Origin of the sequence: Siphonobacter sp. SORGH_AS_0500, assembly GCF_002838835.1 — a bacterium.
GTDB lineage: Bacteria > Bacteroidota > Bacteroidia > Cytophagales > Spirosomataceae > Siphonobacter.
This window is the reverse complement of record NZ_NHPP01000007.1, coordinates 115,343-169,928: the sequence shown is the minus strand read 5'-3', so window position 1 is coordinate 169,928 and position 54,586 is coordinate 115,343. Positions and strand designations below refer to the sequence as shown.

The window sequence follows — 54,586 nt, the reverse complement described above, 5'->3', positions numbered from 1 at the left end:
GGGAAATGACTGAGCATTTCTTCCCGTGAATAAGCAGAGCTATATTCCGCTTTTTGTCCGGTAACTTTAGTAAAGGTTTCCACTAGTTCCTCTGGGGAAATTAGATCGCCGATGACGGGTAAGGACTTACCAGAATATTGATCAGGATTGGAAAACATTTCCAAAACAGCAGGTCCGGTTGCCGTAAGCGGATCAACAAACGGGGCACGGAAATCTTTGGGCAAATAAATCGGAAATACAAGCGTATCACCTGTTAACCGGGGCGTATAAAACTCGATCAGGTTGGTGAAAAAGAAAGCCATATAGATGAATGAACTGGTTAAGGGCAGGGTTCGGATATAGGCTTCTACTCGGGCTTTGTCTGTAAAATGGGGAGCGAACAGTTTTCCACCGGATCTTTCATCGACGTTTTCCAGGCTGCTGAAAACAATATGCTGTACCCCTGCTTCAACGGCGGCATCGGCCAGCTGTTTGCCCAACTCAAATTCGTGCGTCGCTGGCGGGACGATGTTTGGAGTCATCAGGAAAACGCCAGCAGAGCCTCTGAATGCCTGCACAAACTTGTCCTGATAGCCGAGGTCGAGGGGCAAACTGATGAGTTCAACGCCCTTTTCTGCCAATTTGAGTGCCTCCGGCGAATGAATACGGCGGGTAATGCCGCGTACACGGTACCGCCCGCTTTCCAGCAACGCGTGTGCAGCACTCTGTCCCTGTTTTCCCAAAACCCCAACGACCGTAATGAGCGGCTTGTCATGTGGTTCCTCCAAGCCTGTTTCCTTTACGTTTAACCCCATTGTTTTAGCATCCATTTGAACTATAATTAGTATAGTTGCAAAACTATTTTGAGCACCCTACTTTTACAATATCTATCGAAATGGATAGGTGCAAAAAAGGATACGTAATGAAAACAGAATGTATTGGTGATTATGTGAAACTGAACGAGAAAACCTATCCCTGTACGGTTAGTCTCACGATGGATTTGGTGGGGGGAAAATGGAAAGCAGTTATCCTATACCATTTGCGGAACGAACCCAAACGATATAGTGAACTTCGTAAGGAAATGCCCTCTGTTACCGAAATGACCCTAAGTTTACAGTTAAAACAACTCGAGAAAGACGGATTACTATCCAGGCAAGTCTATGGCCAAAAACCACCGGTCAAGGTTGTCTATAGCCTGACTGATTTCGGGAAATCGTTTACTCCCGTTCTGGAAGCCATTACGGAATGGGGCAATAAGGTGGTCAGCGAAAAAGGCGAGTTTTTGAGCAAGTAATTTAAGACGAAGTACGAAGCCTGCTCAGGGTTTCCCTCGAAACCCCGAGGTAAGAAGCGATATACGATTTGGGAACCCGCTGGAAAAGTGAGGGGTAACTTTTGAGCATCTGCTCATACCGTTCCCTGGCAGAGCTGGTGAGCAGCGACAAAATCCGGCGTTGTAAGGCTACGTATCCGGCATTGGATTTCCGGCGGAAGAAATGTTCCATTTGATGCAGTTCCGCACAGATTTTATCCCGGTTGTGGAGGGAAAGGCACAGGACTTCCACATTTTCGATGCAATCAATAGTCAGCGTGGCGGTCGCTTCGTTAAAATAGGCCTGATAATCCGTAATCCACCAGTCTTCCCAGGCAAATTGCATGATGTGTTCTTTTCCATCATCAGGGTTGACGAAATACGCTTTCAAAAGGCCGGAAACCACGAAATAATCATTGACCACGTCATCCCCTTCCTGCACCAGAAATTGATGTTTTTTGAGCTTTTTTGTTTGAAAATGCGATAATACATAGCCAAACTCTTTATCGCTGATGGGAGTAATCGCTTCGATGTGCCGGCGTAAAATGTGGCTCACTGTAAATGATGGATTGAGGATTTAAATTGCAAAATTTACCAATTCAAATGTATCGACTTACTATTTAATCACCACATTTAATTCATTACTTAGTTTATCTTTAATATTCTTCTAAAACCTTAATAAAATACGCTCCAGTCTGTAGAAAATTATAATTTAGAATATATTGGAGAATTGCAATAAGCTGGTAGTCAGGCCAACTTTGTAGCGACCAAGCAACAAACGTATGACTTCTCAGTGGCAAGCACTTACCGACTACTAGTGGGCTGCAATTTCGGCTTATTGCAATTTCCCAACATACTCTTAACTTTTCTGACGAAAGTCATCTGAATAAATTTTTCAAAAAATATAAAAAATATCAGCCTGACTCAGTACAGGAAAAACAGTCTGTTTGGTTAATTTAAGACGACAGCGAAACAGACAATGAATAATTCAGAAACATCAGTAATTAAGAATGTGAAAATTATAAACTATAAAGTGACCAAGATGTTATAATTTTGGTGAATAAATAATTTATATCAAAAGACAAAACAAAGAAAATGATTTCCTATCGACAATCAGACGACAATGACTTTGAATTGACATTTAGAATTAAAACAAATTCTACGAGACAACTTGTGGAGAAAATTTGGGGGTGGGACAATACTGTACAGCTTGAGTTTCATAAAAGACAATTTGACCCTAATAAAATTAAAATAATAATTAACGAAAATCACGAGGTTGGTTACATTTCAACTTTGGTTAACGATTATAGTATATTTATTGAAAGTATTCTCATCGAAACATCTTTTCAAGGTAAAAAAATTGGAACTAAAGTTCTTCTCGATGTTATTAAAAATGCAATAGAACAGAAAAAAAATATTGAACTACAGGTTTTTAAAATTAATGATAGAGCTAAAAAACTCTACGAAAGCTTAAACTTTCAAACCGTTGGACAGACGGAATTGCATTATAAGATGAGATATGAAGTAAAAGCCGAGTTTAGAGATACCAATATTTTAATTTAGCACTTCAGCCCAGCTTTTACCAAAGCAGTTTTTCCGTTTGAAATAGTCCCGAGAGTGCGGTTTTCTTTCCTAACCTCACTCGTGGCCTAAATAATCTTTTGTTGTTCTAACCGTAGCGTAGAAATAATTCAATCCTGCTAAAAATGCGGTCTGAACATCTTTCGCTTTTACAGGTATTTCATTCACTTCAAGATCTTTTGTTGCACAGGCATCTGCAATAACCTCAATGGTATAACCTAGATCTTTTGCAGCCCTTACGGTGGCATCCACGCACATATGGGTCATCATCCCCGCTATGACCAAATGATTAATATCGTTCTCTTTCAAATACACCAACAATTCTGTTTCCCGAAAACTATTTGGATAATGCTTGATGATTACTTTTTCGTTTTCAAGGGGCTTTACATGTTCGTGCATTTCTGCTCCGAATGTGTCAGGGAGAAAAAAGGTGGAGCCTGCTCTTGTTGATACATGCTGAATATGTACGACAAGATCATTTTTCTTTCTAAAGCTGGTCAGGATTTCCCTGGCCCGAAGGCTTGCTTCTTCGCTTCCGACAAGCTCATTAGCTCCGTTGGGGAAATAATCGTTCTGAATATCAATTAAAATTAAAGCTGTTTTCATGGGCTTGTTCTATACGTTTGTATGAAAGGTTATAAGTAATGTGAGCTAAACTGTTAATTCATTCCTATTACCATTGTACCATTCATATTTATCGGTAATGTTTACCGATAAGGACAAAGATAAAAAATAGATTTCTACCTCTGAATCTAAATTCTACCAAAATATCGAACAAAACACATTCGGACTACTCTTTTAGAACCGCGATTTTTTCGGAAAATTGAACGATATTTTTGAGTTAACAATTTGGGATGGATGTAGACTTATCGATACGCGACGCCCTTCGCTATAGGCTTAAACCTGAAAATATAAAACGGTACTTTTGCCAAATTTTTACCTTTATTGAAAATCGCTCCCAAATGAACCTGTGCCGCCGAAACGTACATATAACCATCTGCCGTATTATAGCTTATGCCGTCTGGCCAAAGTAATTTTTCATCAGTCAGGATTGGGTGTATGCTTTTGTCTCTGGCCAGAATAACCGCTACGCTATTGGTTTCCATGGCTGTTACATATAAATTTCCTGCCTCATCAATGCTTAAGCCTCCATTATTGGGTTTCGCTGAATAGATTTCTATTTTTTGATCTAATTCTTTTTCAGGTAGGCTTTCGTTCAATAAATTGGCCATTCTTACACGATATAGCTTACTGCCATTCAATGGGGCATAATACAGCCATTCAAAATTTTTATCCACGGTAATACCGTCACAACCTACTAAAATATTTTTACCGTTTATTTCCAAAGGTTTTCCTTTGATTACTGTGGGTTTATGTTCGGGTAAAGTAGTCCTTGTCCCTTCCAATAACCTTCTGGTTTTACCGGTTTTCATATCCACCACAATCAACGCTGCGGTGCTGCCGTTGCCGCCATTTCCAATGCCTTCGTCCGCAATCACAAAAACATGGTGTCTGGTATCCACCACCAGATCATTGGGTTGAGAAGTCGGAACAACCGACGTTTCGGGCAGGTAATAAATTCGCTCCAATTGATCAGTAATGGTATTCCAGCCCACAATTTTTGGCGTGATAGCGTTTCTATGCCCCATGTCCAACATCCAGACTATACCGTTTTCATCGTTACGAATGCCTAAAACACTGCTCAGGAAATGGTCGTCTGTCTGTCTGGGCGTGTTCCATTTTTCATTTGGAAACGGAGTGGTTGTCTTACTTTTAGCATCATATCGCACTACTCTGAAAGCAGGATTGAAAAAGGGATGGTGGCTATATACCAAATCGCCCGCATAAGTGAAAGCAATGTTTCCTACAGATTGATCAACCGTGGTAAAGACCTCATAATTGACCGTTTGCGAAGAAGCATCTGCCCCTATCAGCACGCTAAGAGCTAACACATACTTCTTCACGTTTTTAAATAGATTGAATGATCTGGTCTAAAGGCAAACGCGATTTCGGATTCAGCGATGGCTGGTTGCTGTCTTCGGGATTCCTGTAACCCACAGCAACGGCAAACAACGTTTTGTAACCGTTCAGTTGAAGTATCCTGTCGTATTCTTCATTTTGAATCCCCTCCATGGGGGTGCTGTCGATTTCCATACTGGCACAGGCCGACAGGAAAAAGCCGAGTGAAAGATAGACCTGATGCTGTAGCCAGGATCTAATTTCCGTTTCGGGTAATGGTTTCAGGAAATTGTTGTAGTAATTGACCGAACCTACCGGCAAATTTTCATTAATCTGCTGCTCAAATTTTTCGACATCATCGATTGCGGTAAATACGACCAGATGGCTTGCATCCTTAATTCGTTGGGCGTTCCAGTACGAAGCATCAGCCAGTTCATTTTTTGTTTTTTCGTCTTCGATAAAAAAGACTTTCCACGGTTGACTATTAATGGATGACGGGCTTAACCGTAAAATTTCTTTTAACTGCTGCACATTACTGTCCGAAATTTTCTGGTTCGGATCATAATTTTTGGTGGTGTACCTGGTTTTGGCAAGGTCTGAAAAATGCATTGTTTTCGATTTTTGATTTAACTATACTTTTTATAGTTGCAAAACTAAGTATAGTGTCATACCTTCGCAATAATGGTCAAAAACGATAGTAACTGATGTATTGTATAGACGATAAGGAATTCCCCTGCACTACCAGCCTGACAATGAAATACATAGGCGGCAAATGGAAAGCAGTAATTCTGATTCACTTAATCGAAAAAAAACGATATAGTGAGCTAAGAAAAGCATGTAAGGTGATTACAGAGCGGACCTTAAGCCTACAACTCAAAGAAATGGAAGAAGACGGTTTGGTTAAACGGACGGTCCATACCGGCAAACCGCCCTTGAAGGTAGAATATGAACTGACCGATTTCGGCAAAACGCTTATCCCCTTACTCGAAGCCGTGGCACGCTGGGGCAGGGAAACCGCCGAGAGAAACAAGCGGATAAAGGTTGTGGAATAAACCGCTGATCCGGTAACAAACACCTTGGAGCTGTTCGAAAACGATTGGTTACGATCCTCATTTCACTCTGGCTTTCAGCCTGCTGAGCGTTTCCTGCGAAATATTGAGGTAAGAGGCTACTAGTTTATTGGAAAGACGTCTGACGATGACTGGATTCTCGGCCAGTAACAGCCGATACTTTTCGGCGGCATCCTGAATCAGAAAAGACATCAGCCGTTTGGTGTTGTTCACATACGCCTTCTCCAGATAGTAGCGATAAAATTTCTCCCACTGCGGAATTGTATCCAGTAATTGATGGAAATCTGTATGGCTAATGTAAAGCAGTTCCGTGGGTTCAACCGCCTGTATGAATTCTTCGGAAGGTTCGCTGGTAATAAAACTGACCAGAGCCGTGGCAAATTGGTTCTCGAAAGCAAAATAGCGGGTGGCTTCCTGTCCTTTTTCGTCGATGAAGCACACGCGTAAACAACCTTTGCCAACGAAGTAGGTCCGCTGGCTGGTTTATCCGTGGGTTACCACGAGTTCGTTTTTGGTTAGGGTCAGGGGCTTGAAATACGAGAGAATCGTCCTTAGTTCCTCTTCATTGACCTTGATCTGACTGGTAATGTACTGACTTAGTTGTTCGTGCATTCACTCCGTGTTACTTAAGTTACCATTTGTTCGTTACTTTTTCCGCGAGTTTACGGGCGTTAGGAATAATCAGGAAGGCAGCTCCATACGCCACGGGGAGCATGACACTCCAAGCCTTTAGAAACTTCATGCCCCAATCGGGACCAAAGCCATAGTTACGCATCAGGCCGACAAACGCCATGATCAGCGTCATCGGGATCACCACAAACAGGGTGTTGATGTACTTGAAATAATTCTTCATGGGACCAACGTTTTCGATAATTGACCCTGCAAAAGTGCCGAAGTCCGCCCGCGGAAACCTTGATGTAGATCAAAAAAGAAACAGACTGTAACGTTTCTTCTAATTACGCTAGATTGAAGCCGACAGACATCATTTGCCCGCTAGCTGTGGGGAATCAAAAAAGGGAATCGGTGCATCCTACCCAGATTCCTAAACCCGTACTACCTACCGAAAACAGTCGGCATGATGGGTAATCGTTCGCGGTGAGCTTGCTAACGCAATCGCTTTGTACTTGCTTTTGAAATTAGCATTGAAATTGTTGAGATAAAGGACATACCTCTATTCATGACTTCCCAGTATTATTTTTTAATTTTTTACGATAGGGAAGTATTCAGCAAATTGGATTGAAACCGGCCCGGCCCGCATGGGCCAAGCCTTTTCCTTCTTCGTCAGTTCAAAGAAATGAGTGATTATGCCCCCATCGGTTTGTATGCTCAGGGAAGGTTACCTTCAGTATCCGAGTCGTAACTGTATAGACCGTTTTGCTTCAACGTCGTATTACTGACAGGCATCGTAAATTTTGCCGTCGTACTTGTACGTAATGGCGTAGGCGGAACCCGCCGTCTGGGGCATATCTTATATATATTTTCGCCCTTATGAAAACTGCCCACTCCCCGCAGCCAACAGTGCAATCCGCTCATCATCCTCCACAGAAGCACCCGCAACGCCCAACGCTCCGATAACCTTACCGTCTTTTAGCAGCGTTACACCGCCACCGAAACTGATCATTCCGCCATTGGTATTTTCGATGCTGTAAATGGGCTGTCCCGGCTGTGCGATTTTGCCAAACTCATGGGAATTGAAACCGAAGAGTGCTGCCGTTCTCGCTTTCTTGATAGACACTTCAACCGGGCCTGTTACCGAATGATCCATTTTCTTGAGAGCGATCAGTACTCCGTCTTTGTTCACCACGGAAGCGACGATGGCAAAATCACCCTTTAAAGCCTCTCCAATCGCTCTGTCTATCAGCATGTTCGCCGTTTCTAGACTGATATTGCTGGTCTGAAATGTTGTCATTGTAGGATGTTTTTAAAGTTAGATAATGCTAGTTACGATACCACCCTCTACCCGAAGATTGCTTCCGTTGATGGCCCCGCTGTTTTCATCCGCCAGAAAGACTGCGGCATTCCCAATTTCTTCGGGGCGTATCAGCCTGCCGATAATGGAAGTGGGTCGGCTTGCCATAAATTTTCTTTCTGCCTCTTTTAAATCGGGGCTGTAACGTTCGGTAATGAATTTTTCGGTTCCGGTGGTCAGCGTAGGGCCGGGAAGAATGCAGTTGACGGTGACTTCCGTATTTTTGGTCAGCTCTGCCAGGTTACGGGAAAGGCTGAGCAGCATGGTCTTTGCCACGCAGTAATGGATTTTCTCGCTGTCGGGATTGATCGCAGACTCGGATGAAATAAAGATGAGCCTGCCTTTTTTCTTGTCCAGCATCTTCCGGAAATAGACTTGGGAAAGCTGCATGCCGATCATAAAATTGAGGTCTATCATCTTTTGCCAATGGACTTCCTGCAAGTCAAAGAAATCTATGTTTTCGTAATAACCCACGTTATTGACCAATACGTCCGTTTCGGGAACCTGTGTATACAGGTATTCCTTACCTTCCGGGGTTGATAAATCGGTGGCGACCGTTTGGATGCCCAATGCCGGATTTAAGGCGATAAATTCGGCTTGGGTCTGCTGCAACTGTTCATTATTACGGTCTACGATAACCAGCTCGTACTCTTTCTGAGCAAATACAGCGGCAATTCCTTTGCCTATACCTCCAGCTGCTCCCGTGACAATCACTTTTCTTTTCATTTTCCATCTTTTTAGGGAGCAAATCTGTATTAATTTTGAACTAATTGAGAGACAATCGATATAAAATCTCTATTTATTCACCAATATTGAATAATTATGATTCAATCGGTAAAAAGAACATTTGAGATATTGAATTATATCGCTGCCAACGGTAATCTGGTAAGACTGAACGATATAGCGGAAGCTGTCGGCTTACAAAATACGACCGTACACAATTTCCTGAATACCCTGAAAGAACTGGGTTATGTGGAGCAGGACGAACGTTCGCCCCGGTATCGGATTACGCCCAAAATCAGCGAACTGTACCTTCCCGATAAATCGCTGTACCAGATCAAAAGGGAGCTGAAACCGCTTATCGAAAAATTAAGTGCAGATACGGATGAAACCGCCTATTTAGCGGTTCAGTTGGGAAGCCATTTCCGGTATGAATACAAATGTGAACCCAACAAATCTGTACGCATCTCTCTGGAATTGGGCAGGGAATTTGAAATGAAGCACACCGCCATCGGTAAGGTATTTATGGCGTATTCGCCACATCTTTCCAGGGTTTTCCTGGAAGAGATGTACGATGGAAATATGGCGGCTTTCCAGGAGGAGCTGATGGGTATCAGAAAAAATGGCTATGCCCTCGATTTTGAAGAATACGAGAAAGAGTTAAACTGCGTGGCTATGCCTTATCTGTGTAAAGGACGTATTCTGGCTGTGATAGGCGTGGCAGGCCCAACATACCGGTTCCATCAGGAAGAAATGATAAAGACCTGCGAGCGAATTAAAATACTCCTGGGATAACTTTGGCCTTTCTGCCTTACTGTATATGGTAAAGATTTACACCCGCTCTCGCAATGCTTCATACTTTTGCTCTTTGGCAATGGTGATGATGAGCCGGCCATTTTTGCAGGCAATGTCCACCATATAGCCTATTTGAAAGCTGCTATCCTGTAGCCATTTGCCACTCAGCCGCAATACTGAAATAATGTTGCCATATTGCTATGGACTCTGCTGAACGCTTTATAAAATACCGGCCTGTGCGTGATGAGTTTAGTAATCTGGGGACTTGCGGTTTGCACAGTTTATTTTTTTGTTGATACAAAGCAACAGCGACCATGCTTTGCAACCTACACACCGGTCGTGTATTTTACCAAAAGCCTGTGTAAATTACCACAGATTTCGCCCGGTACATGTGCCACAAGTTAATTACGTTTACTCTATAAATAATCTATCAGAACACCTCATCACGGATGAAACGTAAGACGCATGTGTGACGTAATGGGCATAAAGCAAGATGTTCTGGCACACGATCTGGGCACGAGCCAGCAATACGGATTGCTGCTGGCGAAGGAGATCCTGGCAGATACGCTGATCTGGTCTACCAGCGTGATACTCGGTATGCTGGAAGGAATGATAAAGAATAGGCCGGATGAGGGGTTAGTGAATTTTTTTAGACACGTTTGAGAACTAAACTGTGAATGCACCAATCATAATTGCACATTCAGTCCGCTCGATAAGTTGATGGAAACCATTGAAGAGAATAAGAAGCTTTATGAACGGTTGTTGGCTGCTGGGCAGGAGAAGGTGGAGCTATTGATAATAGTTGGTGGAGAGAAAGTAATATAACAAGAGCTACACAACTCACAATTGAAAATGAATGAATGATAAAAAACTTTATATAATTGCAGGTTGCAATGGGGCAGGAAAGACGACTGCTTCATTTACGATTTTACCTGAAATTTTAGACTGTAAAGAATTTGTCAATGCCGATGAGATTGCAAAAGGCCTGTCTCCATTTCAACCGGAAAAGGTTTCGTTTGAAGCCGGGCGAATAATGTTGAACAGGATAAATGAGCTATTATCTGAAGGCGAAAGCTTTGCGTTTGAAACAACATTATCAACCAGGAGTTATAAAAGCAAAATTGTGGAGGCAAAAGAAAATGGTTATCGTGTAACCCTGTTGTTCTTTTGGCTTCAAAATATTGAATTGGCTAAGGAGCGTGTAAAAATAAGAGTGTCTGAAGGTGGACATAATATTGACCCTGAAGTAATCGAAAGAAGATACATAAAAGGCATTAAGAACTTGTTTGACCTTTATCTCCCAATTGTTGACGGGGCTTTGATTTTTGACAATTCAGAGGGCAGACACGATCTTTTAGCCGATATGACAATTGATGGTCTACTCAACATTGTGAACCAAGATAAATTCACCATTTTAAAGAATTATTATGACAACAATTGAAATACAGCTTGAAGAAAAAAATAAAATTCTCAAAGGGCTTGAAAAGGCATACGAAAAACTGATTGAATTTAAAAAGCAAAAGAATACGGAGCTTGTAATATTGCAAGGCAATAAAATTGTAAAGATCAAGCCTCAATAAATACATTCAATTTTCATTTATTCGAAGTGTTCCGTAGCACACTTCGAACTTTTGATAGAACATTGTTTGCAACGGTATTCTGGAAATCACAAGTAAAAGAAACAGTACTTATGACTTTTTATTTTTTTGCAAGTAAGTGCCCTTAGGTCAGACGTTGAACAACCTAGTAATTTCGGTCTTTCTACCTTGCTATCTTACTGTATATGGTTAAAGATTTGAATCGAACAAACTACCAAAGAACCAATTTTTCCTTTCAAATCATTCAATAAAGACAATCCTTTTTTAGCTAAACCATTGGTAAAGAATAAAATTTTTACGCAATAAAAACTTTATTCTTTAAAAAGTCTATAATCTCCTGCTGGGCAACTTTAGCTGCTTTTTCTACGGACGTTTGTAGTAAAAAGGCATGGCGTGTGTTGGGGTAAAAGGAGTAGGTTACAGCAACCGATGCCGTCAGCATCTTTTCGAATAACTGTCTTCCGTCATCACGCAAGGGATCTTCATCAGAAGCGATAATTAAGGTCGGGGGATAATGCTCAAAATTATTTTTCAGAACAGACGCAAAACGGTTTTCGCCAGTATCAGCGTCTCCAAGATATCTGTCCCAGAGCCATTTCATCAGGTCTTTTGTGAGCCCATAGCCATCAGCAAATTGCTGATAAGATGACGTTTCAAAATCATAGTTCAAGGGCGGATAGGCAACCGCTATGCCTTTCAGCATCCTGTTGTTTTCTTTTGCTTTTTGAGCTAATGCCAAAGCAAGATTCCCACCGGAACTATCCCCGCAAACCGCAATATTTTGAGCATCGGCATTAATGGCTTTGGCGTTATCCAATATCCATTGAAAAGCAGTGAAAGCATCATCCACCGCAGCCGGGAATACATGCTCCGGTGCAAGACGATAATCTACGGCAATGACCATAAAACTACCATCCGAAGCCAAACGCCTACAAACATCATCATGCGTATCTAAATCTCCTCGTAACCAACCTCCACCATGCAAAAAAATAAGTACCGGTAGTGCATATACGGCTTCGTTATTTCTGTAAATCCTGACTTGCAACGTTTCATCAATAGACTGATTGACAACAAGGTTTATCGGAACTTGTTCTTTTGTTGCCCATTGACGGGCTGCATCCACCAATGCCTTCCGGGATTCTGTTACGTTCAACTTTTCCATAATTTAGTTGTCTGTGGTACCATTTTGTGCAAATTTGCTCACGAGGTACGTAAAAAGTCATCACACACTTTTTTGTGCTATACTTACTTTTAGGGAAGCGTTGAAAAGTTATTGATATGCCAGAGTTCAAGCACGACGGAAAACTGTATTACAACCCCATAGAGTTTGCATTGTCTCATATAGGCGGGACGTGGAAAATGCCTATTCTGTGGCGTTTGAGAACCAAGACGATGCGTTATGGTGAACTAAAGAAAGACATTCCGCATATCACCCACAAGATGCTGTCCACCCAACTAAAAGATTTAGAAGCCCATGGATTAATCCGGCGGGAAGTATATGCGGAAGTGCCTCCGAAAGTGGAATATAGCATTACCGAAAAGGGAAAAGAAGCCCTTCCCGTAGTAGAAACACTTATCGACTATGGTAAAAAACTGATGGCCGCATACGAGATTGAATATCCTTAGAAGATGCGAAGGATTGACTCACTAGAACCCCAAAGCCATCATTGCTGATCTTTTCGGGTATCGGCCGTGTTGACCTGTCAGGAAAGTCCGCCATCGCAGGGCAAAATTTTCCCGGTCATATAGTCGTTCTGGGCGAGAAAAAGAATAGCGTGGGCAATATCTTCCGGTCTTCCAATTCTGCCGACTGCAATTTGTGAGGCATAGCCTTCAAAAGCCTGTTGCTTACTATCTGCTGGCATAAAATCCCACCAGGGCGTGTCCACTACTCCGGGCGAAACGGCATTGATGCGGACAGGTGCAATTTCTTTGGCAATAATGGGCACCATCATTTCCAACGCCCCATTTACCGAACCAATTCCTGACGTACCGGGAAACTTTGCAGTAGCGGTAATAGCGGTAACCAGTGTAATGCTTCCTGCCGGATTCATAAACGGAATGGCTGATTTCAAGGTGTTGAGATGCGGCCAGTATTTTTCTTCAAAACCTTTCCGTAAATCGTCCAGCGAAAGTTCCGTAAAGTTTCCCAAGCCTTTGTTGCTGCCTAAAGAGATAACCAAATGGTCGATATTTCCCAGGGATTGAAAAAATGCCTGCAATGCTTCGGGGTTAGTGCTGTCCACCTCGGCAGTTTGTAATCCTTTTGCGGATGCGGATCTCCGTTTCTCTGCATCTCTTCCCGTTACCGTAACGCTTGCACCTTTGTTCAGAAACAACAACGCAGTGGATAATCCAATACCGGACGTACCTCCGGCAATAACGATTTTTTTGTGCTCTAAAGTCATCATTTTTGCTTTTAAAAGTTGGAACAAAATTGCTACCCCAACCATGCAAAAACATTGACCTGATACGGCCTTTTATATACTCAATTATTCATTTTCCGGAACGTGAGCGGTGTTTCTCCTGTATAGCTTTTAAAGAAACGGTTGAACGAGGCCGGTTCTGAAAAATCAAGTTTATAGGCAATCTCCGCCACGGAATGATCGGTGTACCGTAACAGTGATTTCGCTTCCTGCAAAAGCATTTCCCTGATGGCCTCGGAAGCGGTATGGCCGGAATGTTCCTTTACGGTTTTATTGAGATGATTGGCACTTACACCCAACATTTCCGCATAATCCGACACTTGTCTTTTGGTTAAATAGTGTATGGCTACCAATTTTCTGAAACGGCTGGCCAACCGGTAACTTTCCGGTTTATCTTCACTTTCATCACCAATAGTTTGCTTTTCATAGCTTCTTTTTGCCTCTAAAAGCAAGAGATACAGATACATTCGGATGGCCTTTTCCCGACCTGTTTTCGTACTTTGCAGTTCGGCATTCATTTTCATCAACAGCTCAACCATTCCCTCCAGCTCATCGGCTGAAACCTGAAAAACAGGTGTTCCCGAAAGATTGTAGAACGGAAATTCATCTGTTATTTTTATGGATGGAATCAGATCGTTCAGAAAATCAGCATTGAATAGGATATAGTAACCGAACGTATCGGCAGAAAAATTGCTTTTCGAAAAAATCTGGTTAGGAAATGTGAACGCCAGCGTCCGGGCCTTGTTAGGAAAACGGTCCAACCCAATTTGCATGTCCAATGAGCCTTGCACGGTAATACTCACCCTGTAAAAATCAGATTTTAAAGGACCGATAGAACGGATCAGACCTTCGCTGGAATAGATTTCAAAGCCCTCAATCGTTTTAGCTTTTTCGATATGATTGTACCCGAAGGAGGCTAGTCCATCATCTTGCCGATGAACGGATTTAAACTTTTTCAGGTCGTATTTTGGAATATCTGTAACCACTTTTTTCATCACAGACAACTATCAAATTTTCCAGTCCTTAAAATCACTGCTAATTTTTTCTTTAAACTCATTCATAATCAGACTAAGGCAGACGTTCTTCGGATTATAAAAAATGAACTGGAACGCTTCAAGAATAACCCTGATTTACAGTAGTTCAATAAGCAAGAACAGTTTAGGTATTACCTTGGTTTGTTCATCAATTTTCTGTGCTTCCCTCCCCAATCACTCAATTGTGACCAAATAGGCACTAACTCTTTAGCAATACTTGTTAGTTCATAATCTACTCTGGGAGGCACTTCCGCATGTACGGTACGCTTGACCAAACCTTCCTTTTCAAGCTCTCTCAACTGTAGCGTAAGCATTCGTTCTGTAATCCCGTTAATTCTGTCCCGGAGCTCACTGAAACGCAATTTCCCATTTTCAAGCTTGCAAAGAATCAGCAATTTCCATCGCCCGCCAATCATACAAACGGCATAGGTCAAATCACAGCTTTCAACGATGTAGTTTTCGTTCAACAAATTGGTTGACGTTTCTTTTCGCTTACTCATTACTTACAAATTTGTCTGTACCATACAAATAGCTGTATACTATGCAAAAATAGTGGTTGCTCGATAGGTTTGTGGGGTCAATTCAAATAAGTTAATGATGCACAAACAGGTTCTTACTTTCATCGCCAGTCTAGTAATCCTAAGCAGTTCGGCTCAAACGACTTTGTTAGAAAAGAAACTAGACGACTTATCCAATCGACTTATAGCAAACAAAGAAGTCGTGGGAATGAATGTGTTGCTGATGAAGGACGGCAACGTTTTATACAATAAAGCCTTTGGTTATGCCAATGTATCAACCAAACAGCCCTTACAGACCGACCATATTTTCCGCATTGCATCGCAAACCAAAGCCATCACCAGCCTTGCCGCACTGATGCTTTGGGAAGAGGGAAAATTCCTGTTGGACGACCCCTTATCCAAATACATCCCGGCGTTCAAAAATCCCAAAGTACTGGACCAATTCAATCCCGCCGACAGTAGTTACACGACCGTTCCGGCACAAAGGGAAATCACCATTCGGGATTTGTTCCGCCACACTTCAGGTATAGCCTACCCTGTATTTTCGGGCAATCGCATCATCAATGCCGTGTATGCCAAAGCAGGCATTGGAACTGGCATCGGCAGCAAGGGTATTTTAAAAGATCAAATGTTATTGCTCGCTAAACAACCCCTATTTCATCAACCGGGCGTATCATTTACCTACGGTTTGAATGATGATGTGCTGGGTTACCTGATAGAGATCTGGAGCGGTATGTCACTGGATACATTTCTTCAATCACGAATTTTTGAGCCGCTGGGAATGAGGGACACGTATTTCCACCTCCCCCAATCAAAAGCCAAGCGATTGGTTGGACTGTCGGTAAAAGATAAAGATGGAAAATTCAGCGAGGTAAGTGCCCCCATCTATGAGGGCAATGATCCGGGTTATCCATTAGCTGACGGTATTTACCGCTCTGGGGGAGCTGGCTTGGTTTCTACCACGGCTGATTATGCCAAATTTTTGAGCCTCTTCCTCAACAAAGGATACGTAGGCAACAAGCGAGTGATTGGTTCAAAAACGTTAGCACTTCTATTGACCAACCAACTCCCGGATGAGATCAAAAGACCTTCCGGGCTACAGTTCGGCCTTGGGGTTGCCCTGGTTACCGACCACAATAAGTACCTGCAATCGCCTTCTACGGGGTCATTCTATTGGGGTGGTATTTTCAATACCCATTATTGGGTTGATCAGCAGCAGCACCTGATCGGCTTGGTCTATACCCAGCAGTACGATGCCTATTCTGAAGACATAGGCCACTTGTTCAAGAATGTCATCTATGCTTCACTAGACAACTGATGCAACATCAATTAGTATACATGCAGCTCAACGTATTGAACTTGAGCCCGTACTTAATAAGCAATGAAAAAATACGCATACATAGGAGCATTGGGGTTTTTAGCGGTTATTACTACCGAATTTGGCATCATCGGTATCTTGCCGCAAGTGGCAGCACATTACCAGATCAGCATTGATACAGCAGGGTATTTATTGGGTGCTTTTGCACTGGTCATCGCCCTTACGGGACCTTTTATGACCTTGCTGGCCTCAGGCTTTGATCGCAGGAAAGTGATGCTGACTGCTATTTTAATTTTTCTCGTTACGGGCGTTGTATCTTCTTTTTCACCGCCCTTTTGGTTGTTGATGTTCGTCAGGATACTGCCAGCCTTTTTACAGCCGGTTTATATCGCAACGGCTTTATCCGTAGCGGTTTCGCAAGGCAATAAACAGAACGAGAACGAACTGATGAGTATCGTATTCAGTGGCGTCGCCATTGCCATGGTAACCACCGTTCCATTCGCTACGTATATAGCTAGCCGTTTTTCCTGGGAATATTCGTTTATGGTGCAGGCCATGATCAGCGTGGTGGCTTTGCTGGCTATCTATTTCGTACTGCCACCTATGCCCGTAAACCAAAAAGAGTCCTACGGAAGCCAGTTGCAAATACTGACCAAACCAACGTTCATGGTCAGCACTGCGATGAATTTCTTTATGATTTCGGCGTGGTTTTCCACCTATAGTTACTTTGCCGATTACCTGAATAAAGCCAAAGGTATGGACAGCACCATGGTTAGTTATATGTTGTTTGTATTTGGCATTATCGGTGTACTTGCCAACTGGGCGGCCGGTAAAATGCTGAATAAGAACATCCCCTATACCGTCGCCTTTTTTCTTTCAGGGACCATCATCGTGCCTATACTGTTGCACGTTTCGGGAGGCAACACGATGGCTACCATCCTGGTAATCGCCTTGTGGGGGTTTCTGTATTCGCCCAGTTTTCTGAATGCGTCTACCTACATGATTTCTTCCGCACCGGAAGCCATGGCATTTGCCAACAGCCTGGCTACGTCATTTGGCAACTTGGGTGTAACCGTGGGAACGACCGTGGGAGGTTGGATCATTGTTTCTAAAGGGGTGCAGTTCACGCCTTGGATCACCGTTGTATTTGGTATGCTTGCTTTTACAATGATCGTTTTACGCCAATACCTGGAAAGAAGGGAATTGCTTCAACCTGACAAAGTTTCGCCATAAGGCACGGTTTACCGAGATTATACAGAGAAAGCCTACATAGTATTTTTAGGCTTTTCATGAGTGAGCAACGATTATGAATTTTATAATTGAATATTTCCAAACCAATAATCATCTATAGCTGTCCAGAGTCGACGTCTTATTGGGGCCGTGCCATTCTATCCCTGCATTTCTTTTCGTATTTCCCTCATCCCTTTGCCAAAGTGGTTTTTCATCATTCTGTTGAGATGGCTGCTGTCCGTAAATCCTAAGTCAAGAGCGATTTCCTGTATGGGTGTATCGGTAAATTTTGCTCTTGATTGGGCAATCCGAAGTTTGGACTTTAATACATAATCCTGAAATCGCTCCGAGGCATTGCGTTTAAAGTATTCGCTAAAGTACGTTTCCGCGATGTGAAATTTTTGAGACAAGTACTTGACAGCTAATTTTTCAGGGTCAAGAATATTAAAGCTGATGAAGTTGAGTAAATCAGTAAACTTTTGGTCATTGAACGTTCGTCCATCCCAGGCTCGCTGCTGGATATTCCTGCAAATGACCGCCAGCACAGCAACTAACGTATTCTGGATTACGAATGCGGAGCAGGTTTCTTGCTTATCATACTCATAGCGTATCACCTCTAGAAGCCTTTTCAATTGTGCTTTCTCTTCAGGATGGTCAATTAGCTCACCGGCAAGATGGGTGTGATTGCCTATAATGAAATTCAAACGGCTAAACCAATGGCTATAATCTACCGTTTTTTTGAGGTCGGCTAAGAAATAATTTCCCGTAAAACGTACAAACAGAAAGCGGGTCTTTTCTTCGATCACGTACGTATGGCACTTCGCAGCAGGTAAAAGAAATATACCGTTTTTCTGATAGGGATATTTGATATAGTTAACACTATGAAGGCCCTTACCCTCCAGGATGTACGCCAGTTCAAAAAAGTTGTTTTTCCTGTTTCTCTCTTTCCATTCGCTGTATTCGGCAATCTCGATAGCAAACGTATCACTGAGCTGTTTCATAGTATAAAGGTACGCATTTGAACAGCTTTCCTGCCCATATCCCATTAGGATACTGTTTTTCCCCATTTCTTTACGGCTCCGCGAAGGGGGTCTGTTCTAACTTTGTTTCTTACAAAAACAACGCAATGAACTATCAAGAAATAGCCAGGGAAACCATCGGCTACCTCTATCAATCTCACGCGAGCATACGCCGGTCGGGATTAGACAACACGCTAATCGCTCTGGCAGAATTGAGAACCTCACAGCTAAACGGATGCTCGTATTGCTGTAGCTTCCACGCCAATGAGCTTCGCGAAATGGGTGTTTCCCAAAATCTCATCGACAAAATTCCCGGCTACCAGCACTCCGTATCGTTTGACGAAAAGCAGCAGCTTGTACTCCAGTGGACAGATGCGGTCTGTTCCCTTTCTCCTAATCTGGAGAAAATCAAAAACGACCTCGGAAAACTGTTTTCAGAAAAGGAAATTGTGGAGCTGACGGCCAGCATAGCCCTTATGAATGCACTCAACAGGCTTCGTATTACACTGGGAGAAAAATTTTAAACGATTGACAGATGAAAGCCGTACAATTACATCAGTTCGGGATAAAAAACTTACAAGTAATAGAAATCCCGAAACCAAGTCCCAAGCGTGGTGAAGTTTTGGTAAGGATAAAAGCCGTATCGCTCAATTACCTGGACGTATTATTGACAAGCGGCAATTTTTATAAAGACCTCCCCCCACTGCCCTATACGCCGGCATCCGACGGAGCGGGCACGATCGAGGCCCTAGGCGAAGACGTAAGTACATGGAAAGTAGGTGACCGGGTAGCCGTCCAATACGTGCAGAACTGGGTGAAAGGAGATTTTCAAAAAGAATACCACACCAGGGTAGCCTGGCAAACACAAGGCGTTTTGGCCGAATACGTTTGTCTGCCCGAATATGGCATTGTGAAGGCACCCGACAACTTAAGTTTTGAAGAAGTTTCTACATTGCCCATTGCAGCCGTAACGGCCTGGCACGCCCTCATCAATCAGGCCCACCTCCAACCCGGGCAAACCGTACTTACTCAAGGTACGGGGGGCGTTTCTATTTTTGCGTTGCAACTGGCCAAGGCAGCCGGAGCCAAAGTAATCGCTACCACCAGCACCCGGGAAAAAGAACGGAAATTGTTGGAACTGGGAGCAGATGCCGTCATCAATTATACTGCACACCCCGAATGGCACCAGGAAGTCCTGCGGCTTAACAACGGCGAGGGTGTAGAGGTTACCCTGGATATTGCAGGGACAAAAACCATAGAACAGTCGTTACTATCACTCAAAGAAAACGGCTTTCTAGCAACTGCCGGATTTATATCAGGGTCGGCATTACCCATTGACATTCACAAGCATTCCATCAATTTGTCTTTTATACGTATTCAGGGCTTGGCGACGGGGAGTGCGGAAAGTTTTTCAAAAATGAACCGTGCCATTGAGGTCAACCATATTCATCCCGTCATTGATACCGTTTATACCCTGGAAGAGGTCAAAGAAGCCTATCAAAGGATAGAAAAAGGGGATATGGTGGGGAAAATCGTTATTTCAGTATAACAGGCATTCTTCCGGTTTAGCATTGCTGCTATGGTTTGATTCTTTCTGGTAGATTATCTATTCAATAAAACAAGAAAAGTCTTCGTCATATTTGGTTGGAATTACTTCGGTGATGTCATAGTCGGCAATTTCGTTTTGATAGAAAGGGTCTTGTCTGATGATGTCAGTCAAGGTTTCTCTGTCCACATTCCGAACTAAAATAACGCCACCTGTTCTCGGATTTTTTCTGCCGGAAAAAATGAATTTTTTGTCGGCATAATAGTTGTCCAGAAACCGGATATGCGGTTCAATGAATTTTTCTACTTCGCTAATGTCTTTCTTGTAGGTCAATGAAACTATAAACATCTTATAATTTTTTATAGTGTGTTTAGCCTTGTGTCTTGTGGCCATTTGTTACAATGACTACTAGCAGAAAACGGCTTTGCGAAGGAGCGGAAATAGAAGCACAAGCGTTCAATAGAGTACTGTCCTAGTCAACCATTTTCTAGTTACTAACTTACAAAAAAGGAAATAAAACGGTTGATACAGTAATAGAATTAATGCTACCTATTTTGCACATCCTGTCTCAAAAATCCGGAATCAGTCCGCTTGATACCAACTGCGGAGCAATCATTTAAACCATTTAAAAACGATAGATAAGCTAAACTCTTATTAGCAATAGTTTTATTTCGTCAATGCTAAAATTATTGTTAATACGCCAATTACGAGACATAAGGGCGAAAAATATTTCGTGTCACTTTCCCCAAACTTTGTGTGCTTAATTGTCTTAAAAAAACCAACATAATTGAAGTCTCCGATTGCTCTTAGTATAAAAATACCCGCAATTATCCAGAGTCCATAGGTAGTAAGCCATTGGGGTATGCTAAACGTTACCAGTTTCGTTACTATTAAAATAAAAAAACCAAAAACTAGTAAACCAAATGCTACAATTAATGTTGATACGATACCAGGATTTAAAACTTTTATATTGTTGTCCGCTTTGGTAGGAAGCACGGCATCACTTCCCCATTTCCCACCCGCTGCCCAATAGAAATGAATGGAGGAAATACATAAGAAAATTAAAAATAAAAGGAAGGCTATTAGCGTTGTCATATTCAGTTAAAATACAAAATTTCAATTTAAAACCTGCCGTTAAATCTTTTACTTCAGCCCTCCTATTACCAAGCCGATGTGGGCAGATTTCTTTTATTTTGCAATTTTAATTAACAGCTTGGTTAATTCATCCGGAGCGGTGATCATAGCATCGTGTCCTGTATGTAAAGCGTAGTAAGTCCACAAAGAATTGCTTTGAGCTTCTTTGCTTAATTGTTTCAAAACTGGTAACTGTGGATTTGTACAAGCAATGTAAACCAGTGGTATGTTATTTCCGAACGTATGTTTTAATTTTAATTTCTGGCTAAATGTACGGTAAGGCTGTGGAGTTAGTCTTTCATTGACCCATTTGGCTTTTAGCCTATCGGTTACACCAAAGTTTTCTGCCAGGATTGGGGGAACGTTTTGCTTCTTTTCCATTAATGGGTTTAGTTGGTTCTGTGTTTCTTCTGTTTGGATAGAAAGGGCACTTTCACCATTATGGACAATCATGGCATCAAGATAAACTAATTGGCTCAATCGGTTGGGAATGCTATCCGCAACGCCAGCGATTACCGTACCTGAATAACTATGTCCTACTAAAATCACCTGGTATAAATCCTCCATTTCTATGAAGTTAATGATGTCGGTAATATGTGTTTGTAAATCGATAGGTTCGTCAATCAGGTTTTTATGTTCGCCTAAGCCACTAAGTGTTGGTGTGTAAACTTCGTAGCCTTTTTTCCTTAACTCTTTAGTCACGTCTTGCCAGCACCAGCCACCGTGCCAGGCTCCGTGAACTAAAACAAATACAGGTTTTTCCGTTTTATGTTGAGCAAGAACCCTATTTGTTCCTACAATGAACAATAGAATAAGTATTACTAATAAATGTCTCGATACATGCATGATGTTCAGTACTTTTTACTTTTACACCAAAGTAAAGCAGTATCCAACAGGGGGGCAATAACTCACCCTAAAATGAGTTTCAAATCTTTTCTTTATTATGTCAAGTGAAATTAAAATAGGCTCATCCAATATGGATAATCTACAGGTTTTAGCAGAAGCCTGTGATGTCAACGCAGTTTTGGGAACTATTGGGCTTCGTTGGAAAATGCAGATTCTATACTGCATTTCAAAAGATGTTTATCAGTTCAGCAAGTTAAAAAAAGTGTTTCCTACTATTTCGGACCAAATATTAGGCAAAAGAATAAGTGAATTACAACAAGAAAGATTAATAACTAAAATTCAAATTCCTGAAACTGTTCCTCAACAAATTAAATATGAAGTTACAGCCAAAGGAAAAGAACTGTTAAGTATTGTATTGGATTTACACTTTTGGAGTCAGAAATGGACTCGTGAGGAATAATTCTTTTCTAACGTCAACCCTGCCATTTACAGCCATTGAGGCTTATGTCCGTCAGTTTGATGACTTCTTCTATGTGCTGCCTGAGTTTATCGTTCATTATGATCGTGTAACAAGTCGCGAAATAAGTATGCATAATTAGCTCTTAAACTCGTTTCTCAGCATCTGCTCTATACACTCTATTTCATTGGCATACAGGGATTTTTTTCTCTGTCCGAAATAAATGGTATTCTCCACATCCACATACCCCTCCCAAAGTTTTATAATGTCACCCGTCTCTATGGCATCCCTGCATAAAAAGTCAGGGAGTATCGCCAACCCCTTTCCACCGGATAAGCACCGGGTGATGGAAAACTTATTAGGCACAATGTAATTGGGTACAAAGTCGGGGCGTTCGTTAAAATTTGCTTCCCAGAATCGGCTAAGCGATTCCATATCAGCCGCGGTACTGTACCATATCTGGCTTTTCAGCCAATCCATCAATGCTTCTCTATCGGAGGATTGAAAGCCGGAAATATCGGTTTGCTTTCCGGAGACAAGCAGGAATTTCTCTGTAGTGAAAGGTTTCAAAACCAGGCTGCTGCAATTGCTGGTCTCTGTTGTTAAAATCAGATCTACCGAACCATGCTCCAATAGCTGTAACAGCTGTTTATTGTTTCCGAATTGCATCATCAGGTTGAAATCCAACGTCGGTATGTACTTTTCAAGAACGTGTTGAAATGTTTCCACGCACATGCCGATGCTGACGGTAGCATTGATGTTTCCGGATTTCTGTTTGAAACGTTGCTCAATTTCCTCCAGACAATTGAGGGCACCGATCATCTGTTTGTACAATAGTTTTCCCTTTTCAGTTGGGATCATCCGTCGTGCAGTACGCTCAAATAACGGAAAGCCGGTGTATGCTTCTAATGCGTTGATATGAAGTCCAACTCCCGGTTGCGATACGAAAAGCTCTTTTGCTGCTCCGCTCATAGTCCCGGTTTCATAAATAGCCCTGAACGTCCTGAACCACTCTAAATTACCCTGCATATCTAATTATTATTATAGTTAAGGCAAATTTAAGTTATTTTTCTTATACAAAGCAGCGGAATAATTTTGGCCGAAAATCAGGATTATCAACCATGAAAATATTTGTCATTAACGGCGGGCAGCATTTTGCCCATTCAGGAGGAAAGTTCAACAGCACATTGGTGGAGCTGGACAAAACATTCTTTACGCCAGAACAAGGCTTTGAGCTTCAAATTACAGACATCAACGAAGATTATGACCTGCTTGAAGAGGTTCAGAAATATGTATGGGCAGATGTAATCATCTATCATTTTCCGGTATGGTGGTTCTCTATGCCCTACCGGCTAAAGGAATATGTGGACAAGGTTTTTACGGCAGGACACCGAAAGGGGATGTTTTACAGCGACGGAAGAAAGGCCGACAATCCCAATATCAATTACGGCACCGGAGGCACGATGCAGGGACGGAAGTATCTGGTAACCACTACCTGGAATGCTCCTGAAACGGCGTTTACATTGCCGGGTGAATTTTTCAACCAGACGAGTGTAGACGATGGCGTTTTATTTGGCTTTCACCGGATGAATGCATTCCTCTCCCTTGAACGTATGGAAGGTATTCATTTTCACGATCTGGAAAAGAACGTTACCCAGGAACGGGTGGACAGTTACCAGGAAAGGTATCACAACCACCTTAAATCTATTTTCCATCCAGACGACAAAAGCGATGATCAGGTTTACATCACCGCCATTGTCAGGGGGCGGCCCGAATACCGTAGCCAGCTAAAAGACATCCTTGGAAATCTTGTTCAGGAAAGCCGCAAGGAAGTTTCCTGCCTCCGGTACGACCTGCACACCACCGTTGATGATCCCGACACGTTTACGTTCTATGAAATATGGAATGATGCCAAGGGCTTAGAGGAGCATAACCACCAGCCGCATGTAAAAGCATTTGCTGCGATAATCGACACCATGCTGGTTGAGCAACCCATTATCCTGCTAACAAAAAAATAGCATAAAATGAAAGCAGTCGTATTAAACAGTTTTGGGGCGGCAGGTAAAGTATTCGAAACAATAGAATTGCCTGTGCCGGAAATTAATGATGAAGAGGTTCTTATAAAAGTAAAAGCCACATCGGTAAACCCCATTGACTATAAAATAAGAAGCGGGCATTTACCGCACTTGGTCCCTGCCTTTCCGGCAATACTTCACGGGGATGTTTCGGGAATAGTGGAAAAAACGGGAGCTAATGTCACCGCGTTTCAGGCGGGGGATTATGTTTACGGTTGCATCGGTGGCGTAGCAGGAATCGACGGAGCTTTGGCTGAATATACAAAAGCGGATTACAGGTTGTTATCCAAAATGCCCGGCAACCTGAATTTTGCAGCAGCGGCCGCAATCCCCCTGGCAGGAATTACCGCTTACGAAGCGATTTTCCAGAGAGCCAACCTACAGCCCGGCCAGAAAGTACTGGTTTATGGCGGTGTCGGCGGAGTCGGGCACTTGGCCGTTCAGTTTGCCAAGATATCAGGGGCACAAGTATATGCAACGATCTCCAACGAACAGCAAGCTGCAATAGCCAGGGAATTAGGAGCAGATTATACGATTGATTACAAGAAAGAAACCGTTACGTATTTTATAGATAAACATACGGGCGGTAATGGATTTGATGTAGTCTTCGACACCATTGGAAATCAGCATTTAACGAATAGCTTTGAAGCGGTTAAAAGGAAGGGAACTATCGTAACAACCGTGTCCCTGGATACGATTGATCTGTCGCCTATCCATGAAAAAGCACTGGCGTTCCACACGGTGTATATGATCCTGCCTGTTCTTTATAATGATGCAGCAGGAAAACAGGAACATGGCCAAATCTTAAAGCACATCACCGAACTCGTAGAACAGGGGAAAGTAAAGCCCTTGATAGACGATAGACAATTTACGTTGGAGCAGATTGCCGAAGCTCATCATGCTGCAGAAGAATTTAGAAACACAGGCAAAATCGTTGTTTCCATATAAGTTCATCGATGTTATGGTCTGCCTGGTAACCGTATTCCCGCGAAATTGAGCGATGGCCTTGAGGTTACTCATAAATGTCATTGCTACTTTGGGGAAGAATTTTAGCCACATTTGATTTTATACCATTAACCGTAGTGCCTGCCTGTAACAAATCTGCCGTTCCGCTTAGTAGATTGTGCGGAAAAGGTAAGGCCGGGACAGACAATTCATGTAGCCATTGCAATTCTTTGTCGGATAATTTTAATTCTGAAGCCTGAATATTTTGTATCACTTGCTCCATAGTTCTGGCTCCAAGCAAAGTCGAAGTAATTCCTTTTTGGTGCATTACCCAGGCAATGGCAACTGCCGATACAGGTACATTCCTATCGCTTGCAATAGATGCCAATTGGTCGATTATCTGATAGGCTTTTTCGGGTAGTTCGGCACTCATCCGGCTTTCATTTCTGCCACTTAAATGCTGCCCTTTATTTCCTCTTGTGTATTTTCCGCTTAAAATTCCTTCTTTTAGTGGCGACCACGGAATAACACCCAACCCCATTTCCAAAGCCATTGGGATTAACTCATTTTCTACAGAACGTTCCAATAACGAATATTCCAACTGCAAACCAATGAATGCGGACCAACCCCTGAATGTAGCAATCAGTTGAGCTTCTGTGATTTTCCAGGCCGGGGTGTCGGAAATAGCGATGTACCTTATTTTCCCGTCTCGGACCAAATCGTTCAATGTGGATAGCGTTTCCTCAATAGGCGTATGCGGGTCGAAAGCGTGAAGCCAGTAGAGATCAATATAATCAGTTTGCAAGCGTTTTAATGAATGTTCTAACGATTGAATGATACTTTTCCTGCCTGCTCCTCCACCGTTGGCATCATAGGGATACAGATTGCCCCAAAACTTTGTAGAGATGACCAACGCATCTCTGCGGACGGTTTTCTTTGCCAGGAAATCCCCGATAATTTTCTCGGAATGTCCTTTGGTATAGATGTTTGCCGTGTCGATGATGTTGCCACCATGTTGAATATAATAATCCAGTATTTCATGGGCATCCGCAGGATTTGTACCCCAACCCCAATCTTCCCCGAAAGTCATTGTTCCCAATGTAAGCGGGCTAATCCTTAATCCTGATTTTCCTAAAGTTCTATAATCTGTTAAACTCATCGTATGGATTTTAATTATTGATTGAATTTTGACGTTTTTCCAACTGGAACGCTGCCTGCCATTGGGGACATTCCTTTTCCAAAGCACTTGCTTTTCACCGCTTAAGTGCTACTGTAATGCGTGGCTTCTGCGTTGAGGTTTGGGATTGGCACGGATACCCCAATCAACAACTATCAATACGTCCTTTGAACCTGATACCGTGTATTTCACATGATAAGTTTATGGCAAAATTAGCCAGTGCAGCCTCGGGGAAGTATGTGCAATCAGGCAAAGTGTATCGAAAATCAATCAGTAATCACCCCTGGGGATATTGATTTTTTACATTTGCACGATGAAGGAGCCGAACGCAATAGCGGATTTCTATAAATCGAAAAAGCAGAATATTCCTCCCTATTTCCAATGGGGAAATGGTCATTTTGACGTGCTGAAAATTGACACCTTAGAGAAAAGAGCGGAGGCCATTTCGAGGTTGTCTTTTAGCCGGAAAAGCCTCTATAAAATCAAACTTGTAAACGGAAAATGTAAATGCCACTACGCCGACAAGACTATTGAAATCGAAAACTATGCTTTAATTTTCATCAATCCGTTAGTGCCTTTTCTGTTGGAAGAAAACAACGATCCGATCCGGGAATATTTCTGCATTTTCAACGAAGAATTTTTCAACAATTACGGAAATATAAAAACGTATCCTGTTTTCCAAAATGTACAGGAAAATGTTTTTAATTTATCGGAAAGTCAGTATCAGGAATTTGAAAAGATCCTGGACAATATGCAAAATGAACTTTCTTCTGAGTATGACTACAAAATGGACGTCATACGAAATCTGACTTACGATCTTATTCACAAAGCGATGAAAATGAATAAGATACCTGCAAAAGCAAGCGTAAGAAATGGGGCAGACAACAGAATTACCTTATTGTTTGAAGAGTTATTGACACTTCAATTTCCACTGTATACGTCGGCTGATAATATTAAACTGAGGAAGCCCTCCGATTTTGCCAGTCAGCTATCCATATCCACCAATCATCTCAACAAAGCAGTAAAGCACATACGTAACAAAACCACTTCAGAAATTATTACCGAGCGAATTTTACAGGAAGCCCGTATGCTGCTAAAAGTTACCGATTGGTCTGTATCTGAAATCGCCTATTCGCTGGGTTATGAAACACCGTCAAGGTTTATCTACACTTTCCGGAAAAACGTCGGAATATCTCCGCTAGCTTACAGAAATGAAGCAAAATAAAAAATTACACTTTATTAATGATGTAGTTTTCCTCTGCTTTATCCAATCCTGCACTAACTACTTTACGGGCTATCGATATTGAATAGCCTAAGCCTTGATACGTGTACACCATAGTAGTGAAAAACGTATGAATGCACAATCCAAATCATCGCAGATATGACTTATCGAAATTGGTGCTCGCTAGGTATAGAAGCAGGCTATCCGGAATACATTAGATTATGTTTGTCATGCTGACCGGTGCGGCAGGAAACATCTTCGCTGGCAACAAAAATAGTTCTCATCCGAAGGTGCTTCGTCAGCATGACAAAAATTCGTTCTATAATAACCTATATTTAAACCCAGTAATGACTACCGAAAACAGTCGGCATGATCGGCAAAAAACTGGTCTATCGTTCGCGGTGGGCGACCCAGTAGTTTGCTCACACAATCGGTAACCAACGCTTTTTCGCCGTTACGTTGTGCGGTGTCATACGCAATAAAGGTTTCGATCAGAGCGGGAGGCAGGTTTTGCTGCTCCATCTCCCGGCGTGATTCCTCCAAAGAAATAGGCACATACGCCACCGGCTGTTGAACCACGCTGGAAATCGCTGCGGCAACATCATTATAATTCACAGCTTCGCCACCCGTCAGGAAATAGGTTTTAACGTAATGATTTTTCGGCTTTGTCAAGCAGTTGAAAGCCACTTCGGCAACGTCCCTTTTGTCTACGTAGGCTCTTTTCCCATCGCCCGTTGATTCGTGGAATTTGCGTTCTTTACGCACGCTTTCGGCCAGATCGCCCAGCCAGTTCTGCATCATGCCGTTAGACCTTAGGATGGTATAGGGAATGTCCGCTTGGGTTAAGGCCGTTTCGACCAGACCATGCATCCGGGGAATGAAGAGCGGAGAGGAGGCATAGGCCTCCCCGGAAGATAATTTAACGAGATGGGCGACCCCTGCTCTTTGGGCGGCCCGGATCACATTCGTTTGCTCCTGTATAAAATCTGGACTGGGGCCTGAGGTCAGGAAAACGCCACCACCTTCAGCTATGGCAGGAATCAGTTGCTCCTCATGGGCCATGTCGGCCTGATGCCATTGCACAAAAGGTAACGGGATGGCTCGTTTCAGGCTACGCGTTACCGCCGTAACGGGTATTTTGGCATCCGAGAACAATTGGATCAGATCAGACCCTATTTTACCAGTAGCTCCAAATACGGTAATTTTTCTAGCTTGCTCCATTTCACTGTTTTTAATTGACCAGTCAAATGTAGGAGCGACCAATAGCCAGAAATTGTACAAACCCGACAGCCGTAATTAGGTCCATTCGGGGAAGTTGACCAATGGACCGTTTGCTCTCGCCAAGAACTCTTTGGGCGTTGCACCCGCAAACTCCCGAAAGTCACGGATGTAATGCGATTGGTCAAAATAGTCGTTTTCGTAAGCGATATAAGTCAGCAATTGGGTAGGCTGCGTATCCAGTAACCGGAGTGCCGACTGAAACCGGTTGATTCGCATGAATCGTTTGGGAGAAAGACCGATATTCGTTTTGATCAGCCGTTCCAGCGAACGTTCGGAGAGGTTTAGTTGCGACTGTATTTCCTTCAAACTACATGGATTATTGGCCATCTGCCGGATAAAAGAAGCGACTCTGCCGTCGGCTTTATGATGGTTGCGAATCAGTTGCTGGGTAAGAAAATCGCTCAGCAGGGCTATTTTTTCGTTGGTATCTTCTGAGCTAAGAAGTCTGTCGCACAGGTCATTTTTCAGCACGCTGTCCAATGCGGTATAGCCATCGGTAAGCTCGTGGGCGTCCATCCCCAAAATAGCTTTTAAGCCTGCGGCTGGAAATGCACAAAGATCATATCGTACGTTCCGAAGGCCGTATTTTGCGAATGGGCTGTTGCCGGACCGTGCAGGTATAGATGCGGGAAAGGCTTTCCGTCAATAGTATAAAAAGAATCCGCCGTTTGCTGAAAGACAAGCCCCGGACAGCCATCCGAAACGATTCTGAAGGTATGCGTCAATGCCTCACTCCGTTGGTTTCGCAATAGCCCAAACCAGTGAACATAAGGTTTCAAGTGATCTGCCGGCTCAATTTTTAGGTATTCCATTCCGCCTGATCGTTTGTTAAGCCTGATAACCATGGCCGCTACGTAATCACTCCGTCTTGTGGTATTTTTATTGCTTTCAGCATATCTGCCCGTGCTTATGGGCTGCCACAAAACTAACTTATTAACGTGGAGACACCCACTCGTCCGCGATACAATCGTGGACAAACGGGACAATACAAAAAGCAAATCGGCACCGAGTTGCTTCCGTGCCGATTTACTTTTTATGCGAAGCCACTACATAGCTACAATTGCTGGAAAAATGCCCCCCTTCTACTTCGTCAATTTGAAGAAATGGGTGATCATACCGCCGGCGGCTAGCGTGTTCAGGGACGTTGACTTACCCGTGGCCGGGTCGTAGCTGTACAAGCCGTTTTGCTTCAACGACGTGTTGTAGACCGGCATGTAAATTTTGCCGTCGTACTTATACGTAATCGGGTAGGCATAGCCCGCCGTCAGGGGCATATCCGAAATAAACGTTGCCGTTTGGGCATTCAGATCCAGTTTGGCCCACCGCTGATTGGGGTCGTAAAAGGCCAGATTCGAAAGCTCCTGGTATTCCGACGACGTAATCGAATTGGTCGCCAGTTTGGCAATCAGTTCCAGTAAACGGGCCGAGTCCGGTTGACCCGACAGACAGGCGTACATGATGCCATTAGCATCGTAAACCCCACCGAGCAACAGTTGGAACATCAGATTGGGCAAGCCCGTTGCCGTGACGGGAGTAAAGCTATACGACTTATCGAAATCCGTGCTGCCTGCCGGTATTTTTAAAATCTGAGGTTTAGACCGTTTGGCCGCATTCGGTCCGAGCTGTCCGTCCAGCCCGTATTGCCCCTGCGTGATGATGTAGACATTGCCCGATTCATCGACAATACCGTTGTTGGCCCCCCGGGTGAACGGGTAAGTCGCCTGCTCATAGACCGTCGTTTTTTCCCATTTTCGGGTCGTCAGGTTGATGACCTCCACGTACACATTCTGAGCATCATAATACTGGCCGGTTTTGTAGCTGTTGGTGTAAAGTGCCGCAAACAGGCGGTTATCACTGGCCCGATACGTCAGATAAGCGTAGTTGTTCAGGTCATTATTCGGGAAGTTCTGGGCCGATGACATATCGATCTGCCCCAGGGATTCCATCGTCGACGGATTAAACATGAACAATGTGCGGTTACCTCCCGTAGAATAAACCCCCAGTTGATCGTTGATAATGATGACGGCCTGCAAATAATCAACCAGCGGAATACTGGCTACCTCTTCGATAGCACCAGTGGCCTTCACAACGGCCATTTTAGCCAACTTCTTGTCGCTCACCAGCGGAGGACCAAACAGATAATTTTTCCAGGCCGTACGCGGAACAAAGTTCGAATAGCTGGCTTTGGTCGTCAGGTCAACCGATCCCGAAGGCAGCGTCGGGAAGTAACCGGCGTAATACGTCTCGCTGGCCGATGTCTGCGAAATAGAGGCCATTACATAGCCTTCCTCCTGGTATTTGGAATCGGTGCCGGGGGTGGGCTCCGCCGGTTTTGAGCACGACAAAAGGGCTCCCGTAACGAGTACGGCAATGAATAAACGGTTCTTCATGGTTTAATTAAAAATTAGCGATTTCGTAGATGAGTTTGACGTTGACGCTCGTTCCAGCCCTGGGTACCAGGAAGTTGTCGAACAATTCGGCATTGAAAATATTCAGCACATTGAGTGAGGTGGTCAGCCCGGACTTGAGCAGCTTGTAGGAAACACCGACATCGGTGCGGTGCTGCACCGGCACGTAGGCATACGGCGTTTTGCGGGGGCTATTGTCGTTACCCACCTGGATGTAATTGAAGGGAGCGATATAATTATAAAACAGGTACGCTCTGAACTCACCGTTCGCGTTGAAGAAGCCCTTTTTTTGCCACGACAACTCCGTATTAGCGAAGAAGTTAGGATTGTTCGGAAAGGCCGCTCCAACCAGAAACTGATTCTCGGTCCCCTTCACTTTGGTGAAGTTTTTCCGCATGAACGTCACGTTCGTCTTAAGCGAAAAGCCTTTGTGATGCGTTAGCACTACGTCGCCTTCCACCCCGATTGTTCGTACCTCATCCGCATTTTCGTACCGCCGGAATACCGTATTTCCCAGAAAAATGACATCGCGTTGTTTGCGATAAAAGCCGTTGAGGGCACTCGCGATTCGGAACGTAGGCGATACGGGACAGTCTACGGTGACGCCCAGATTCAGGTTGTCACTGCTTTCGGGAATGAGATCGGTATTTCGCAGGATATCGGCTCCGTTGCCTACAAACTGACTGAACTGCGGAATCAGGTAGCCTTTCTCGAACGAGGTTCGCAGAAAGAGAGCGGGACTGATCGTGTATTTCAGGCCCGTATTCCATCCCCAGAAGCCCCCTTTTTTATGAATCAGCTGGAACGTGTAGTTTTCAGCTCCATCCAGTGTATAGTCAAACCGTTTCAGGGCGGTAGTGAACGTGAGCTTCGTAAACTGACCCTCATACTGTAGGCCCACGATGTTTTTAGTCAAATGCTGGGGAATCCGTAGGTAATCCTTCTCGGGCGATTCGAGATGATTTTCGCCAGCTATTTTTTGCTTGGCGTACAGATTGGAAACGAGCAGCGTATGGTTTGGGGTTAGCCTCACTGAGGCCGTACTTCGGTTAACCCAACTGTCAGTATAGGTGTCCGAGTAGCCATAACTATACTCGCCAGGATAGCTTCTCCGGCCCACAATAGCTCCGCTCCAGCTATACACATTTCGGGTCGTATCGACATAGTTCATGTGTTCTCGGCTGTAGTTACCTACGGTGCTGAACCGGACTTTTTCGCCCAGAAAGGCCTTCTCGTATTTCAGCGTCGAAGAAAGATTATTAGCATGGTAGATCGCCTCACCGATGGCGGTACTGGCCACGCGGGCACCATTCATGATTTCCTTGTAACCACCTGACTGGTTGAGCGTTAACGAAATTTCATCGGCCCAGGGCTTGCTATGAACGCCCACCGTAACGCTGCCAAAAAGCATCTGGTATTTGTCGTGAAAACGCCGGACCTCCTCGGTCTTATTTTTCTCGAACACCAGGGCCTTCATCCGGTAATCATTCGCCGAATAATTGTAAGCTCCCGACACCGTGATAAAATAGTTTTTTGCATTTGCCAGCCCCAGCGTAAAATCCGCCAGATGGGTGTTGAAGGAACCCACGTTGTAGGAGGCTCGCAGCGAATTGTAGGTTTTCTGTTCCGTAATCAGGTTGATTCCTCCGCCCATGGCATCGGTCCCTACCTCCACCGGTAGTACCCCTTTGTAGACATCAATCCGCTTGACATTGCCCAGGGGCAGGGTCGAAATATCGAAGCGTGGATAGATAAATTCCATCGGTAATCCGTTGATATACACCCGAACAGCCGTTCCTCGAATCCCATTGATTGAAATGTCCGATGCATCCCCCAAGGAACTCGACCGGCGTATCCGAACGCCCGACAAGCGGTCTACCACATCCGTGAGCAGCACATTCTGGGCAGCCACTTCCTTGATCTGGACACTACTGATCGTAATCGGCTTCGTCTCCTGAATTTTGGTCTGCTTTTCAGCCTTTACGGCTACTTCGTCCAGGTTTTTTGCCGTACTCGTGAGCACGATGGGATCAAGCGTGGTAGACTGCCGGATTGCTACCTCCTGCTCAACCGAATTAAACCCCAGGTGGCTAATAACCAGCCGATAGGTTCCCGACGCTACGTTGGGAAGCAGAAACTGCCCGGTGCTATCACTCTGCGTAATGTGTTTTGTATTTTTCAAATAAACCGTTACGAACGATAACGGTTTGCCCTGCTCATCGCCCACCCGTCCTCGCAGGGAAAAACGCTGGGCAAATAAGGGGTTTATGATTACGACTAAAAACGCCAGGAGTACCAATCGTTTCATAGACACGATTTTGTCAGATAAGTGTAGAATTTTCTCTGCAAAACTATTTGTAATTAATCTAATTAAATATAATTTTGTGAAAAAATTTATGCTGGCACTCTACTTCATTGTGTCTGGAACCTACTTGTATTATTCTAAGTCCAAGTACTTTCCAGCGAGTCTGTATCGGTTTACAGCCGCCTGGTCGTCGTGGCTGGCAGCATTACTGATTGCTCTGGCAACGGGCTTACTGATCAGGACCGAAGGTTGGGTTAGTGGGTGCTTGATCGGCCTGTGTGCACTCAGTCTGGCGTTGATGCTGGTGCCGCTCACGGCTGTTTTAGGGAAGACGTATTTTTACAGCCTGATTGGGCTGATGCATGGTTTGGTACTCCTTGACTTGTTTTTCTGATGCCAGCCCGAAAGGAATACCTCTCCACACCGGGCCAGCGAGCCCTGAAACTATCGGCGGGTATCGTTGGCGGGTACCTGCTGGCGACGGCCTTTCACCTCCTGCTAGCCGTTGTTACCCCCTTCCGGGAACAAGTGCTGTTATCATCTACCTTCACGTTTTTTCCGAGTTGGGTAGGGCTGATGATCCTGGCTTTTCTGGCTCGAAACGGCTGGAAAATCTGGGGTATTTACTTGATGAGTAGTGTCGTATTCTCTGGAATTATCTATTTCGCCCGATAAACAACGATGAAACTGAACGGATTAGGGAATCGGACGTATAACATTGTTTTCCATACCCATACGGTATCCGGAATTGTAATTAGCGTCGCTTTGTACATCATTTTTTTTGCCGGGGCCTTCACGCTTTTCAGGGATGAATTCTATCAGTGGGAGAATCCTTCGGCCCGTATTCCGATGGCCAAAAGCATGGACTACGACGGTGTTATTCACCAGATCAAACAGCTTCATCCCAACTTCGAAGAAAGCAAGCGAATACGCATCATCCTTCCTACTGAAGAAAAGCCCCTGCTTTCGATTCTTGGAACGCTGGCGAAACCCAAAGGCCAATCGGAATTCGTGGGTTTTCTGTACAATCCCGTTACCCGACAACTCCAATCGACGGATTCTCCGCCGACCACGGTGGGTGAAACCTTATTTCGGCTGCACTATCTGGATCAGGTGCCCTACGTCGGACGCTGGATTGCGGGACTGGTTGCCCTGTTTTTTCTATTTGCCAGCGTAACGGGTGTACTTATTCACTGGCGGAACATCCTGACTAAATTCTACGGTTTTTCACTGAAAGGCTCCCGAAAGCAACTCTGGACGAATGCCCACACGGTTTTCGGCCTGATCGGGCTTCCCTTCCAGCTCATGTACGCCATTACCGGAGCGTTTTATCTGTTACTGATCCTGATTCTTGTACCGGCGGTGATGATCCTGTACGGGGGCGATCAACAAAAAATCTATGGACTCATCCGGCCCAATGAAACCGTTCAACTAGCGGAGAAGGCTCCCGTTACGAAGGGGAATCCCTCCATCGCCACGATTGTAGACAAGCTCGCGACCGACTACCCAGACTACACGGCCACGGTTCTGGAAATCAGGAACCTGAACCGGACTGATGCCCTGGCCTCTGCCCGACTCGCGGATCAAACGTCGTTTACGGGCGATGGCCTGGTGGCGGTTTACATGAAAGACGGCCGGAAAGCGGTTGAGGTTCTTCCGGGTCGTAAGACGTACGTTCAATCCGTGGTCGATGGCATTGCCCGACTCCATTTTGCCCGCTTTGGCGGCCTGTTGCTCAAAGGAATCTATTTCCTGCTGGCCCTATTTACCTGCTTCGTCATCATCAGTGGCGTTTTGCTCTGGAAAGAAGCCCGCAACAAGAAAAACTACACTGATCAGCAAAAGCGATTTCACCATCGGGTCACGATGATTTACCTCGCTATTTGCCTGAGTCTGTTTCCGGCCGTTCCGTTGCTATTCATCGCCGAACTGGCCGTGCCGGGTCAACCCGAATCCCATGCCATGCAGGTAAACGCCATGTTCTTTTTGTCCTGGCTGGCTCTGGCCCTGGTCGGACTAGGGCTGAAAACAGAAGCCCGGCAAACCCGCTTGTTTCTGCTGCTGGGTGGCGTTTTTTCAGTATTGGTTCCTGTGGCGAATGGCCTTCGAACCGGCGACTGGCTCTGGCGTTCTCTGAGCGAAGGCAAGCCGTACATATTTGGAACCGATGTAAGCTGCTCCTGATCGGTATCGCTACACTCCTGATCTACTACGCCACGCGAAGAGCCCAAACCGCCGTATCATCCGAAAAAAATCAATACGAAACGGCATGACGGGCCAAGATTACCCACTTGGTTTCTAATGCCTCAACTCAGGATCTGAATTCGTTTTTTCATCATACAGCTACATCAAATCAGTATCGCCATGAGCAAAACACCTATTACACCTATACAGACTTCGCTGACAGTCAGCCGGAAGGAATACATCACTCCGCATTACATTCGCGTCTTTCTAACAGGAGACGATGTTGTGAAAATAAGCAACACCACCGTAGGCGTCAACAATAAGATCCTGATCCCACCCAAGGGTGTAGAAACCGTCGTTTTCCCTGAGTTCGACTACGAAAAGCGGCAGTGGAAATCGCAACCCGAAGCGGTTCGACCAACCGTACGAACGTATACCCACCGGGGCATTGATCTGGATACAAAAGAAATCTGGATCGATTTTGTCGCTCACGGCGATGAAGGTCCCGCGTCGGGCTGGGCCATCGGTGCTAAAGCAGGAGATCGGTTAGGGGTATTGATGAAAGATGGCAAGACCGATTTATATCCGCAGGCCGACCACTACCTTTTGGTGGGCGATGCTACCGCCATTCCGGTGTTGGGGGCCATTCTGGAAGACCTGCCGGCAACGGCCAAAGGAACCTGTGTGATTGAAGTACATGACAAGGAGGACGAACAGCCCTTACATACGAAGGCAGCTATCACGTTCATCTGGCTTCATAACGAGCATCCGCAGCAAGGCAGCCAACTGGCTCAGGTAGTACAGACGTTACCCCTTCCGGTCGAGAGCCGCTTTGCGTATGTGGCCGCCGAATTTTCTTCCGTTCAAGCGATACGTCAATACCTCAAAAAGGAAAAAGGCTGGACGAAAGACGAATTATATGCCTATGCGTACTGGAAATCGGGCGTGGCAGAAGACAAGTCGGCTACGGAAAGGCACGCAGAGAATAATAACGATTAGAACCTCCCTCCGAAACAAGTCTACTTTCAAATGGAAAACAAAAAACGACACGGGCAGACTCGTGTCGTTTTTTAGGGTAATGAGCAGATGAATCTACTTTACAGCTTTCTTATTTCCCTGCGGCCATAACCAAAATCGACCAATAACCAGTAGGGGAATGCTTAGGGTAAGCCAGGATAACACGTCCCAGAGGTCATTACCGACCAGGGCCGAAATAAGGCCGCCGAGGCTGACGATAGCCAGTAACAACGGAATTGTCCAGATATGCCAGAATCGATTAGTCATCAGTTGCGGGCGAATTAAGGGTTAAAATTTCAGCGTTCTCGATCTGTTTTGCCTTCGACTGTCCCATGCGGGCAATCTGAGCTTTGGTTGCTTTGTTGCGAGCAAACCACAGATACAAACCGCTGATTAAGACCACAATGGTTACCAGATCGAAAAGTGCCCAGATTATTTTTAGCGGGAGTCCGCCGTAGTCGCCAAAATGGAGCGGCTGCGAAAGAAATAAGGCATTGACAAACCAGGGCATGTCCCGCATATCGGTCAGTTTTCCCGTTTTGGCATCAACCAGTGCCGGTTTGATCAATCGTTCGGTAAGGGGTGTTTTACCCTTGGCAAATACGGCGTAGTGGTGCTTACTAGAGAACATCGTTCCCGGATAAGCCACCAGATACGGTTCCATCTCGGGGGCCGCCCGTCGGGTAACCTCGAAGGCCTGATCCAGCGAACTGAGTTTACCCGTCAGGGGAGCCGCGTTCTTGTAGGGAGCTGTCATCTCCGCCAGTTGACCTACTTGCCATAAACCCAGCACCACTTCCGAGAGGGTATTGATGACGCCCGTGAAACCAACCACAACGGCCCAGGCCACCGTTACGACGCCGAGCAGATTGTGTAAATCCAGCCATTTCAGCCGCGAAGACTTCTCGGTACGAATCATCCCGAAATCAAATCGTTTCATGATGGGTCCATACAGCATCAGCCCCGATATGATCGCCAGCACGAACAGCATTCCCATCAGCCCCAGAAACAGTTTACCGCCCATTCCCATGAACATGTCGGTATGCAGTTGAAGCATGACGTACATAAAACCCTCCTGATCATTGGGCCCTTCCAGCACTTTCCCCGTTCGCTCATCCATAATAACCGTTTTAAAATTAGTGGGAGGAGCCGTTAGCGAATCGGATAAACTCAGCGTTACGGTATTGGGCTGGTGATCATCCCAGTACAGAAACCGGATTACTTTGCTGGGATTGGCTTGCAGCCCGGTTTCTACGAGTTTATTCAGGCTTACTTTGGGGGTACTGGCGGGCAAGGTGGGAGCCAGCCTGGGTTCCAGCCCCTCGATTTCCTCATGAAAAATCAGAGGCAAGCCCGTCACGCACAGCATCAGCAGAAAAGCCGTGCAGATCAGACTGGTCCACTTGTGAATCTGAAACCAGGTTTTTACCTGTTTGGTCGTGCTCATACGTGTTCGATTATTTTCTGACAGCCGGGTCGCCGGGCGGATTAACAGGATTTTACAGAATCAATCTTGTAAATCCTGTTAATCCTGTCGTATAAAAACCTATTGTAACTTTGCAAAGCCCCAGAGGCTGCCCTCGTGGGCTACATTGAATACCTGAGTGGCTTTGGTGCCATCCAGTACGTAATAGCCGTCAACTTTCTGGCTTGGATTCCGAACCCAGAAATAGATTTTTCCATCTATTTCGGTAATCCCATAATCGTTGGCATAGGAGTAATCATGTTGCGGCATCCCTTCAATTTTGGTTTTCTGGCCCGTAGCCATATCGACCACGTAATATTCAAAAATTGGGCTGGTTAGGTTGGAGAAGTTAGCCGCCAGCGGAGTAGAAGGTAACTCGATATAGATCTTCCCGCCTTTTACTAAGGCAGTAGCAATGGAAGCTCCGTTTTGTAAGTCATTGGCTTTCAGTATCCAGTTACGATCAAAATCGGTTTCGCCTTTCTTGATCCGAATCACCGAAGAGTTAGTAAAGCCCGTTCCCAGTGCTGTGCTGTAGAAATACAGGGCCCCATCATCGCCGAGGCTCCACATCTTATTAGCCGAGAACCCCAGCCCACGCCTTTCAGCCCCTCATACTTGATCGTTTTATCCAGTTTATCCGTCGCCATATCGATCACGGCAAACTCAATGTAGTTGTAAATATCGTCACCGTAACCCAGTGCCTTTTTGGTGCCATAGGTAATACCGGCGTACAGTTTACCTTCCTTCGTTGCCAGCGTGTGCTTGCCAATAACCTGATATTCCACCCCGGATTTTTGCAGGGACGACAGGTCGATCTCCCCGGTTCGCTGCATGGTGGTCGGGTTGAACTTCTGGATCTTGAGCGTTCCCCGGGTTTCGTCCAGGTAATAGCCGCTAGTTTCCGTAGCAATCACGTATTGAGTGGAACCCGCAATGAAGCCTCCATCGACAATGCTGCCATCGTTGGCTACGGTATACTTTTGCAGCCCTACATCACCAGCCGCATTGCTACGGTTGAAAAACCACTTTCCGAAAGCCCGAAAGCCAAAGGCGGATTTGACTTGCAACGCTTTCGACGTAATGGGGTTTACGGTCCCGGTCGGTATACTGGTGAACGCTGTCAGATAACCCGGTGACTGAAACTTGGTCACATCGGTCATTAGCACATATTTTGCGTTGGCAGTCGGGGTTGGCGTTGGGTTATCAGCACTGTCTTTGCTACACCCAGCGAGCAGGGCGATGGTCAGGCAGGTAAGAATAAACTGGGAAAAAGACGTTTTCATACAAACTTGATTAATAAAGGAGATAGTTCACTTTCAGATGGATACTGCGGCCCGCATTCTGAATGCGGAAATTGTCGTAAACGGGCGTATTCAGCAGGTTTTTAACCTGAACCCCCACCGAAAACCGGGGGCTGACGGGGTTATAGGTAAACCCAACCGTGTGGAGCGACTGATTGGGAATGATGTTGGGAGCATCGAACCGGGCCTTGCCCCAAAGGCCCAGTAATCCGCTTGGTTCCTGTGCTTTCGGTACGTAGTCCAGGTAATACTCCCTTACAAAAAGGTAGTAGTAATACAGATGGAGTTTATCGCGTGAGGACAGTACGTGCGAACACGTGCCCGTAAGCCCAAGATTGGCAAAGAAATAAGGCGTATTGCGAAGCCGGGAACCTTCGGCAATGCGGTTGCCGGTATCGAACAGCCGGAAATTCTGATACGTGAAATTCCCGTTGGCTCGCAGCCATTTCCACAGAGAAACGGTTAGGTCCGACTCCACGCCCAAGCCCCGTACGTTCGTTACGTTCTGGTTCTGGCTGAATAGAAAATCGACCGGAACCCGCAGAATCATGTCGTGCGTAATCCGGTAAAAGGAATTGACTTCGAGGGTATAACGTCCCGTTTTTTCGGTCCGAAAGCCCAGATTGACGTTCGTACTCCGCTCGGGGAGAAGCTGAAAATTAGAGCGGTTAAAGTTACCATCGCCGAAGAGTTCGTCCTGTTCCGGCAGTCGCGTGGCCAGTTCAGCCGATGCCCGTAGAAACGTTGATGGAGTCAATGAAAATTTAAGGGCTTCGGCAATTCCCCAGCGTTGGATCGAAGCCGAACGGGGCTGTTCCGTTCCGTAATAATCGGCATCAATCGCGTGGGTGTCGTAATGATAAAACTTGACAATCAGCTGGTTGGATAGACGTTCTTTGAGCAACGTCGAGGCCAAGCCCAGAGCGGCAACGGCTTTGTTATAGTTCGCCTTCACGGTCAGGATGTCCCGCCCCGATTCCCGAAACGTAACGCCCAGCGGATCGTGGCCCACGCGGGTCATGTTGGACGAAACGAGATTGAATTCCAGTCGATGTTGATCGTTGAACGTATAGGCCAGATTTGTACGGGAGGTATGGTATGAAAAATCGAGCGTTGACAACGTTCCCCGCACAGAAATTTCGCCCTGACGGGATGGACTGGGAATGAAGTTCCCGTACCAGTCGTAGGTACCTCGAGCCGTATCGGTTTGAGTAACGCGAATCGTGTTGGTCGTCAGGAACTGATCGATGCTGAGTTTACCCACCGTTTTCCGGTAACGTAGCGTCGGGATGATGGAATACTGTCGACTCACGCTGGCCCCAAAGGGCTGCGACATCGTGGCACCGTATTGGTTCTGCCGATCAATATCGAAGCCCGTCACGCCAATTCGCAGTTCATCCGCCCAGCGTAGGTGAGTCAGTCCGCCGTAGATTTCAGCGTAATAGTTCGTAAATCGGTTATGAAAAAGCCGCACTGTAGCGGGTCGCTGAGTGGCCGTTTCCTGATCCGTTACGTTGACCGTTACCGGATAGTTGTTGTCAGAGCGGTTGAGGAAAGCATCGACCCCGACGAAGAATCGTCGGGTGGTATCAGTATACAGTGCATTCAACGACAGGCGATGGGTATTGAACGAACCGATTTCGTACGACCCTTCGGCATACCGGTAAAGCGATTTTTTAGTAATCAGATTCACCGCACCGCCCAGGGCATCGGCTCCTAAACTGGTGGGTAACACGCCTTTGTATACCTCCACCCGTTCGAGCATATTGACTGGCACAAGCGAGATGTTATAGCCAGCCCCCAGATAATCCATCGGAATGCCGTCTTTGAAATTCTTGATGGCCCGTCCCTGAAACCCATTCATCATCAAACCCGCGTCGGAGCCCAATCCGCCCGTTTGCCGGATGCGAATCCCCGCCGAACGGTTCATTAGCTCAACCAGCGTAGCGGGTTGCTCCTGTACCGCCTTGGTGTTAATAACCTCTGCCTTAATCGGTTGCAATTTGGCCTGCTGGGTTTCGGTTTTACCTGTTACCCGCACTTCCGAAAGTTGGCGGGCGTCTTCCTGCAACGTAATCGTAAGCTCCACAACGGGCTGATTTCCAGAACGAACCACCTGCATCGACGACTGGTAGCCGAGGTGCGTCACCTGCACCTGATACGTTCCTTGCGGAAGAGCGGAAAACGCAAACTGACCGTCGGAATTTGTTGTCGTGTATTTCTTTAGCTCGATCAGGCTTACCGTAGCACCCGGCAAGACCGATCCTTTCACATCCTTTACGCTTCCTTTGAATAGCCAGGGGACGGATTGTCCGTTCACCATCCAGGAAGCAAGAAAGGCCAGCAGAAATAGTAGCCTTTTACACATTTATCTGTACATTCGCTTATTAAGACTTATTCTTAATAGCGACAAAAGTAGGGTTGGATAAAGCCACCCTGGTAACGCGAGATGCAGTATTAATGCCGCCATAGACAGCCTTTTATGAAAATTGTATTTAGCTCCGACGACATCCGGGAACATAACTTTGTAAAGGAGTATTCCGAAGGGTTTAAGGCTGGAAGCTCCACTGGCATTCGGGAAGTCACCACTGAATTCAGGTATGCGGGTATCCACTCCCAGGCTCAGCGGTTTTCCATTGACGGAGTTATTGCCGGTTTTTTTCAGTCACGGCACGATTTCTCGTTCACCCACTACATTGAAAGCGATTTTCCGTACCTGCAAATGCATTTCGAATTAACCACTCAAGGTTGTCTGTACAAGCCCAAAGGTGACTTCGAACCGCATACGCTCATCACCAAAGGACAGCATGCCCTGCTGTTTTACCCCGCACTGAAAGGCCCCTTAACGTACCTGAAAACGCCCGGTGGCTCGAGCGTTGAAATTGAATTATCGCTGGATTTTCTGCGTAAGATATTCAATAACGACCTCGAACAACTGGGTACGTTTGGCCGTCGGCTTGAACAAGCCCAACCCGCTTTGCTGGGCCAACAGAGTTACCCGATAACGCCCCGTATGATTCAGGTGCTGTCCGAGATTCGGAATTGTGAGTACGTGGGTTCTTTGAAACGAATGTTCGTGGAAGCAAAAATCGTGGAGCTGCTCACGCTTCAGATTGATCAGATTTTGTCGGCCCGAGACACCCAGCCCATATTGAAGAAGAAAACGCAGGATAAACTACAGGAAGTCAGAACCTTACTACTTACCCATCTGGATACGCCCTGTTCCATCGAGACGCTATCGAAAACCGTGGGCATCAACCGGACCAACTTACAGGAAGGCTTTAAACAACTTTTCGGGACCACCATTTTCGGGTACATCACCGACCAGCGGATGGAGCGGGCTCAGGAGTTCCTCGCCAGTGGCCGATACGAGACCATTGCCGAAGTAGCCGCATTGGTAGGCTACAAAAACCCGCAGCATTTTACGGCGGCCTTCAAACGGAAGTTTGGCTATCTGCCTAAGCAGCTTTTGAAATCGGACTAGGTGTCTTGAAATTGAATACACTCACTCCTGCCTCGTATCTATTGTTGGTAAGTGCTTTTTTATTGGACGAAGGGTTACTCGGCTTCTTTACTCTAACCGCAACGAAGGTATCGGTCAGAGCAAAAAACTTAGTATAATGAACCCCTGAATGCTTCTTACAGATTTGCCGGCACGGCTAATACCAAAACCTGGCTGATAGTTTTTGTCGATATTACCCAGATAGTCATCCCGCCAGGGTTGAAAACCATACTGTACGCCCGTTTCTAACCGGAAACGTTTCGAAAGCTTAAAGGTTAACCCGCCAGTTAAGGCCCCTCCCGCCAATAACCCACTAGCCTTAATATCTTCGCTGCTATTATTCATATCGTCTCGCCGGACGCCGCTCTGATTATAACCAGAGGCAATCACTTGAGCCCCGATGAAAAAATTAGTAGCAAGTTCATTCCCGGTTAAACTTAGCGGATATAATCGCCCACCGACTTTCCCAAACCAACCGGAAGTACATCGCTCATCAATCATATCATTGACCTTCATGCCGCCCAAACCGGCATAACCCGATCGATGTACATAGCCTGTATGAAGCGTTAAACTGTAGGCCGGATGCTTTTGAAATTCTGCGGTGACTTCCAGCGTACGAAGGGGTAACAAGAGTACATTGGCTCCAAGGCGGGTTTTCCACTGAGCAAAGCTTAGGTTAGCCAAGCTAAAAAACAGAACAATCGTCAGTAGTGATTTTTTCATGGGTCAGTGATTTTTATACAGGACGCCAAACGCACGAAAAAGGTTGTATTTCAGACTAGTAGAAAAGAAGAATTATTGTGATCAAACCCTAAGAGATTACCAGCTATATACAAAAAAAGAACTCCTGCCGCAGAGCCGCAGGAGTTCATATATAATGTTTTCAGAGTGTTCCGCCAAGTTCACTCTAAAAAGAGTTCTTACGTATATAACTAAACTTAGAGATAATTAGTTTATTAAGGGCTTTTTTTATTTTAAGTGTTTAGCAACTGTCTAACAAATAAGAGTTAACCAAAAGGAGTAAGCCTCTGCTTAATTCGGGTGACCATTGGAAGTAGAGTTTATGCAGCTATCTGTTATCGAGCCCCCAGATTTTATCCGGGGACAGACACGGTTGGTAATGATAGCTTATTTTATACCTGAAGGATACCCCGCAGTCGCTCGGCTTTAGCCGAGTGACTACCTAGCTATAGGCCTCTGGCCGGTAGACTGCGAACCAGTAGAGGATCAGCCAACAATTTTCCCCAACCAAAACAGGCTTGCGAACATCGGCCAGAGGCCTACCAGACTACCTCTCACTCGGCTAAAGCCGAGCGACTGCGAGGGATCATTTCATACCTGAAGGAGACATCATTACTTTCATAACAGAATCCGTCATTCAGAGCGAAGCGAAGAATCTTATGATCTTTTTCGAGCTGGTTGGGTCAGGCGGTCACTTGACTAAGCCAGCTTTTAATCTAAGCCTAAGATTACCTGAAACTTTTTCTTACCTATTTCTTTCACCGTCAGGGATATAAAATCGGTATAACTCGACACGCCAAACTGTTCGAATTTTTCACCGGATAATTCGTCTGGTTCCCAGCCCTGTAAACAGCTTTTCAACTGATTGACGTGTTGGGTGAAGAGTTGTTTAGCCTGATCTTTCGTTGAGAATTCTCCCAAAACGGCCTGATATTTCGTTTTCTCCTGTTCGGTCTCAAAAATAATTTCAGAATTTTTTCCGGGCAGAAAAGCGAACGAAGTCTGAAAGTGATCCGTAATGCCTGCTTTTTTATCGGTTTTGGTCTTCTTGCCCTTAATCCGACTGAAATGATCCTGATGTTGAGAAAGCAGAAAGTTAACCCGCTCGCAGAAATCCGCCTGCTCCGTTGGAAGGATTACTTCGGCGGGTAGCAGGTATTTCCGAATCACGTAATCGCCCGCACTGTTAGGATCGGTGGAGGATACTTTGAGCTGATACGTACCCATGACCGGAATTTTATAGCTCAATTTCTGGATACTAAAACCCGGAAATTCATCGGTATCTTTTTTCGTCTGCACCTGCTTATCAGGGCTTTCCAATGAAATGGCAATGCGATACCAGTCCGTTGCTGCTTCCAGCCGCAGTTCTTCGCCTTCTTTCAAGTTCAGGGTATAGGTATCGTAATAACTCTTGTCAGCATCCTGAGGGTCGGTTTTTCCGAGATTTCCCTTCACAATGTCATACGCAAAGGCCTGACCAGGTTGAAGCAAATGAGCATCGAGAGCGGTCTGGGAAGCGGGCGTTTTTACGGTTACTTTACCCTTTTTCTTAACAGGCTTTTTGGTTTTCTGAGCAAAGGTTGGCACGCTCAGAGTGATGAATAAAATCAGGTAGGGAAGGTATTTCATACGTTTTTGATGGTAATTTCTGAATGAAAAAACGCAGATAAAGTCAAAAACCTTACCTGCGTCCGAAATTATTTTCCTATGAACGGTTTACATCGCCACGAGTTGATTCCCCCGTAAAACGGGTAATACATCGTAGAGATCGTGTTGTAAGCAGTAAGAAATGTCTTTATGAATGCCTAAGCGGTGCAGACGACGCACGTGCGAAGAGTTCGCCACGAAACCTAACAAATCGTCTTTTGCTCCGACATAAAGCCGCTGTGCCATCATGGCGGCGTCTTCCGAAATCATAAATTCGTTTTGCAGACGATCTACCAGAGCCCCGGCAAATAAGGTGTCTTCCAGATTAGGTTTACCTTTCCAGCCCGCACATAACACCAGAATGTCGTATTGCTGATTGCGGAGGTATTGCGTTAAGGCTTCCAGATTCAGAAAAGATCCGATCATTACCTTCACGGCCGCCCGCGATTTGGTAATCGCCAACGTTCCATTGGTAGTAGTTACGGCAATGGTTGAACCCGAAAACTTCTCGTTCATGTAACTAAACGGCGAATTGTCCAGATCAAACCCCTCGGGCGTCATGCCATTCCGTTCGGCAGCGGCGTAATACCCCTGGTCGCGTAGTTGAACGCATTCTTCAATACTGGCCACGGGAATGATGGACTGCACTCCATAAGCAAAGCCTGTTACCATGCAGGACGTAGCCCGAAAAATGTCAACAACGACTACAATGGAATTATCAATTTTATGCTGATAGAGCAGCTCGGGAGTCAGACAAACGTCAATTTGTTTCATGAAGGGCTATTCGCTAATACCCGAACCATGTATTTGGTAAAGGTATTGGTTTGGGGTCGCAAAGATAAGAGAATGAGGGCACAAGAGCGAACGGGCTCTTGTATATTACCAGTCAAAATCCAGTCCCAGCGTATTTTTCAAATCTAATAAAGCCGGATTTTTATCGGCCAGGTAATTAAACTTTTCAGCCTGAGTGTAAGGTTGACGGCTGGTTTGCTGCTCCAGCACAAAGGCATGAATCTGAATCTGACCGTTCTTCAGCGTTTGCCGGAGATACATTAATAAATCCGATTTAAGATCGTTCAGCAAATCCAGTTGCACCGGGTTATCCACCCCCAGTTGAATCACGTTCCCTTCTATAGTAAAGACTCGATCAAGCATGACTACTTCGCTCATCGAGCCGCCCTGCCGCCGGATTTCCACGAATTCGTGCCAGGCTTTGTGCAGTTCTTCTTCAGTATAAGGCGTATTCTGCCGGACAATGGACTCTTTCTGTTCCGTTGTTACATCCGATTTTTCTTCAAAATTATTAAGATCAATCGTGGCCCTTAAGCGGGACGTAGCGGGCTTAGCCGGACGTGGCGGAGCAGCAACCGAAGTAACCACTGGTTCTTCCACAACCGTCGGAGCGGGCGTTACGGCTACCGCTGGCGTGGGGGGTACCGGAGGTGTAACTACGGGTGCTACCACGGGTGCCGGAGTAGCCACAGGCGGAGGAGTTACTGATTTTTCAGCAACAGGCTCAGGCGTTAACTTTTTTTTTCGGGCACCTCCCCATTTCCCTGAGCGGGTAACCCGGCCAGGTGTAATACCGAAGGCAGGTGAGCCATCTTGGAGAGGGTAATCTCCACGTGTAACCGCTGCTGCTTGGCCTGTTTATAGGTGATATCACACTGGCTGCCCAGACTCATTGCAGAGAGCAGAAAGGACAGCGACGCTTTCGCCGATTGTTCCAGATAGCGATTCTGCACCGACTCTGATACCTGTAATAAGCTAACTGTAGCGGGATCTTTACAGACCATCAGGTTTCGGAAGTGTTCGAGTAAACCGACCACAAACTGATGACCATCAAAGCCTTTCCGCAGGATTTCGTCGAACAATAACCAGGCTTGTGGGACGCTTTCAGCCAGCAAAGCCTCCGTCAGACGGAAGTAATAATCGTAGTCAAGGATATGAAGATTACTCAGAACGTCGTGGTAATGAATCTGACCGTCTTTAGAAAAGGTAACGTTCAAATCAAACATCGACAACGCATCCCGTAGACCACCGTCGGCTTTCTGGGCAATTAACTCCAAAGCGTCGTAGTCGGCCTTGATTCCTTCATTATCTGCGATATGAGCCAGATGGTCAGCCATATCCCGGATCTGAATTCGGTTGAAATCAAAGATCTGACAACGACTCAGGATTGTAGGCAGAATCTTATGTTTTTCCGTCGTCGCCAGAATGAAAATGGCATAACTCGGCGGTTCTTCCAGCGTTTTCAGGAAAGCATTAAAAGCACTCGTCGAAAGCATGTGCACCTCATCAATGATGTACACCTTTTTGCTACCCATCTGGGGCGGGTAACGCACCTGATCAATCAGGTTACGAATGTCTTCCACGGAGTTATTGGAAGCCGCATCCAGCTCATGTACGTTCAGCGAAGCGTTGTTCTGAAAAGCTACGCAGTTTTCGCATTCACCGCAGGGTTCCACGCGGTTATCCAGCCGCAGGCAGTTAATCGTTTTAGCCAGAATTCGGGCACAAGTCGTTTTACCCACTCCACGAGGTCCACAAAATAAAAACGCCTGAGCCAGGTGATTCGTCCGAATGGCATTTTTTAGCGTCGTCGTAATGTGCGACTGCCCCACCACTGAATCGAAAGTCACCGGACGGTATTTTCGGGCCGAAACCACAAACTGCTTGTCTTCCATGCCGTGAAGTTACGAACGGATTTCCGATTGAGTGTAGGGATCGTTAAAGATTCAGATGCCCTTTTAAGCTAGTGACCTGACTTTCATTTTAGTATTTCACCTACGTAAAAGCCTCGCTTTTTACACAGAGAAAGCGAGGCTTTTGACTTGCAGGATCACTAAATTCTTACCGAATGGAGAACTCTTCTTCGGGTAAGCCTTCGGTCTGTTCGTAGGCGTCATCCATCAGGATAAATAAATCGATGGTTTTCAGATGCAGCATATCCGAACCGTGCTGAGCCTGATCGGTTAATACCCATTGGCCCGATTCATTCTTCCGCCATAACTCTGCATAAAATCGGCGAGAATCAATTACCAGATATTCCTGTAGAGATTCGAGTGCACGGTAATTTTCGAATTTACTACCCCGGTCATAATTGCTGCTTTTCGCAGACATGACCTCAATGATCACTGCCGGGTTGAGTAACGTATCTACCTGGCTATCCGAAAAATCGGGTTCGCCTACGGTAATGGCCAGATCGGGATAGGTATAATAATTGGTCTCGGCTACAAAAATTCGCTGATCGCCCGTAAAGCTGTGACCGAGCCCCTGTTCCTGTAAATGCTCGTCAATGGCTCTTGACAGGTTTTCCTGAATTAAGTTGTGATACTTACCCCCCTGATTTTCGGAAGTAAGTTCATTAAGGTCAGTCATGGTAATCATCTGACCATTGAAATATTCGCTTTTTACTGTAGCGGTTCGTTCAGTTTGCAGGTATTCTTCCTGACTAATAAACGTGCGTTGAAGGGTAGCCATAACCGTTCTGAAATTAGAAGTTAATGCTCGATAAGTTACCAAAAAAAATTGGCCAGCGTTTCCAGGCCTACTTGAACTTCCTGAAAATTGTAAACCGAGGCACGCTGCCTTTCGGGAAGTTGCAAGAGGCACTACCGGAGCTCAGAAGCGGCGAATCATGTCTCTACGTGATTTTACAGTTACCCTTAACATTTCCAGTACATTTCCTTGGCGATTTCAAAAATCCCCAATACTTTTGCCCGGTCTAATTACAACTATGGCAACGATTCTGTACACGGCTTCTTATTATTACTACTACGCCAATGCGTAGAGCCGGGTAGGAAATTGTCTTTTCAAAAAGCATTGTATCATTCCGCAGCCGGCCCGTATGGAGTCGGTTTTTTGTTTTTATACCCAATAACATGGCAACGATTCAGCCCGCTCAGCGGCTCAGTTTGGTACAGGAATACTACTTTTCGACGAAACTCAAGGAAATCGCCGAAATGAAGAGCCGTGGCCTCGACGTGATTAACCTTGGTATCGGCAGCCCCGACCTGCCTCCTTCGTCTCAAACCATCGACGCTCTAAGCACGTCTGCTCAGAATCCCCGCAACCATGCCTATCAAAGCTATGTAGGTTTGCCCGCTCTGCGTCAGGCATTTGCGACCTGGTACCAAACCTATTTTCACGTAGGACTTAATCCAGCGAATGAAATTCTGCCCTTGATTGGTTCAAAAGAAGGAATCATGCACATTGCCATGAGTTACCTGGAACCGGGCACCGTTACGCTCGTTCCTAATCCAGGTTATCCTACGTACAAGGCCGCGTCATTACTGACCGGAGCGGAAGTTCGGGAATACGATCTTTCGGAAGAAAATGGCTGGTTACCCGATCTGAAAGCCTTAGCTCAAACGGACTTATCTAACGTGAAAGTCATGTGGGTAAATTACCCTCACATGCCTACGGGAGCAAAAGCGACACCTGCCTTATACGAAGAGTTAGTAGCATTTGGTAAAGAGCACAGTATTCTGATTGTCAATGATAATCCTTACAGTTTTATCTTAAATAACGAGTACAACAGCATCCTCTCGGTGCCCGGAGCGAAGGAAGTGGCTCTGGAATTAAATTCGCTTTCCAAGTCACATAACATGGCGGGTTGGCGAATGGGCATGCTGGCCGGTGGTGCGGAGCATCTGGCAAACGTCGTTCGCTTCAAATCCAACATGGATTCCGGCATGTTTTTACCTTTGCAGGAAGCCGCCATTGAAGCGTTGAATAATCCCGAATCGTGGTACGATGAACTGAATGCCATCTACGCCGAGCGTCAGAAAAAAGTATTTGAGTTACTCGACCTGCTGGATTGTAGTTATGATCCCCAACAGACGGGTATGTTCGTCTGGGCTAAGATTCCTTCGACGTATGCAGATGGGTATGCGTTGTCCGACGAAATTCTTTATAATGCCAACGTATTCATTACCCCAGGCGGCATTTTTGGGTCGCAAGGCAATGGTTACATTCGGATTTCGCTGTGTGCAGAAGTATCTGTTTTTGAAGCTTCTATCTTACGAATTCGGCAAACCCGAGGCATTTGCTAAGTCCCATTGTCAACGGAAAACCATAAACTGAAAACTACGAACATGACTGTAGGAATTGTTGGGATTGGCTTAATTGGCGGCTCGATGGCCCTGGCCCTCAAAGAATCAGGCTTTGCGGATACCATCATTGGGGTGGATAAGCAGGTTGAGCACGTCGTGAAGGCTCTTGAACTGAAATTAGTAGATAAAATGGCATTGCTCGACGATGCCATTAATCAATCAGACCTTATTATACTGGCCGTACCCGTTGACGGGCTGCTCACACTACTACCATACGTACTGGACCGGATTGATAAACAAATTGTTATCGATGTAGGATCGACGAAACGTCCGATTGTCGAAGCAGTGAAGAATCATCCGAACCGTCGCCGGTTTGTGGCAACGCACCCGATGGCGGGTACGGAGTATTCTGGGCCTGAAGCAGCCGTTCGGGGCTTATTCACCGGAAAATACAATGTGATTTGCGATGCTGCCGACTCAGATTCGGATGCTGTTGCAACGGTAAAAGAGCTTTATGAATCGATAGGCATGAAGATTACGGAATTCGATTCCGTATCCCATGACGTACATACCGCCTATATCTCACACATTTCACACATCTGTTCCTTTGCTCTGGCCCTAACCACGTTGGAAAAAGAAAAAGAAGCGAACCGGATTTTTGAATTAGCCAGTTCCGGTTTTGCCAGTACGGTTCGTCTGGCGAAAAGTTCACCCGAAACCTGGATTCCTATTTTCCGTCAAAACCGGGAGAACATTCTGGATGTACTGGATGAATACATCAATAACTTATTGAAATTCAAGGGATTAATGTTGTCCGATAGTTACGACCGTTTTCAGGGTTATCTAAAAGACGCGAATGATATTCAGCGGATTCTGGAGTAGATTTTGAGTGGTTAGGTAGGGGTTGTTAGTGGTTAGCAAATGGATGTACGAACATCTATGAATTATTTCAAACAACTAATAACCAATAACCAATAACAAATTTTCCCCGCGACTTGCTGATTGTCAAAAGATTTCACTACCTTTGCAGTCCATTTTTCAGGACCAAACATAATTTAAAATGTACGCAATTGTCGAGATCGCAGGTCAGCAATTTAAAGTCGAACAAAACCAATACCTCTACACGCACCGTTTAGCGGGTGAGGAAGGTGCTGCCCTTGTGCTGGATAAGGTTCTATTGGTGGACAATGATGGTGCCATTACCGTTGGTGCTCCTGTCGTTTCAGGTGCTAGCGTTAAAGCTAAGATCCTAAGCCACGTTCGTGGTGAGAAGGTCATTGTCTTCCGTAAGAAACGCCGCAAGGGGTATCAGAAGCAAAACGGCCACCGTCAAGACCTGACGAAAATCTTAATCGAAGAAATTTCATTGTAATTGGTTGTAGCGAAGAGTTGAGGAGGTTGGAACGTTTTTCAATAAGCTCAGCTATAAACTATTAACTAAAAACCAAACAAGATCATGGCACACAAGAAAGGGGTCGGTAGCTCCAAAAACGGCCGGGAATCGGAAAGTAAACGTCTCGGCGTAAAAATCTTCGGCGGACAAGCAGCCATTGCTGGCAACGTATTAGTTCGTCAACGCGGAACTCAGCACAATCCTGGCCGCAACGTAGGTATCGGTAAAGACCACACACTTTTCGCTTTAACTGACGGTGTTGTAGAATTCAAGAAAGGTCTGAAAGGACGTTCTTTCGTTAGCGTTCTTCCCGTAGAAGCAGAAGCTTAGTCGGTTATCCGTTTTTAGTGAGCTGTTTTCCGTTTACTAAAACCCGATTACACCAAGCATTGAAAATCCCGTTTGAATGTGATTCAAACGGGATTTTTCGTTTGTTATCATTGGTAGAAACGCGACTTTATCGCATCTGGGTTAGAAAGGGAGTGCTATTGGGAATGATGCTACCAGTTCCTCAGCCCGGTAGCCGCAATGAAGTCGCGTTTCTACGTTTGATTTTCATTACTAAAAACAGATAACCTGAAACCGAAACCTGTAAATTCGTGTTGGATAAACACCTATAACTACAGATATTCCCAGCGTTATGCTCCGACCACAGGTACTTGTCTATACAGAAACGACGCCGAACCCGAATTCCATGAAGTTTGTCATCAACTTCGAACTGGTTCCTGAAGGCGTTTCCTTCGATTTTGCTTCTCCTGAAGAAGCCATCTCTCCCGAAAAAAACTCTCCTTTAGCCGTTGAATTATTCGGCAATGACTGGGTTCAACGGGTATTTATTTCCTATAACTTCGTTACCGTAACGAAAGACGAAGAGACCGAATGGGAAGAAGTGTTATTTGAAACGAAGCAACTCATTAAACGATACATGGATACGGGTAAGCCCGTATTAACCCGTGCCGCCGCCGAAACGCAACACGACGTTATTAATGGTGAGCAGGATTCTGATACCGTTGTCAAAATCAAAGCCGTTCTGGATCAATACGTAAAACCAGCCGTTGAAATGGATGGTGGAGCTATTAGCTTCTCTTCATTCCAGGAGGAAACGGGGCTAGTGAAGTTATTATTACAAGGTTCATGCAGCGGTTGCCCCTCTTCCACCATGACCCTGAAAGCAGGTATTGAAACTTTATTAACCCGCATGGTTCCTGAAGTGAAATTAGTAGAAGCGGAAGGCGTTTAAGCCTTTTCTGATATAAAAGTAAAAGCCTGAGTCCGAACGACTCAGGCTTTTACTTTTTATTACTTACAGATTAACCGCTAGTTTTTCATTCATAGCCCGAACGGTGGCTGCAATTTCGGGTAGTAAGTCTGGATTTTTTTCGATTCCATTTCCTACCACGACTACGTCGGCTCCGGCTTGCAGGGCAATTTTTGCCTTCTGAGCGGAGTCAATGCCACCGCCAATAATCAAAGGCGTTTCTACACTCTGGCGAACGGCGGCGATCATTTCGGGCGTAATACTTTTCAAAGCTCCACTTCCGGCATCCATATACGTTAATCGTAAACCCAGCATTTCTCCGGCCATAGCCGTACAGGCTGCTACTGCGGGTTTATTATTAGGAATCGGCGTAGTGTGCGACATATACGACGCCGTCGTCTGCTGGCCCGCGTCGATGAGCAGGTACCCTGTGGGAAGAATTTCGAGTCCTGATTTTTTCAGCATCGGAGCCGCTACCACCTGCTGCCCAATCAGATATTCAGGATTCCGACCCGAAATTAACGATAAAAACAAAACGGCATCGGCTGAGGGATGCACGTGCATGTTACTCCCCAGAAACAATACCACTGGAATTTTCGTGTATTCCCGAATGAGAGCGATGATTTCACCCATCTGAAACTGCGTAATCAGGCTACCACCCAGAAAGAAAAAATCAACTTGCTCTTCCTGAGCACGCTTCAGCAATGAAGGAAATTCATCCATCCGTACATCGTCTGGATCAATCAATACAGCAAATGCCTTTCGACCTTGTTCCCGAAACGTAATAAACTGATTAAGAATCGGTTTTATCATGAGAGTGCGTATTCAGTTAAACACGAACGCGGTTGAAGGGTAATCTATTGCCTCGACACGTTCCATGGAATAATTGCTCAGAGACCTGGCTGGGTCTATGCCTGATGCTTTTTCAAAAGTACGAACTTTGGCTGGAAATAGCCTTTAAGCTTTTAAATTGCTCGTGTGTAGCCCTACTTTCGACCTTCGTTAGTAGGAGCATGAACCTGTTTTACTACCGCCTGTACCCGTTCCCAATCGGTATAAGAAACGTCATATTCCGGCACGGAGGGCACTCCTCC

63 protein-coding genes and 1 pseudogene (2 of these 64 cut by a window edge) are annotated in these 54,586 nt (G+C 45.2%); 25 read left to right on the top strand and 39 right to left on the bottom strand.

Annotated features, from left to right (window positions below; all coding sequences use genetic code 11):
- Window positions 1-794: the 5' portion of an NmrA/HSCARG family protein gene (locus BWI96_RS10185; protein WP_106636656.1), read on the bottom strand. 184 nt of this gene lie to the left of the window's left edge; 794 of the gene's 978 nt are visible here — the first part of the coding sequence; it begins with the start codon at window positions 792-794; its stop codon lies beyond the left edge, outside the window.
- Between the two features lie 107 nt (window positions 795-901).
- Here BWI96_RS10185 and BWI96_RS10180 point away from each other — a divergent pair, with 107 nt between their 5' ends.
- Complete coding sequence (locus BWI96_RS10180) at window positions 902-1,273, top strand: helix-turn-helix domain-containing protein (RefSeq protein ID WP_106636541.1); 372 nt, start codon at window positions 902-904, stop codon at window positions 1,271-1,273.
- A 1-nt stretch (window position 1,274) separates the two neighbouring features.
- Here BWI96_RS10180 and BWI96_RS10175 read toward each other — a convergent pair whose 3' ends face one another.
- Window positions 1,275-1,847, bottom strand: a complete 573-nt coding sequence (locus tag BWI96_RS10175; RefSeq protein WP_106636540.1) for a Crp/Fnr family transcriptional regulator — start codon at window positions 1,845-1,847, stop codon at window positions 1,275-1,277.
- A 539-nt stretch (window positions 1,848-2,386) separates the two neighbouring features.
- On the opposite strand from BWI96_RS10175, the gene BWI96_RS10170 reads away from it, so the two are divergent.
- Complete coding sequence (locus BWI96_RS10170; protein ID WP_106636539.1) at window positions 2,387-2,854, top strand: N-acetyltransferase; 468 nt, start codon at window positions 2,387-2,389, stop codon at window positions 2,852-2,854.
- A 75-nt stretch (window positions 2,855-2,929) separates the two neighbouring features.
- Here the strand turns inward: BWI96_RS10170 and BWI96_RS10165 are convergent, their stop codons facing one another.
- From BWI96_RS10165 to BWI96_RS10155, 3 genes are all read right to left on the bottom strand, one after another.
- Window positions 2,930-3,478, bottom strand: coding sequence for a cysteine hydrolase family protein (locus tag BWI96_RS10165; protein ID WP_106636538.1), 549 nt, complete (start codon window positions 3,476-3,478; stop codon window positions 2,930-2,932).
- A gap of 260 nt (window positions 3,479-3,738) precedes the next feature.
- A complete protein-coding gene (locus BWI96_RS10160) occupies window positions 3,739-4,836 on the bottom strand; it encodes an L-dopachrome tautomerase-related protein (RefSeq protein WP_106636537.1) in 1,098 nt (365 codons plus the stop codon).
- A gap of 4 nt (window positions 4,837-4,840) precedes the next feature.
- On the bottom strand, window positions 4,841-5,440 hold the full coding sequence (locus tag BWI96_RS10155; protein ID WP_106636536.1) for a nitroreductase family protein: 600 nt from the start codon (window positions 5,438-5,440) through the stop codon (window positions 4,841-4,843).
- Window positions 5,441-5,583: 143 nt separating this feature from the next.
- Here BWI96_RS10155 and BWI96_RS10150 point away from each other — a divergent pair, with 143 nt between their 5' ends.
- The gene (locus BWI96_RS10150) at window positions 5,584-5,883 is read left to right on the top strand and encodes a helix-turn-helix domain-containing protein (protein WP_232793674.1); all 300 of its coding nucleotides are present in this window, start codon (window positions 5,584-5,586) and stop codon (window positions 5,881-5,883) included.
- A gap of 57 nt (window positions 5,884-5,940) precedes the next feature.
- Here BWI96_RS10150 and BWI96_RS10145 read toward each other — a convergent pair.
- The 5 genes and pseudogenes from BWI96_RS10145 to BWI96_RS10130 all read right to left on the bottom strand — a co-directional run.
- Window positions 5,941-6,366: pseudogene (locus BWI96_RS10145) on the bottom strand (Crp/Fnr family transcriptional regulator); the annotation flags it as partial.
- 18 nt (window positions 6,367-6,384) lie between these two features.
- Complete coding sequence (locus BWI96_RS22865; protein WP_255400685.1) at window positions 6,385-6,513, bottom strand: hypothetical protein; 129 nt, start codon at window positions 6,511-6,513, stop codon at window positions 6,385-6,387.
- Between the two features lie 19 nt (window positions 6,514-6,532).
- Window positions 6,533-6,754: a DUF2798 domain-containing protein gene (locus tag BWI96_RS10140; protein WP_106636534.1), complete on the bottom strand. Its 222-nt coding sequence runs from the start codon at window positions 6,752-6,754 to the stop codon at window positions 6,533-6,535.
- A gap of 633 nt (window positions 6,755-7,387) precedes the next feature.
- A complete protein-coding gene (locus BWI96_RS10135; protein ID WP_106636533.1) occupies window positions 7,388-7,810 on the bottom strand; it encodes a heme-binding protein in 423 nt (140 codons plus the stop codon).
- 18 nt (window positions 7,811-7,828) lie between these two features.
- On the bottom strand, window positions 7,829-8,596 hold the full coding sequence (locus BWI96_RS10130) for an SDR family NAD(P)-dependent oxidoreductase (RefSeq protein ID WP_106636532.1): 768 nt from the start codon (window positions 8,594-8,596) through the stop codon (window positions 7,829-7,831).
- Window positions 8,597-8,692: 96 nt separating this feature from the next.
- On the opposite strand from BWI96_RS10130, the gene BWI96_RS10125 reads away from it, so the two are divergent.
- Window positions 8,693-9,385 carry an IclR family transcriptional regulator gene (locus tag BWI96_RS10125; protein ID WP_106636531.1) on the top strand — a complete coding sequence of 231 codons (693 nt, stop codon included), beginning with the start codon at window positions 8,693-8,695 and terminating at the stop codon, window positions 9,383-9,385.
- A 36-nt stretch (window positions 9,386-9,421) separates the two neighbouring features.
- Here BWI96_RS10125 and BWI96_RS23265 read toward each other — a convergent pair whose 3' ends face one another.
- On the bottom strand, window positions 9,422-9,559 hold the full coding sequence (locus BWI96_RS23265; RefSeq protein WP_157830297.1) for a SymE family type I addiction module toxin: 138 nt from the start codon (window positions 9,557-9,559) through the stop codon (window positions 9,422-9,424).
- A gap of 682 nt (window positions 9,560-10,241) precedes the next feature.
- Here BWI96_RS23265 and BWI96_RS10110 point away from each other — a divergent pair.
- A complete protein-coding gene (locus tag BWI96_RS10110) occupies window positions 10,242-10,826 on the top strand; it encodes a zeta toxin family protein (protein WP_106636528.1) in 585 nt (194 codons plus the stop codon).
- Window positions 10,813-10,965, top strand: a complete 153-nt coding sequence (locus BWI96_RS21880) for a hypothetical protein (protein ID WP_198555215.1) — start codon at window positions 10,813-10,815, stop codon at window positions 10,963-10,965. Before BWI96_RS10110 ends, BWI96_RS21880 begins: the two co-directional genes overlap by 14 nt.
- Window positions 10,966-11,278: 313 nt before the next feature.
- On the opposite strand, the gene BWI96_RS10105 is transcribed toward BWI96_RS21880, so the two are convergent.
- Window positions 11,279-12,145, bottom strand: coding sequence for an alpha/beta hydrolase (locus BWI96_RS10105; RefSeq protein WP_106636527.1), 867 nt, complete (start codon window positions 12,143-12,145; stop codon window positions 11,279-11,281).
- A 116-nt stretch (window positions 12,146-12,261) separates the two neighbouring features.
- Between BWI96_RS10105 and BWI96_RS10100 the strand changes: the two genes are divergently transcribed.
- Entirely contained in the window at window positions 12,262-12,609 is a 348-nt protein-coding gene (locus BWI96_RS10100) for a helix-turn-helix domain-containing protein (protein WP_106636526.1), read from the top strand.
- 77 nt (window positions 12,610-12,686) lie between these two features.
- Here BWI96_RS10100 and BWI96_RS10095 read toward each other — a convergent pair whose 3' ends face one another.
- The 3 genes from BWI96_RS10095 to BWI96_RS10085 all read right to left on the bottom strand — a co-directional run bounded on the left by BWI96_RS10095 (window position 12,687) and on the right by BWI96_RS10085 (window position 14,943).
- Complete coding sequence (locus tag BWI96_RS10095) at window positions 12,687-13,394, bottom strand: SDR family oxidoreductase (RefSeq protein ID WP_198555214.1); 708 nt, start codon at window positions 13,392-13,394, stop codon at window positions 12,687-12,689.
- A gap of 77 nt (window positions 13,395-13,471) precedes the next feature.
- Window positions 13,472-14,404 (bottom strand): AraC family transcriptional regulator, encoded by a 933-nt coding sequence (locus BWI96_RS10090; protein ID WP_106636524.1) that lies wholly within the window; start codon window positions 14,402-14,404, stop codon window positions 13,472-13,474.
- 170 nt (window positions 14,405-14,574) lie between these two features.
- Window positions 14,575-14,943 carry a helix-turn-helix domain-containing protein gene (locus tag BWI96_RS10085; protein WP_106636523.1) on the bottom strand — a complete coding sequence of 123 codons (369 nt, stop codon included), beginning with the start codon at window positions 14,941-14,943 and terminating at the stop codon, window positions 14,575-14,577.
- 94 nt (window positions 14,944-15,037) lie between these two features.
- On the opposite strand from BWI96_RS10085, the gene BWI96_RS10080 reads away from it, so the two are divergent.
- Together BWI96_RS10080 and BWI96_RS10075 are read left to right on the top strand one after the other, a co-directional pair.
- The gene (locus tag BWI96_RS10080) at window positions 15,038-16,279 is read left to right on the top strand and encodes a serine hydrolase (RefSeq protein WP_106636522.1); all 1,242 of its coding nucleotides are present in this window, start codon (window positions 15,038-15,040) and stop codon (window positions 16,277-16,279) included.
- A gap of 63 nt (window positions 16,280-16,342) precedes the next feature.
- Window positions 16,343-17,512 carry an MFS transporter gene (locus BWI96_RS10075; RefSeq protein WP_106636521.1) on the top strand — a complete coding sequence of 390 codons (1,170 nt, stop codon included), beginning with the start codon at window positions 16,343-16,345 and terminating at the stop codon, window positions 17,510-17,512.
- A 155-nt stretch (window positions 17,513-17,667) separates the two neighbouring features.
- Here the strand turns inward: BWI96_RS10075 and BWI96_RS10070 are convergent, their stop codons facing one another.
- Window positions 17,668-18,510 (bottom strand): AraC family transcriptional regulator, encoded by an 843-nt coding sequence (locus BWI96_RS10070; protein WP_157830296.1) that lies wholly within the window; start codon window positions 18,508-18,510, stop codon window positions 17,668-17,670.
- A 125-nt stretch (window positions 18,511-18,635) separates the two neighbouring features.
- On the opposite strand from BWI96_RS10070, the gene BWI96_RS10065 reads away from it, so the two are divergent.
- Together BWI96_RS10065 and BWI96_RS10060 are read left to right on the top strand one after the other, a co-directional pair.
- Window positions 18,636-19,052, top strand: a complete 417-nt coding sequence (locus BWI96_RS10065; protein WP_106636519.1) for a carboxymuconolactone decarboxylase family protein — start codon at window positions 18,636-18,638, stop codon at window positions 19,050-19,052.
- An 11-nt stretch (window positions 19,053-19,063) separates the two neighbouring features.
- Window positions 19,064-20,077 (top strand): NAD(P)-dependent alcohol dehydrogenase, encoded by a 1,014-nt coding sequence (locus BWI96_RS10060; RefSeq protein WP_106636518.1) that lies wholly within the window; start codon window positions 19,064-19,066, stop codon window positions 20,075-20,077.
- Between the two features lie 57 nt (window positions 20,078-20,134).
- Here the strand turns inward: BWI96_RS10060 and BWI96_RS10055 are convergent, their stop codons facing one another.
- The 3 genes from BWI96_RS10055 to BWI96_RS10045 all read right to left on the bottom strand — a co-directional run bounded on the left by BWI96_RS10055 (window position 20,135) and on the right by BWI96_RS10045 (window position 22,054).
- Window positions 20,135-20,467 carry a YciI family protein gene (locus tag BWI96_RS10055; RefSeq protein WP_232793673.1) on the bottom strand — a complete coding sequence of 111 codons (333 nt, stop codon included), beginning with the start codon at window positions 20,465-20,467 and terminating at the stop codon, window positions 20,135-20,137.
- A gap of 273 nt (window positions 20,468-20,740) precedes the next feature.
- Window positions 20,741-21,169 (bottom strand): DUF3995 domain-containing protein, encoded by a 429-nt coding sequence (locus BWI96_RS10050; protein WP_106636516.1) that lies wholly within the window; start codon window positions 21,167-21,169, stop codon window positions 20,741-20,743.
- A 93-nt stretch (window positions 21,170-21,262) separates the two neighbouring features.
- Window positions 21,263-22,054: an alpha/beta hydrolase gene (locus BWI96_RS10045; RefSeq protein ID WP_106636515.1), complete on the bottom strand. Its 792-nt coding sequence runs from the start codon at window positions 22,052-22,054 to the stop codon at window positions 21,263-21,265.
- Window positions 22,055-22,151: 97 nt separating this feature from the next.
- Here BWI96_RS10045 and BWI96_RS10040 point away from each other — a divergent pair, with 97 nt between their 5' ends.
- A complete protein-coding gene (locus tag BWI96_RS10040; protein WP_106636514.1) occupies window positions 22,152-22,514 on the top strand; it encodes a helix-turn-helix domain-containing protein in 363 nt (120 codons plus the stop codon).
- 135 nt (window positions 22,515-22,649) lie between these two features.
- Here BWI96_RS10040 and BWI96_RS10035 read toward each other — a convergent pair whose 3' ends face one another.
- Window positions 22,650-23,540, bottom strand: a complete 891-nt coding sequence (locus BWI96_RS10035; protein ID WP_106636513.1) for a LysR family transcriptional regulator — start codon at window positions 23,538-23,540, stop codon at window positions 22,650-22,652.
- 92 nt (window positions 23,541-23,632) lie between these two features.
- Between BWI96_RS10035 and BWI96_RS10030 the strand changes: the two genes are divergently transcribed.
- Entirely contained in the window at window positions 23,633-24,529 is an 897-nt protein-coding gene (locus tag BWI96_RS10030; RefSeq protein WP_106636512.1) for an NAD(P)H-dependent oxidoreductase, read from the top strand.
- A 6-nt stretch (window positions 24,530-24,535) separates the two neighbouring features.
- The gene (locus tag BWI96_RS10025) at window positions 24,536-25,534 is read left to right on the top strand and encodes a zinc-binding dehydrogenase (protein WP_106636511.1); all 999 of its coding nucleotides are present in this window, start codon (window positions 24,536-24,538) and stop codon (window positions 25,532-25,534) included.
- A 64-nt stretch (window positions 25,535-25,598) separates the two neighbouring features.
- Here BWI96_RS10025 and BWI96_RS10020 read toward each other — a convergent pair whose 3' ends face one another.
- Complete coding sequence (locus tag BWI96_RS10020) at window positions 25,599-26,690, bottom strand: aldo/keto reductase (RefSeq protein WP_106636510.1); 1,092 nt, start codon at window positions 26,688-26,690, stop codon at window positions 25,599-25,601.
- Window positions 26,691-27,021: 331 nt separating this feature from the next.
- Between BWI96_RS10020 and BWI96_RS10015 the strand changes: the two genes are divergently transcribed.
- The gene (locus tag BWI96_RS10015; RefSeq protein WP_157830295.1) at window positions 27,022-27,933 is read left to right on the top strand and encodes an AraC family transcriptional regulator; all 912 of its coding nucleotides are present in this window, start codon (window positions 27,022-27,024) and stop codon (window positions 27,931-27,933) included.
- A 348-nt stretch (window positions 27,934-28,281) separates the two neighbouring features.
- Here the strand turns inward: BWI96_RS10015 and BWI96_RS10010 are convergent, their stop codons facing one another.
- The 5 genes from BWI96_RS10010 to BWI96_RS09990 form a co-directional block, all read right to left on the bottom strand.
- Entirely contained in the window at window positions 28,282-29,151 is an 870-nt protein-coding gene (locus BWI96_RS10010; RefSeq protein WP_106636508.1) for an NmrA family NAD(P)-binding protein, read from the bottom strand.
- Window positions 29,152-29,226: 75 nt separating this feature from the next.
- A complete protein-coding gene (locus BWI96_RS10005; RefSeq protein ID WP_106636507.1) occupies window positions 29,227-29,727 on the bottom strand; it encodes a helix-turn-helix domain-containing protein in 501 nt (166 codons plus the stop codon).
- Window positions 29,728-29,741: 14 nt separating this feature from the next.
- Window positions 29,742-30,023, bottom strand: a complete 282-nt coding sequence (locus BWI96_RS10000) for a DUF6597 domain-containing transcriptional factor (RefSeq protein WP_106636506.1) — start codon at window positions 30,021-30,023, stop codon at window positions 29,742-29,744.
- Between the two features lie 270 nt (window positions 30,024-30,293).
- Window positions 30,294-31,601 (bottom strand): hypothetical protein, encoded by a 1,308-nt coding sequence (locus BWI96_RS09995; RefSeq protein ID WP_106636505.1) that lies wholly within the window; start codon window positions 31,599-31,601, stop codon window positions 30,294-30,296.
- Window positions 31,602-31,608: 7 nt separating this feature from the next.
- A complete protein-coding gene (locus BWI96_RS09990; RefSeq protein ID WP_106636504.1) occupies window positions 31,609-33,927 on the bottom strand; it encodes a TonB-dependent receptor in 2,319 nt (772 codons plus the stop codon).
- Between the two features lie 88 nt (window positions 33,928-34,015).
- Between BWI96_RS09990 and BWI96_RS09985 the strand changes: the two genes are divergently transcribed.
- The 4 genes from BWI96_RS09985 (at window position 34,016) to BWI96_RS09970 (ending at window position 37,107) form a co-directional block, all read left to right on the top strand.
- A complete protein-coding gene (locus tag BWI96_RS09985) occupies window positions 34,016-34,318 on the top strand; it encodes a hypothetical protein (RefSeq protein WP_198555213.1) in 303 nt (100 codons plus the stop codon).
- Window positions 34,318-34,599, top strand: coding sequence for a hypothetical protein (locus tag BWI96_RS09980; protein ID WP_106636502.1), 282 nt, complete (start codon window positions 34,318-34,320; stop codon window positions 34,597-34,599). The genes BWI96_RS09985 and BWI96_RS09980 overlap by 1 nt, the downstream gene beginning before the upstream one ends.
- Before the next feature lie 6 nt (window positions 34,600-34,605).
- Window positions 34,606-36,108 carry a PepSY domain-containing protein gene (locus BWI96_RS09975; RefSeq protein WP_106636501.1) on the top strand — a complete coding sequence of 501 codons (1,503 nt, stop codon included), beginning with the start codon at window positions 34,606-34,608 and terminating at the stop codon, window positions 36,106-36,108.
- Between the two features lie 180 nt (window positions 36,109-36,288).
- Complete coding sequence (locus BWI96_RS09970) at window positions 36,289-37,107, top strand: siderophore-interacting protein (protein ID WP_106636500.1); 819 nt, start codon at window positions 36,289-36,291, stop codon at window positions 37,105-37,107.
- Between the two features lie 93 nt (window positions 37,108-37,200).
- Here the strand turns inward: BWI96_RS09970 and BWI96_RS09965 are convergent, their stop codons facing one another.
- From BWI96_RS09965 to BWI96_RS09945, 5 genes are all read right to left on the bottom strand, one after another.
- A complete protein-coding gene (locus BWI96_RS09965; protein ID WP_198555212.1) occupies window positions 37,201-37,392 on the bottom strand; it encodes a hypothetical protein in 192 nt (63 codons plus the stop codon).
- Window positions 37,385-38,572 (bottom strand): PepSY domain-containing protein, encoded by a 1,188-nt coding sequence (locus tag BWI96_RS09960; RefSeq protein WP_106636498.1) that lies wholly within the window; start codon window positions 38,570-38,572, stop codon window positions 37,385-37,387. Before BWI96_RS09960 ends, BWI96_RS09965 begins: the two co-directional genes overlap by 8 nt.
- 99 nt (window positions 38,573-38,671) lie before the next feature.
- The gene (locus BWI96_RS09955; protein ID WP_106636497.1) at window positions 38,672-39,088 is read right to left on the bottom strand and encodes a hypothetical protein; all 417 of its coding nucleotides are present in this window, start codon (window positions 39,086-39,088) and stop codon (window positions 38,672-38,674) included.
- Window positions 39,085-39,876 carry a hypothetical protein gene (locus BWI96_RS09950; RefSeq protein ID WP_106636496.1) on the bottom strand — a complete coding sequence of 264 codons (792 nt, stop codon included), beginning with the start codon at window positions 39,874-39,876 and terminating at the stop codon, window positions 39,085-39,087. The genes BWI96_RS09955 and BWI96_RS09950 overlap by 4 nt, the downstream gene beginning before the upstream one ends.
- Before the next feature lie 10 nt (window positions 39,877-39,886).
- On the bottom strand, window positions 39,887-42,262 hold the full coding sequence (locus BWI96_RS09945; RefSeq protein WP_106636495.1) for a TonB-dependent receptor: 2,376 nt from the start codon (window positions 42,260-42,262) through the stop codon (window positions 39,887-39,889).
- Between the two features lie 114 nt (window positions 42,263-42,376).
- Here BWI96_RS09945 and BWI96_RS09940 point away from each other — a divergent pair, with 114 nt between their 5' ends.
- A complete protein-coding gene (locus BWI96_RS09940) occupies window positions 42,377-43,378 on the top strand; it encodes an AraC family transcriptional regulator (protein ID WP_106636494.1) in 1,002 nt (333 codons plus the stop codon).
- Window positions 43,379-43,492: 114 nt separating this feature from the next.
- Here BWI96_RS09940 and BWI96_RS09935 read toward each other — a convergent pair whose 3' ends face one another.
- From BWI96_RS09935 to BWI96_RS09915, 6 genes are all read right to left on the bottom strand, one after another.
- Window positions 43,493-44,119 (bottom strand): DUF3575 domain-containing protein, encoded by a 627-nt coding sequence (locus BWI96_RS09935; RefSeq protein WP_106636493.1) that lies wholly within the window; start codon window positions 44,117-44,119, stop codon window positions 43,493-43,495.
- Window positions 44,120-44,848: 729 nt separating this feature from the next.
- Window positions 44,849-45,766 (bottom strand): hypothetical protein, encoded by a 918-nt coding sequence (locus tag BWI96_RS09930; RefSeq protein ID WP_106636492.1) that lies wholly within the window; start codon window positions 45,764-45,766, stop codon window positions 44,849-44,851.
- A gap of 87 nt (window positions 45,767-45,853) precedes the next feature.
- Entirely contained in the window at window positions 45,854-46,558 is a 705-nt protein-coding gene (locus tag BWI96_RS09925) for a 2-phosphosulfolactate phosphatase (protein WP_106636491.1), read from the bottom strand.
- Between the two features lie 105 nt (window positions 46,559-46,663).
- Window positions 46,664-47,266: a hypothetical protein gene (locus BWI96_RS22350; RefSeq protein ID WP_232793671.1), complete on the bottom strand. Its 603-nt coding sequence runs from the start codon at window positions 47,264-47,266 to the stop codon at window positions 46,664-46,666.
- Between the two features lie 41 nt (window positions 47,267-47,307).
- Entirely contained in the window at window positions 47,308-48,471 is a 1,164-nt protein-coding gene (locus tag BWI96_RS22345) for a DNA polymerase III subunit gamma/tau (protein ID WP_369804132.1), read from the bottom strand.
- Window positions 48,472-48,637: 166 nt separating this feature from the next.
- Window positions 48,638-49,267 (bottom strand): Uma2 family endonuclease, encoded by a 630-nt coding sequence (locus BWI96_RS09915; RefSeq protein WP_106636490.1) that lies wholly within the window; start codon window positions 49,265-49,267, stop codon window positions 48,638-48,640.
- Window positions 49,268-49,668: 401 nt separating this feature from the next.
- Between BWI96_RS09915 and BWI96_RS09905 the strand changes: the two genes are divergently transcribed.
- The 5 genes from BWI96_RS09905 (at window position 49,669) to BWI96_RS09885 (ending at window position 53,474) form a co-directional block, all read left to right on the top strand.
- Window positions 49,669-50,841 (top strand): aminotransferase class I/II-fold pyridoxal phosphate-dependent enzyme, encoded by a 1,173-nt coding sequence (locus tag BWI96_RS09905; RefSeq protein WP_106636488.1) that lies wholly within the window; start codon window positions 49,669-49,671, stop codon window positions 50,839-50,841.
- Window positions 50,842-50,847: 6 nt separating this feature from the next.
- Window positions 50,848-51,723: a prephenate dehydrogenase gene (locus BWI96_RS09900; protein WP_255400684.1), complete on the top strand. Its 876-nt coding sequence runs from the start codon at window positions 50,848-50,850 to the stop codon at window positions 51,721-51,723.
- Window positions 51,724-51,901: 178 nt separating this feature from the next.
- Window positions 51,902-52,213: a 50S ribosomal protein L21 gene (gene rplU / locus BWI96_RS09895; protein WP_106636487.1), complete on the top strand. Its 312-nt coding sequence runs from the start codon at window positions 51,902-51,904 to the stop codon at window positions 52,211-52,213.
- 84 nt (window positions 52,214-52,297) lie between these two features.
- The gene (gene rpmA, locus BWI96_RS09890; protein ID WP_106636486.1) at window positions 52,298-52,564 is read left to right on the top strand and encodes a 50S ribosomal protein L27; all 267 of its coding nucleotides are present in this window, start codon (window positions 52,298-52,300) and stop codon (window positions 52,562-52,564) included.
- A gap of 310 nt (window positions 52,565-52,874) precedes the next feature.
- Window positions 52,875-53,474, top strand: coding sequence for a NifU family protein (locus BWI96_RS09885; RefSeq protein ID WP_198555211.1), 600 nt, complete (start codon window positions 52,875-52,877; stop codon window positions 53,472-53,474).
- A gap of 63 nt (window positions 53,475-53,537) precedes the next feature.
- On the opposite strand, the gene BWI96_RS09880 is transcribed toward BWI96_RS09885, so the two are convergent.
- Both BWI96_RS09880 and BWI96_RS09875 read right to left on the bottom strand, forming a co-directional pair.
- Window positions 53,538-54,305 (bottom strand): geranylgeranylglyceryl/heptaprenylglyceryl phosphate synthase, encoded by a 768-nt coding sequence (locus BWI96_RS09880; RefSeq protein WP_106636484.1) that lies wholly within the window; start codon window positions 54,303-54,305, stop codon window positions 53,538-53,540.
- A 173-nt stretch (window positions 54,306-54,478) separates the two neighbouring features.
- Window positions 54,479-54,586: the final stretch of a copper homeostasis protein CutC gene (locus BWI96_RS09875; protein WP_106636654.1), read on the bottom strand. The gene runs 675 nt beyond the window's last position; only the last 108 of its 783 coding nucleotides appear in the window; its start codon lies beyond the right edge, outside the window; it ends in the stop codon at window positions 54,479-54,481.

What these genes read in the sequence shown, in the direction of transcription:
- BWI96_RS10180 (WP_106636541.1), top strand. Translation starts at nt 902, where the DNA reads ATGAAAACAGAATGTATTGGTGATTATGTGAAACTGAACGAGAAAACC.
- BWI96_RS10170 (WP_106636539.1), top strand. Translation starts at nt 2,387, where the DNA reads ATGATTTCCTATCGACAATCAGACGACAATGACTTTGAATTGACATTT.
- BWI96_RS10165 (WP_106636538.1), bottom strand. Translation starts at nt 3,478, where the DNA reads ATGAAAACAGCTTTAATTTTAATTGATATTCAGAACGATTATTTCCCC.
- BWI96_RS10155 (WP_106636536.1), bottom strand. Translation starts at nt 5,440, where the DNA reads ATGCATTTTTCAGACCTTGCCAAAACCAGGTACACCACCAAAAATTAT.
- BWI96_RS10150 (WP_232793674.1), top strand. Translation starts at nt 5,584, where the DNA reads ATGAAATACATAGGCGGCAAATGGAAAGCAGTAATTCTGATTCACTTA.
- BWI96_RS22865 (WP_255400685.1), bottom strand. Translation starts at nt 6,513, where the DNA reads ATGCACGAACAACTAAGTCAGTACATTACCAGTCAGATCAAGGTCAAT.
- BWI96_RS10140 (WP_106636534.1), bottom strand. Translation starts at nt 6,754, where the DNA reads ATGAAGAATTATTTCAAGTACATCAACACCCTGTTTGTGGTGATCCCG.
- BWI96_RS10135 (WP_106636533.1), bottom strand. Translation starts at nt 7,810, where the DNA reads ATGACAACATTTCAGACCAGCAATATCAGTCTAGAAACGGCGAACATG.
- BWI96_RS10130 (WP_106636532.1), bottom strand. Translation starts at nt 8,596, where the DNA reads ATGAAAAGAAAAGTGATTGTCACGGGAGCAGCTGGAGGTATAGGCAAA.
- BWI96_RS10125 (WP_106636531.1), top strand. Translation starts at nt 8,693, where the DNA reads ATGATTCAATCGGTAAAAAGAACATTTGAGATATTGAATTATATCGCT.
- BWI96_RS10110 (WP_106636528.1), top strand. Translation starts at nt 10,242, where the DNA reads ATGAATGATAAAAAACTTTATATAATTGCAGGTTGCAATGGGGCAGGA.
- BWI96_RS21880 (WP_198555215.1), top strand. Translation starts at nt 10,813, where the DNA reads ATGACAACAATTGAAATACAGCTTGAAGAAAAAAATAAAATTCTCAAA.
- BWI96_RS10105 (WP_106636527.1), bottom strand. Translation starts at nt 12,145, where the DNA reads ATGGAAAAGTTGAACGTAACAGAATCCCGGAAGGCATTGGTGGATGCA.
- BWI96_RS10100 (WP_106636526.1), top strand. Translation starts at nt 12,262, where the DNA reads ATGCCAGAGTTCAAGCACGACGGAAAACTGTATTACAACCCCATAGAG.
- BWI96_RS10095 (WP_198555214.1), bottom strand. Translation starts at nt 13,394, where the DNA reads ATGATGACTTTAGAGCACAAAAAAATCGTTATTGCCGGAGGTACGTCC.
- BWI96_RS10090 (WP_106636524.1), bottom strand. Translation starts at nt 14,404, where the DNA reads ATGAAAAAAGTGGTTACAGATATTCCAAAATACGACCTGAAAAAGTTT.
- BWI96_RS10085 (WP_106636523.1), bottom strand. Translation starts at nt 14,943, where the DNA reads ATGAGTAAGCGAAAAGAAACGTCAACCAATTTGTTGAACGAAAACTAC.
- BWI96_RS10080 (WP_106636522.1), top strand. Translation starts at nt 15,038, where the DNA reads ATGATGCACAAACAGGTTCTTACTTTCATCGCCAGTCTAGTAATCCTA.
- BWI96_RS10075 (WP_106636521.1), top strand. Translation starts at nt 16,343, where the DNA reads ATGAAAAAATACGCATACATAGGAGCATTGGGGTTTTTAGCGGTTATT.
- BWI96_RS10070 (WP_157830296.1), bottom strand. Translation starts at nt 18,510, where the DNA reads ATGAAACAGCTCAGTGATACGTTTGCTATCGAGATTGCCGAATACAGC.
- BWI96_RS10065 (WP_106636519.1), top strand. Translation starts at nt 18,636, where the DNA reads ATGAACTATCAAGAAATAGCCAGGGAAACCATCGGCTACCTCTATCAA.
- BWI96_RS10060 (WP_106636518.1), top strand. Translation starts at nt 19,064, where the DNA reads ATGAAAGCCGTACAATTACATCAGTTCGGGATAAAAAACTTACAAGTA.
- BWI96_RS10055 (WP_232793673.1), bottom strand. Translation starts at nt 20,467, where the DNA reads ATGGCCACAAGACACAAGGCTAAACACACTATAAAAAATTATAAGATG.
- BWI96_RS10050 (WP_106636516.1), bottom strand. Translation starts at nt 21,169, where the DNA reads ATGACAACGCTAATAGCCTTCCTTTTATTTTTAATTTTCTTATGTATT.
- BWI96_RS10045 (WP_106636515.1), bottom strand. Translation starts at nt 22,054, where the DNA reads ATGCATGTATCGAGACATTTATTAGTAATACTTATTCTATTGTTCATT.
- BWI96_RS10040 (WP_106636514.1), top strand. Translation starts at nt 22,152, where the DNA reads ATGTCAAGTGAAATTAAAATAGGCTCATCCAATATGGATAATCTACAG.
- BWI96_RS10035 (WP_106636513.1), bottom strand. Translation starts at nt 23,540, where the DNA reads ATGCAGGGTAATTTAGAGTGGTTCAGGACGTTCAGGGCTATTTATGAA.
- BWI96_RS10030 (WP_106636512.1), top strand. Translation starts at nt 23,633, where the DNA reads ATGAAAATATTTGTCATTAACGGCGGGCAGCATTTTGCCCATTCAGGA.
- BWI96_RS10025 (WP_106636511.1), top strand. Translation starts at nt 24,536, where the DNA reads ATGAAAGCAGTCGTATTAAACAGTTTTGGGGCGGCAGGTAAAGTATTC.
- BWI96_RS10020 (WP_106636510.1), bottom strand. Translation starts at nt 26,690, where the DNA reads ATGAGTTTAACAGATTATAGAACTTTAGGAAAATCAGGATTAAGGATT.
- BWI96_RS10015 (WP_157830295.1), top strand. Translation starts at nt 27,022, where the DNA reads ATGAAGGAGCCGAACGCAATAGCGGATTTCTATAAATCGAAAAAGCAG.
- BWI96_RS10010 (WP_106636508.1), bottom strand. Translation starts at nt 29,151, where the DNA reads ATGGAGCAAGCTAGAAAAATTACCGTATTTGGAGCTACTGGTAAAATA.
- BWI96_RS10005 (WP_106636507.1), bottom strand. Translation starts at nt 29,727, where the DNA reads ATGGACGCCCACGAGCTTACCGATGGCTATACCGCATTGGACAGCGTG.
- BWI96_RS10000 (WP_106636506.1), bottom strand. Translation starts at nt 30,023, where the DNA reads ATGGAATACCTAAAAATTGAGCCGGCAGATCACTTGAAACCTTATGTT.
- BWI96_RS09995 (WP_106636505.1), bottom strand. Translation starts at nt 31,601, where the DNA reads ATGAAGAACCGTTTATTCATTGCCGTACTCGTTACGGGAGCCCTTTTG.
- BWI96_RS09990 (WP_106636504.1), bottom strand. Translation starts at nt 33,927, where the DNA reads ATGAAACGATTGGTACTCCTGGCGTTTTTAGTCGTAATCATAAACCCC.
- BWI96_RS09985 (WP_198555213.1), top strand. Translation starts at nt 34,016, where the DNA reads ATGCTGGCACTCTACTTCATTGTGTCTGGAACCTACTTGTATTATTCT.
- BWI96_RS09980 (WP_106636502.1), top strand. Translation starts at nt 34,318, where the DNA reads ATGCCAGCCCGAAAGGAATACCTCTCCACACCGGGCCAGCGAGCCCTG.
- BWI96_RS09975 (WP_106636501.1), top strand. Translation starts at nt 34,606, where the DNA reads ATGAAACTGAACGGATTAGGGAATCGGACGTATAACATTGTTTTCCAT.
- BWI96_RS09970 (WP_106636500.1), top strand. Translation starts at nt 36,289, where the DNA reads ATGAGCAAAACACCTATTACACCTATACAGACTTCGCTGACAGTCAGC.
- BWI96_RS09965 (WP_198555212.1), bottom strand. Translation starts at nt 37,392, where the DNA reads ATGACTAATCGATTCTGGCATATCTGGACAATTCCGTTGTTACTGGCT.
- BWI96_RS09960 (WP_106636498.1), bottom strand. Translation starts at nt 38,572, where the DNA reads ATGAGCACGACCAAACAGGTAAAAACCTGGTTTCAGATTCACAAGTGG.
- BWI96_RS09950 (WP_106636496.1), bottom strand. Translation starts at nt 39,876, where the DNA reads ATGAAAACGTCTTTTTCCCAGTTTATTCTTACCTGCCTGACCATCGCC.
- BWI96_RS09945 (WP_106636495.1), bottom strand. Translation starts at nt 42,262, where the DNA reads ATGTGTAAAAGGCTACTATTTCTGCTGGCCTTTCTTGCTTCCTGGATG.
- BWI96_RS09940 (WP_106636494.1), top strand. Translation starts at nt 42,377, where the DNA reads ATGAAAATTGTATTTAGCTCCGACGACATCCGGGAACATAACTTTGTA.
- BWI96_RS09935 (WP_106636493.1), bottom strand. Translation starts at nt 44,119, where the DNA reads ATGAAAAAATCACTACTGACGATTGTTCTGTTTTTTAGCTTGGCTAAC.
- BWI96_RS09930 (WP_106636492.1), bottom strand. Translation starts at nt 45,766, where the DNA reads ATGAAATACCTTCCCTACCTGATTTTATTCATCACTCTGAGCGTGCCA.
- BWI96_RS09925 (WP_106636491.1), bottom strand. Translation starts at nt 46,558, where the DNA reads ATGAAACAAATTGACGTTTGTCTGACTCCCGAGCTGCTCTATCAGCAT.
- BWI96_RS22345 (WP_369804132.1), bottom strand. Translation starts at nt 48,471, where the DNA reads ATGGAAGACAAGCAGTTTGTGGTTTCGGCCCGAAAATACCGTCCGGTG.
- BWI96_RS09915 (WP_106636490.1), bottom strand. Translation starts at nt 49,267, where the DNA reads ATGGCTACCCTTCAACGCACGTTTATTAGTCAGGAAGAATACCTGCAA.
- BWI96_RS09905 (WP_106636488.1), top strand. Translation starts at nt 49,669, where the DNA reads ATGGCAACGATTCAGCCCGCTCAGCGGCTCAGTTTGGTACAGGAATAC.
- rplU (WP_106636487.1), top strand. Translation starts at nt 51,902, where the DNA reads ATGTACGCAATTGTCGAGATCGCAGGTCAGCAATTTAAAGTCGAACAA.
- rpmA (WP_106636486.1), top strand. Translation starts at nt 52,298, where the DNA reads ATGGCACACAAGAAAGGGGTCGGTAGCTCCAAAAACGGCCGGGAATCG.
- BWI96_RS09885 (WP_198555211.1), top strand. Translation starts at nt 52,875, where the DNA reads ATGCTCCGACCACAGGTACTTGTCTATACAGAAACGACGCCGAACCCG.
- BWI96_RS09880 (WP_106636484.1), bottom strand. Translation starts at nt 54,305, where the DNA reads ATGATAAAACCGATTCTTAATCAGTTTATTACGTTTCGGGAACAAGGT.